Origin of the sequence: Enterococcus casseliflavus NBRC 100478 (assembly GCF_001544095.1) — a bacterium.
In the GTDB taxonomy this organism is placed as follows: Bacteria; Bacillota; Bacilli; order Lactobacillales; family Enterococcaceae; genus Enterococcus_D; species Enterococcus_D casseliflavus.
This window is the reverse complement of the sequence record NZ_BCPT01000004.1, coordinates 1-57671: the sequence shown is the minus strand read 5'-3', so window position 1 is coordinate 57671 and position 57671 is coordinate 1. Positions and strand designations below refer to the sequence as shown.

Annotated in this window: 55 protein-coding genes, 2 tRNA genes and 1 riboswitch (1 of these 58 running past the window's edge); of the genes, 9 read left to right on the top strand and 48 right to left on the bottom strand. The window is 45.3% G+C overall.

The window, feature by feature from the left end; genetic code table 11:
- On the bottom strand, positions 1-1228 hold the 5' portion of the coding sequence (gene rpoB, locus ECA1_RS04670; protein ID WP_008381746.1) for a DNA-directed RNA polymerase subunit beta. It extends 2390 nt beyond the left edge of the window; only the first 1228 of its 3618 coding nucleotides appear in the window; it begins with the start codon at positions 1226-1228; the stop codon falls past the left edge of the window.
- Positions 1229-1661: 433 nt separating this feature from the next.
- Between rpoB and ECA1_RS04665 the strand changes: the two genes are divergently transcribed.
- Complete coding sequence (locus ECA1_RS04665) at positions 1662-2624, top strand: biotin--[acetyl-CoA-carboxylase] ligase (RefSeq protein ID WP_060791872.1); 963 nt, start codon at positions 1662-1664, stop codon at positions 2622-2624.
- A gap of 326 nt (positions 2625-2950) precedes the next feature.
- Here the strand turns inward: ECA1_RS04665 and menA are convergent, their stop codons facing one another.
- From menA to pplA, 3 genes are all read right to left on the bottom strand, one after another.
- A complete protein-coding gene (menA, locus tag ECA1_RS04660) occupies positions 2951-3904 on the bottom strand; it encodes a 1,4-dihydroxy-2-naphthoate polyprenyltransferase (RefSeq protein WP_060791871.1) in 954 nt (317 codons plus the stop codon).
- Positions 3905-3916: 12 nt separating this feature from the next.
- Positions 3917-4993, bottom strand: coding sequence for an FAD:protein FMN transferase (locus tag ECA1_RS04655; protein ID WP_005230331.1), 1077 nt, complete (start codon positions 4991-4993; stop codon positions 3917-3919).
- A 263-nt stretch (positions 4994-5256) separates the two neighbouring features.
- On the bottom strand, positions 5257-6195 hold the full coding sequence (gene pplA / locus ECA1_RS04650; RefSeq protein ID WP_016608361.1) for an extracellular electron transfer flavoprotein PplA: 939 nt from the start codon (positions 6193-6195) through the stop codon (positions 5257-5259).
- Between the two features lie 270 nt (positions 6196-6465).
- On the opposite strand from pplA, the gene ECA1_RS04645 reads away from it, so the two are divergent.
- The 4 genes from ECA1_RS04645 to ECA1_RS04630 all read left to right on the top strand — a co-directional run bounded on the left by ECA1_RS04645 (position 6466) and on the right by ECA1_RS04630 (position 10589).
- Positions 6466-8406 (top strand): NAD(P)/FAD-dependent oxidoreductase, encoded by a 1941-nt coding sequence (locus ECA1_RS04645; protein ID WP_005230327.1) that lies wholly within the window; start codon positions 6466-6468, stop codon positions 8404-8406.
- A 206-nt stretch (positions 8407-8612) separates the two neighbouring features.
- Positions 8613-9020: a NusG domain II-containing protein gene (locus ECA1_RS04640; RefSeq protein WP_010748871.1), complete on the top strand. Its 408-nt coding sequence runs from the start codon at positions 8613-8615 to the stop codon at positions 9018-9020.
- 10 nt (positions 9021-9030) lie between these two features.
- Positions 9031-9591, top strand: a complete 561-nt coding sequence (locus ECA1_RS04635) for a Gx transporter family protein (protein WP_005232987.1) — start codon at positions 9031-9033, stop codon at positions 9589-9591.
- Positions 9592-9602: 11 nt separating this feature from the next.
- Positions 9603-10589: a polyprenyl synthetase family protein gene (locus ECA1_RS04630; RefSeq protein WP_010748870.1), complete on the top strand. Its 987-nt coding sequence runs from the start codon at positions 9603-9605 to the stop codon at positions 10587-10589.
- Positions 10590-10752: 163 nt separating this feature from the next.
- Here ECA1_RS04630 and gor read toward each other — a convergent pair whose 3' ends face one another.
- The 18 genes from gor to ECA1_RS04540 all read right to left on the bottom strand — a co-directional run bounded on the left by gor (position 10753) and on the right by ECA1_RS04540 (position 30815).
- The gene (gor, locus tag ECA1_RS04625; RefSeq protein WP_060791870.1) at positions 10753-12099 is read right to left on the bottom strand and encodes a glutathione-disulfide reductase; all 1347 of its coding nucleotides are present in this window, start codon (positions 12097-12099) and stop codon (positions 10753-10755) included.
- A 93-nt stretch (positions 12100-12192) separates the two neighbouring features.
- Positions 12193-13434, bottom strand: coding sequence for a peptidase U32 family protein (locus tag ECA1_RS04620; RefSeq protein WP_008381725.1), 1242 nt, complete (start codon positions 13432-13434; stop codon positions 12193-12195).
- A 13-nt stretch (positions 13435-13447) separates the two neighbouring features.
- On the bottom strand, positions 13448-14368 hold the full coding sequence (locus ECA1_RS04615) for a peptidase U32 family protein (protein ID WP_060791869.1): 921 nt from the start codon (positions 14366-14368) through the stop codon (positions 13448-13450).
- A gap of 269 nt (positions 14369-14637) precedes the next feature.
- Entirely contained in the window at positions 14638-17118 is a 2481-nt protein-coding gene (locus ECA1_RS04610) for an ATP-dependent Clp protease ATP-binding subunit (protein ID WP_010748867.1), read from the bottom strand.
- A gap of 5 nt (positions 17119-17123) precedes the next feature.
- Positions 17124-17591 (bottom strand): CtsR family transcriptional regulator, encoded by a 468-nt coding sequence (locus ECA1_RS04605; RefSeq protein ID WP_005230319.1) that lies wholly within the window; start codon positions 17589-17591, stop codon positions 17124-17126.
- 226 nt (positions 17592-17817) lie between these two features.
- Entirely contained in the window at positions 17818-19815 is a 1998-nt protein-coding gene (gene pknB, locus ECA1_RS04600) for a Stk1 family PASTA domain-containing Ser/Thr kinase (RefSeq protein WP_060791868.1), read from the bottom strand.
- Complete coding sequence (locus tag ECA1_RS04595; RefSeq protein ID WP_005230317.1) at positions 19812-20552, bottom strand: Stp1/IreP family PP2C-type Ser/Thr phosphatase; 741 nt, start codon at positions 20550-20552, stop codon at positions 19812-19814. The genes pknB and ECA1_RS04595 overlap by 4 nt, the downstream gene beginning before the upstream one ends.
- A 14-nt stretch (positions 20553-20566) precedes the next feature.
- A complete protein-coding gene (gene rsmB, locus ECA1_RS04590; protein WP_060791867.1) occupies positions 20567-21925 on the bottom strand; it encodes a 16S rRNA (cytosine(967)-C(5))-methyltransferase RsmB in 1359 nt (452 codons plus the stop codon).
- Positions 21915-22868 (bottom strand): methionyl-tRNA formyltransferase, encoded by a 954-nt coding sequence (fmt, locus tag ECA1_RS04585; protein WP_010748863.1) that lies wholly within the window; start codon positions 22866-22868, stop codon positions 21915-21917. Before fmt ends, rsmB begins: the two co-directional genes overlap by 11 nt.
- Positions 22861-23352, bottom strand: a complete 492-nt coding sequence (gene def, locus ECA1_RS04580) for a peptide deformylase (protein WP_005230314.1) — start codon at positions 23350-23352, stop codon at positions 22861-22863. The genes fmt and def overlap by 8 nt, the downstream gene beginning before the upstream one ends.
- Before the next feature lie 10 nt (positions 23353-23362).
- Positions 23363-25765 carry a primosomal protein N' gene (gene priA, locus ECA1_RS04575; RefSeq protein ID WP_060791866.1) on the bottom strand — a complete coding sequence of 801 codons (2403 nt, stop codon included), beginning with the start codon at positions 25763-25765 and terminating at the stop codon, positions 23363-23365.
- A 128-nt stretch (positions 25766-25893) separates the two neighbouring features.
- Entirely contained in the window at positions 25894-26199 is a 306-nt protein-coding gene (rpoZ, locus tag ECA1_RS04570; RefSeq protein ID WP_005232977.1) for a DNA-directed RNA polymerase subunit omega, read from the bottom strand.
- Positions 26200-26204: 5 nt separating this feature from the next.
- Positions 26205-26819, bottom strand: coding sequence for a guanylate kinase (gene gmk / locus ECA1_RS04565; protein ID WP_005230308.1), 615 nt, complete (start codon positions 26817-26819; stop codon positions 26205-26207).
- Between the two features lie 124 nt (positions 26820-26943).
- Complete coding sequence (locus ECA1_RS04560; RefSeq protein WP_005230307.1) at positions 26944-27225, bottom strand: hypothetical protein; 282 nt, start codon at positions 27223-27225, stop codon at positions 26944-26946.
- A 13-nt stretch (positions 27226-27238) separates the two neighbouring features.
- Complete coding sequence (locus ECA1_RS04555; protein ID WP_060791865.1) at positions 27239-28123, bottom strand: YicC/YloC family endoribonuclease; 885 nt, start codon at positions 28121-28123, stop codon at positions 27239-27241.
- A 27-nt stretch (positions 28124-28150) separates the two neighbouring features.
- Positions 28151-28366 (bottom strand): YdbC family protein, encoded by a 216-nt coding sequence (locus ECA1_RS04550; RefSeq protein WP_005230288.1) that lies wholly within the window; start codon positions 28364-28366, stop codon positions 28151-28153.
- Positions 28359-30023 (bottom strand): patatin-like phospholipase family protein, encoded by a 1665-nt coding sequence (locus ECA1_RS04545; RefSeq protein WP_060791864.1) that lies wholly within the window; start codon positions 30021-30023, stop codon positions 28359-28361. The genes ECA1_RS04550 and ECA1_RS04545 overlap by 8 nt, the downstream gene beginning before the upstream one ends.
- Positions 30024-30098: 75 nt before the next feature.
- The gene (locus ECA1_RS04540; protein WP_005230283.1) at positions 30099-30815 is read right to left on the bottom strand and encodes a class A sortase; all 717 of its coding nucleotides are present in this window, start codon (positions 30813-30815) and stop codon (positions 30099-30101) included.
- A gap of 231 nt (positions 30816-31046) precedes the next feature.
- On the opposite strand from ECA1_RS04540, the gene ECA1_RS04535 reads away from it, so the two are divergent.
- Positions 31047-31835, top strand: coding sequence for a hypothetical protein (locus ECA1_RS04535; RefSeq protein WP_005230281.1), 789 nt, complete (start codon positions 31047-31049; stop codon positions 31833-31835).
- A gap of 55 nt (positions 31836-31890) precedes the next feature.
- Here the strand turns inward: ECA1_RS04535 and thiT are convergent, their stop codons facing one another.
- The 7 genes from thiT to ECA1_RS04500 all read right to left on the bottom strand — a co-directional run bounded on the left by thiT (position 31891) and on the right by ECA1_RS04500 (position 38874).
- Positions 31891-32463: an energy-coupled thiamine transporter ThiT gene (gene thiT / locus ECA1_RS04530; RefSeq protein WP_015510621.1), complete on the bottom strand. Its 573-nt coding sequence runs from the start codon at positions 32461-32463 to the stop codon at positions 31891-31893.
- 53 nt (positions 32464-32516) lie between these two features.
- Positions 32517-32618: riboswitch (TPP riboswitch) on the bottom strand.
- Positions 32619-32799: 181 nt separating this feature from the next.
- Complete coding sequence (locus ECA1_RS04525; RefSeq protein ID WP_005230276.1) at positions 32800-33774, bottom strand: ribose-phosphate diphosphokinase; 975 nt, start codon at positions 33772-33774, stop codon at positions 32800-32802.
- Between the two features lie 115 nt (positions 33775-33889).
- The gene (gene glmU, locus ECA1_RS04520) at positions 33890-35263 is read right to left on the bottom strand and encodes a bifunctional UDP-N-acetylglucosamine diphosphorylase/glucosamine-1-phosphate N-acetyltransferase GlmU (RefSeq protein ID WP_005230274.1); all 1374 of its coding nucleotides are present in this window, start codon (positions 35261-35263) and stop codon (positions 33890-33892) included.
- 179 nt (positions 35264-35442) lie between these two features.
- Positions 35443-36267, bottom strand: a complete 825-nt coding sequence (gene purR / locus ECA1_RS04515; protein ID WP_005230273.1) for a pur operon repressor — start codon at positions 36265-36267, stop codon at positions 35443-35445.
- A gap of 151 nt (positions 36268-36418) precedes the next feature.
- The gene (locus ECA1_RS04510) at positions 36419-37249 is read right to left on the bottom strand and encodes a metal ABC transporter permease (RefSeq protein ID WP_005230272.1); all 831 of its coding nucleotides are present in this window, start codon (positions 37247-37249) and stop codon (positions 36419-36421) included.
- Positions 37222-37902 carry a metal ABC transporter ATP-binding protein gene (locus tag ECA1_RS04505; RefSeq protein ID WP_005232967.1) on the bottom strand — a complete coding sequence of 227 codons (681 nt, stop codon included), beginning with the start codon at positions 37900-37902 and terminating at the stop codon, positions 37222-37224. Before ECA1_RS04505 ends, ECA1_RS04510 begins: the two co-directional genes overlap by 28 nt.
- Positions 37903-37914: 12 nt before the next feature.
- A complete protein-coding gene (locus ECA1_RS04500) occupies positions 37915-38874 on the bottom strand; it encodes a metal ABC transporter substrate-binding protein (RefSeq protein WP_034696266.1) in 960 nt (319 codons plus the stop codon).
- Positions 38875-39180: 306 nt separating this feature from the next.
- Between ECA1_RS04500 and ECA1_RS04495 the strand changes: the two genes are divergently transcribed.
- Positions 39181-39360, top strand: coding sequence for a hypothetical protein (locus ECA1_RS04495; protein ID WP_005230269.1), 180 nt, complete (start codon positions 39181-39183; stop codon positions 39358-39360).
- 171 nt (positions 39361-39531) lie between these two features.
- Here ECA1_RS04495 and ispE read toward each other — a convergent pair whose 3' ends face one another.
- Complete coding sequence (gene ispE / locus ECA1_RS04490) at positions 39532-40383, bottom strand: 4-(cytidine 5'-diphospho)-2-C-methyl-D-erythritol kinase (RefSeq protein WP_034858541.1); 852 nt, start codon at positions 40381-40383, stop codon at positions 39532-39534.
- A 174-nt stretch (positions 40384-40557) separates the two neighbouring features.
- Here ispE and ECA1_RS04485 point away from each other — a divergent pair, with 174 nt between their 5' ends.
- Positions 40558-40965, top strand: coding sequence for an Hsp20/alpha crystallin family protein (locus tag ECA1_RS04485; RefSeq protein ID WP_060791863.1), 408 nt, complete (start codon positions 40558-40560; stop codon positions 40963-40965).
- 56 nt (positions 40966-41021) lie between these two features.
- Here the strand turns inward: ECA1_RS04485 and ECA1_RS04480 are convergent, their stop codons facing one another.
- The 3 genes from ECA1_RS04480 to ECA1_RS04465 all read right to left on the bottom strand — a co-directional run bounded on the left by ECA1_RS04480 (position 41022) and on the right by ECA1_RS04465 (position 42963).
- A complete protein-coding gene (locus tag ECA1_RS04480) occupies positions 41022-41777 on the bottom strand; it encodes a DUF6681 family protein (RefSeq protein WP_060791862.1) in 756 nt (251 codons plus the stop codon).
- 8 nt (positions 41778-41785) lie between these two features.
- On the bottom strand, positions 41786-42229 hold the full coding sequence (locus ECA1_RS04475; protein WP_060791861.1) for a superantigen-like protein SSL4: 444 nt from the start codon (positions 42227-42229) through the stop codon (positions 41786-41788).
- Between the two features lie 182 nt (positions 42230-42411).
- A complete protein-coding gene (locus ECA1_RS04465; protein WP_060791860.1) occupies positions 42412-42963 on the bottom strand; it encodes a hypothetical protein in 552 nt (183 codons plus the stop codon).
- Between the two features lie 124 nt (positions 42964-43087).
- Between ECA1_RS04465 and ECA1_RS04460 the strand changes: the two genes are divergently transcribed.
- Positions 43088-43600: a type 1 glutamine amidotransferase domain-containing protein gene (locus tag ECA1_RS04460; protein WP_010748853.1), complete on the top strand. Its 513-nt coding sequence runs from the start codon at positions 43088-43090 to the stop codon at positions 43598-43600.
- A 135-nt stretch (positions 43601-43735) separates the two neighbouring features.
- Here the strand turns inward: ECA1_RS04460 and ECA1_RS04455 are convergent, their stop codons facing one another.
- The 15 genes from ECA1_RS04455 to ECA1_RS04385 form a co-directional block, all read right to left on the bottom strand.
- The gene (locus ECA1_RS04455; protein WP_005230258.1) at positions 43736-44035 is read right to left on the bottom strand and encodes a hypothetical protein; all 300 of its coding nucleotides are present in this window, start codon (positions 44033-44035) and stop codon (positions 43736-43738) included.
- Between the two features lie 175 nt (positions 44036-44210).
- The gene (locus ECA1_RS04450) at positions 44211-45359 is read right to left on the bottom strand and encodes a mannitol-1-phosphate 5-dehydrogenase (RefSeq protein ID WP_060791859.1); all 1149 of its coding nucleotides are present in this window, start codon (positions 45357-45359) and stop codon (positions 44211-44213) included.
- Positions 45360-45381: 22 nt separating this feature from the next.
- Positions 45382-45819, bottom strand: a complete 438-nt coding sequence (locus ECA1_RS04445; RefSeq protein WP_060791858.1) for a PTS mannitol transporter subunit IIA — start codon at positions 45817-45819, stop codon at positions 45382-45384.
- A gap of 15 nt (positions 45820-45834) precedes the next feature.
- The gene (locus ECA1_RS04440; protein WP_010748850.1) at positions 45835-47607 is read right to left on the bottom strand and encodes a PTS mannitol transporter subunit IIBC; all 1773 of its coding nucleotides are present in this window, start codon (positions 47605-47607) and stop codon (positions 45835-45837) included.
- Positions 47608-47918: 311 nt separating this feature from the next.
- Entirely contained in the window at positions 47919-48353 is a 435-nt protein-coding gene (locus tag ECA1_RS04435; RefSeq protein WP_060791857.1) for a PTS mannitol transporter subunit IIA, read from the bottom strand.
- Between the two features lie 12 nt (positions 48354-48365).
- A complete protein-coding gene (locus tag ECA1_RS04430; protein ID WP_005230244.1) occupies positions 48366-50396 on the bottom strand; it encodes a BglG family transcription antiterminator in 2031 nt (676 codons plus the stop codon).
- Positions 50377-52125 carry a PTS sugar transporter subunit IIBC family protein gene (locus ECA1_RS04425; RefSeq protein WP_060791856.1) on the bottom strand — a complete coding sequence of 583 codons (1749 nt, stop codon included), beginning with the start codon at positions 52123-52125 and terminating at the stop codon, positions 50377-50379. Before ECA1_RS04425 ends, ECA1_RS04430 begins: the two co-directional genes overlap by 20 nt.
- 69 nt (positions 52126-52194) lie before the next feature.
- Complete coding sequence (locus ECA1_RS04420; RefSeq protein ID WP_060791855.1) at positions 52195-53505, bottom strand: C40 family peptidase; 1311 nt, start codon at positions 53503-53505, stop codon at positions 52195-52197.
- Positions 53506-53690: 185 nt separating this feature from the next.
- Positions 53691-54200, bottom strand: coding sequence for a rod shape-determining protein MreD (mreD, locus tag ECA1_RS04415; protein ID WP_005230239.1), 510 nt, complete (start codon positions 54198-54200; stop codon positions 53691-53693).
- A gap of 2 nt (positions 54201-54202) precedes the next feature.
- Entirely contained in the window at positions 54203-55060 is an 858-nt protein-coding gene (mreC, locus tag ECA1_RS04410; protein WP_034869542.1) for a rod shape-determining protein MreC, read from the bottom strand.
- A gap of 142 nt (positions 55061-55202) precedes the next feature.
- Entirely contained in the window at positions 55203-55835 is a 633-nt protein-coding gene (locus ECA1_RS04405; protein ID WP_060791854.1) for a thiamine diphosphokinase, read from the bottom strand.
- A complete protein-coding gene (gene rpe, locus ECA1_RS04400) occupies positions 55836-56489 on the bottom strand; it encodes a ribulose-phosphate 3-epimerase (RefSeq protein WP_015510634.1) in 654 nt (217 codons plus the stop codon).
- A 9-nt stretch (positions 56490-56498) separates the two neighbouring features.
- Positions 56499-57383, bottom strand: coding sequence for a ribosome small subunit-dependent GTPase A (rsgA, locus tag ECA1_RS04395; RefSeq protein ID WP_060791853.1), 885 nt, complete (start codon positions 57381-57383; stop codon positions 56499-56501).
- Between the two features lie 102 nt (positions 57384-57485).
- Positions 57486-57559 (bottom strand) — tRNA-Pro (locus tag ECA1_RS04390).
- A gap of 30 nt (positions 57560-57589) precedes the next feature.
- A tRNA-Arg gene (locus tag ECA1_RS04385) sits at positions 57590-57663 on the bottom strand.
- Positions 57664-57671 lie beyond the last annotated feature (8 nt).

The following is a 57671-nucleotide window of genomic DNA, read 5'->3' as shown; positions in this document are numbered from 1 at the left end:
TTCCTAAGTGGTCGATGTCATCGACATTGCCAATGCCTTCCATCAAATTGAAGAAGTAGCTCATTGAAGCAATGATGTCTGCTGGACGAACCGTACGTGTAGCAGTATCTGGATAACCATTACCGATCACGTTGACTTCTTGTTCTGGATCTTTTGGTGAAAAGACTTTGATGACTTGGACTGTCATTGGTTCGGTAACGACCCCATCTTCTGATGGATAGTACGTTACACTGTTTAGGCCATTATCGATAAATGCGCCTAGTGTTTCCATGACTTGGTGAGTCAAAACAGTGCCTTTTTCAACAATGATCTCGCCTGTTTCAGGGTCAACCAAGGTTTCTGCTAAGGTCAAGTTCAATAGACGTGTTTTCAAGTCTAATTTTTTGTTTACTTTGTAACGACCAACATTTGCTAAGTCGTAACGTTTTGGATCGAAGAAACGTGCGTTCAGCAAGCTACGTGAGCTGTCTGCTGTTTTTGGCTCGCCTGGACGAAGACGTTCGTAAACATCTTTCAATCCTTCTTCGGTACGAGAATCGCTTGCGTTTTTATGCAAGTCTTTTTCGATCGTGTTGCGCAATGATTCACTGTCGCCGAAAATTTCAAAGATCGTATCATCAGAACCAAACCCTAGGGCACGGACTAAGACCGTCAAAGGAATTTTACGGGTACGGTCAATCCGTACGTAAGAGATATCTTTGGCATCAGTTTCCATTTCTAACCACGCACCGCGGTTAGGGATAACAGTTGAACCAAAGCCTTCTTTGCCGTTTTTATCGACTTTGCCATGGAAATATACACCTGGAGAGCGGACCAACTGAGAAACGATAACCCGTTCTGCCCCGTTGATGATAAAGGTTCCTTGTTCAGTCATTAATGGGAAATCACCAAAGAATACTTCTTGGGATTTGATTTCCCCAGTTTCACGGTTCGTCAAACGCAAAGTAACATGTAATGGTGCCGAATAGTTTGCATCATGGGCACGGGCTTCTTCTACTGTATACTTTGGTTCTTTCAATTCATAATCCACAAATTCTAGGGACAAGTTACCGTTGAATCCTTCGATTGGCAAAATATCTTCAAACATTTCTCTTAGGCCCTCATCTAGGAACCATTGGTAAGAGTCGGTTTGAATTTCAATCAAATTCGGTAATTCTAATACTTCACTGATCCGTGCGAAACTTCTACGTTCGCGATGCTTTCCGTATTTTACTACGTGTCCAGCCAAGCTCTTCACCTCTTCATAAAGTCTTTCAAAAAGGCTATCCGATTATTTACAAAACTGTAACAAATATTAAATATAGGTTACAGAAAGCATTTTTTGCGGCTTTTAGGCAAAAAAAAACCAAAAATAGAACGGATGCATTGGGCATTTTCTACTTTTGTTTCCTTATTCCTAAGCCGAAACGGACAATATTTCGTTTCTGCTTTTTTCGTTCAGATAGTTTTTGCAACTCCTTATTATACAGATGAAGTACTTTTCTGTCAAGCTTTCATTGGAAGTTACAATGCTTTTCTGACGCACCCATTTCCTAAGATTTTCTAAAGAAAAAAACGAACCTAGTGCGGACTGTTTTTCGTAAGAAACTACTTTGCTTTTTGCCGATTTCTTGCTATGCTAACGAAAACGTTACACGTGAAACATTAGGAAGGATATCCTTATGACGACAAAAGAAAAAATACTGACCTTATTACAAAAAGAAGATACTGTACTGTCCGGAGAAAAACTAGCCCAAGCCTTGTCGATCTCTCGTACAGCAGTCTGGAAAGCCATTAAAGAACTTGAGAAAGAAGGCTATCATTTCGAACACTTGGCCAACGGCTATCGCTTTGTCTCCGCTGACCGCTACGATCAAGCAGCACTTGCAGCCGCCTTGCCGATGATCCCCACGATTCAAATCAAGGATGCTGTTGAGTCTACTATGAAAGAAGCCAAGATCGCCGCTTTGGACAGTGGACTGGCAACCCCCGCCCTTTTTTTGACCGAAACGCAAACAGGCGGCCATGGCCGCTTCGAACGACCGTTTTTCTCACCGAAAAAACAAGGGATCTATATGAGCTTGCTCTTAAAACCCAACCAAGCGTTTCAAGAATTGCCGCAATATACCGTTTTGGCTGCGGTGGCAGTCGCAGAGGCCATCGATGCCCTTCTAATGAAGGAAACGGCCATTAAGTGGGTCAACGATCTGTACTTAGATGGAAAAAAAATCTGCGGTATTTTGTCTGAAGCAACCAGTGACTTTGAAACAGGCCGCATTACCTCGGTTGTAATCGGTATCGGCATCAGTTTTTCGATTCCGCAACAGCAGTTTCCAGCAGAGATTCGGGAAAAAGCGACCTCACTCTTTCCTGGTGAAGAGTATCCAACCTTTTCTCGGGCAACCTTGATCCAAGAAATTTGGCGTCGGTTCTTCCAATTATTGGCGCAACTGCCTGACATGGATTATATGGCCCGCTATCGGCAGAAATCCTTCGTTTTGGGCCGCACCGTTCAGTTTACACAACAAGGTGTGACCTATGAAGGAATCGCCAAAGACATTACTAACACCGGTGAATTAGTGGTGGAAACAGCAACGGAGCGCAAGGTGCTTTCTTCTGGGGAAATCAGTTTGGAACGGTATTGATGCTGCAAAAAGTCGCAAATCCGCTTGATGATTCGCTGCTTTCGTAAGGAATCAGTCAAGCATAAATGCTCCATAAACAGACCTGCTTATTCCGAGGGGTTAAATAAACAAACAACCTTGGCAGCTCCCCTTTCTATCGGGATTAGCTACTGTCACCAAAACTTTACTGTTGCAATGAGGATCGCAAAGAAAGCGAGTCTCATCGTTTCATAATAAGTAGGATGCTTGTTCTTTTATCATGTCTTTTCTACAGTTTTTATGCGCTCTTTCATTCCCCACATAAAAAAGATCGACCTGCTCTTTCAAGAGCGGGTCGATCTTTTCTTTTACAGCAATTGCCACAGCAGACACAAAAGTAAGCCCAAGGCATAGCTGCTGTTGAATAAAATCATGTTCTTAATCGAATAGCTGAAGCTACGTGGGTGGGGCAGGCTGGCTTGATGTTCTTTCAAGTTTTGGCGGATTTTTGGCAGTGTTAGAAACACGAGCAAAATCGGCCATTGAAAGAGTCCAAACAAGAGGCCCAATAAGATAGCGGCATAAGACGCCAACATCATGCCTTGAAACAGACGGATACCTGCTTCGCGACCGATGTAGTACACCAGCGTGTAGCGATGGTTTTCGATATCAGCTTCCAGATCCCGTAAGTTATTGGCTAACATGATGTCAGCAATCGTGAAAATCAACGGCAAGGATGCCAACACGATGGCGCACACGGCCCAGAGGTTCCCCACTAAGCCAAAGGTTCCATTCGCAAAATCCAGTGCCAGATAAAACACTTTTTGATCAATGGTATTGATATAGATCGTGATGGCAAAAATCCCTAATCCCATCGTTACACCGCTGAACACCTCGCCTAAAGGCATTCGCGATAACGGAATGGGGCCAAAGGTATAAAAGACCCCGATAAAACAAACCACCAGCCCCATCACTAGCAGCAGCCAGCCGGTAACAAAGGTCAAGTAAAGACCGATCAGTAAGGTTCCTGCCAGCATCGCAAAAATCAGATTGCGAACAGTAGCTTCTGAGATGTTTTCGCGCCCGATCACATTGTGCTGGTATTTGTAGGTCTCTGATTTGGCTTTTTTGAAATCCATATAATTGTTGATGGACGTCGTCGTCAAATCAAACAGCAGCATCCCCAGAAAAAAAATTACAGTATTCAACGGATGAAATTCATGAAAATACACCAACGAGAACAACACACCCATAATGAAGGGGAAGACACTCGCCACCTTGGTGCGGATCTCCACCACTTCTAAAAACACTGAAAGAGACATCTTTCACTCCTCCTATTCTAAATCAGCACGATCACCCATCGTGTAGCCTGATTCCTCTGAAAGCTCAAAGGTATCTTTGATGCCGTCTGTTACGTACACTTTATCTTCTTTTGTGATAAAGATCGCATCGGTTCCCTTTTCGGTATGCTGTTCGATATAAGCCAAGCCTTCTTTGACTCCTTTATCAAATGCCACCGTAGTCAACCCGTCACCATCGATGGATTTGTCAGTGATCACAGTCACACTTGCTACATCGCTATCGTAAGGATAGCCCGTCTCAGAATCAAAAATATGGTGATACGTTTTGCCGTCTACTTCTAAGTAGCGTTCGTAGATCCCTGAAGTAACTACTGTTTTATTGGTTTCTTTGATACTGCCGATAATCGAGCCGCGAGATTTGTTTGGATCTTGGATTCCGACATTCCATGGCTCATCTGCACCGCGGTTGCTATGACCTAACACATAGACATTCCCGCCCAAATCGACGATCGCGGAAGTCACGCCATTGTCCTTCAGCACTTTGACGACTTCATCCGTGATGTAGCCTTTGGCGATCGCCCCAAGGTCAAGGATCATGTCCTTGTCTTTTAAATACACCGTGTGGTCTTCGTCGTTAAACTCGACTTGTTCATAATTGATATGTTTCAACGCTTCATCGATCTCAGATTGTTCTGGCTTGCGGGCATCATCAAAGCCGATTCGCCATAATTGGGTGATCGCACCGATGGCCATATTAAAGCCGCCTTCTGATTTCACACTATAATCATAGGCTTCTTTCAACAAATAATAGATATCATCTGAAACCTTCACTGGCTTGATGCCAGCTTGCGCATTGATTTCATCGATCTCTGACCCTGCTTGGTTGATGGTGATTTTATCGCCTAACTCTCTGATGCGGTCAAAGGCAGGCTTCATAGCGTCCTCTTTGCCTTCATCATAAATGCGAATCCGAGTATACGTACCTAATAAAAATTCTTCTTGAAAATATGGTTCTTCTCGCAGCGTCGTTGCTTCCTGATCACTGCCGCAGGCTGCCAACATTGTGCCTAAAAAAACAAACATCAGAAAAAACGTTACTTTCTTTTTCATGATTTTCCTCTTTTCTATTGTCTTCAACCTTCATATAATAGCCTTTTTTTGGCAGAATGAAAAGGGGCATTCCGTGATTCCTCAACGTATTTTAGGAATCCTTAATCGAACCTTTTCTTCTTTGTAAAAAACAGTTCTTTTTAAAAAAAACTTCCCACCAGATTGCTTCCTTTTGCACGAACTTGCTTTTGTGACCTTGTTGCCCACGAAAAAAAAACAGCACTCAAAACGAATGCTGTCCTCTTAATGGAAAGAAGTTGTGATTATTCAGTAACGAAGTTATCCACTTCGATTGTTGTTTGGTCGCCTTTTTCAGCGGCATTCAACAATTGTTGTGCATAGATAACAAAGCTGTGGAAGCTGTGGGTTGCCCCTGAAACAACATCCATGTCTGCCACAGAGCCGTCTTCGGCATTGACTGCAGAAACAAAGGCTTCATTGAAGTTTGGAATGAACTCTTCTGGACTTGTACCAGATTTTGCTTCCATGTTTTCGTTGTATGATGCATCATCTTTTTTCGACTCGCCTGCTTCGTTTAGGTAGTCGTAGTTTGATTCAGAGATTTTGCCGTCAGCTACAGTCATTGAGAAGACTACGCGGTAACCGTTTGAGTAGTTCTTTTCTTCTAATGTATAGGTTCCGTCTTTCAAGTCTGCACCATTGTCGATTTCAATGGTTTCCGTGTTGCCTGCTTGCGCCGCTTGAATCAATTGTTGTGCATAGTTTTGGAAGGAATCAAAGGAATGAGTCGCGCCAGAAACTACTTCGATTGAAGAAGGGCTTTGTGCGGCAACTAACTCTTCATTGAATTTAGGAATAAATTCTTCTGGGCTGATGCCTGCTTTTTCTTTCATTGTTTCATTGTATTCAGTGTTTTCTGTTTTTGATTCGCCATCCGCATTGACGTTGTCATATTTTGATTCAACGATTTTGCCGTCTTTGACTGTGATCTCAAATGTGACACGGTAGTCGTTTTTATAGTTCTTTTCTTCTAAACGATACGTACCATCTTGCATTGGCTCGCCTGCAACGACGGTTGCTTCTGAGCTTTCTGTAGTTGCAGAATCGCTTGCAGAAGTTTGTGATGTACTTTCACTAGTTGACGAAGAACCTGTATTGTTGTCGTCTGCTCCGCATCCCCCTAACAATAATGCTGCGAATGAAAATACCGCCATACCTACAATCAATTTCTTTGCTTTCATAATTATCCACCTTTTACTTGTTTATTTTCCCCACAAAAAAGTTTGTGATACATCTAACATTGTAAAGTAAATTTACGAGATGTCAACCGCTTCCTTTCCGCTTTTTCAATAAAAAATGACTTATTTTTTGATTTTCGCAAGTTTTCACGAATTTCAGGAAATATGCGTTTTTTTCATCAGAATCGTTAGACAAATGAACCATTTGTCTATATAATAGGAACGATTGTGTAATTATTATCATAGATTATTTTTATTAAGGAGAGATTTGCAATGGCAAAGAAAAACATTGTCGTTGTCGGTGCCGGTTATGCAGGCGTTTCTGCTACGAAGTACATGGCAAAGAAATTGAAAAAAGACAATGATGTTGAGATAACATTGATCGACCGTCACTCTTATCATACGATGATGACTGAACTGCATGAAGTCGCTGGAGGACGTGTAGAACCTACCGCAATTCAATATGACTTGCAACGCTTGTTCTCACGCAAGAAAAATGTTCGTTTAGTAACCGATACAGTAACTGGGATCGATAAAGAAAATAAAACCGTCCAAACAAAATTAGGCAGCTATTCATTTGACTACTTGATCTTAGGGATGGGTGGCGAACCGAATGACTTCGGTACACCTGGTGTCAAAGAAAATGGCTTTACTCTATGGTCATTTGACGATGCTGTCCGCATTCGCGAACACATTGAAAAAACTGTCGCAAAAGCAGCGATCGAACCAGATGCAGCATTACGTAAAGCAATGTTGACGTTTGTCGTTTGTGGTTCTGGGTTTACTGGGATCGAAATGATCGGTGAACTGATCGATTGGAAAGATCGTTTAGCTTCCGATTATAAATTGGACCCAAGTGAAATCAGCTTGAAAGTCGTTGAAGCAATGCCAACGATCTTAAACATGCTTGATCGTAACGATGCAGCCAAAGCAGAACGTTACTTGAAGAAAAACAATGTTGATCTTGTCTTGAATGCACCAATCGTTGAAGTGGCACCTGACCACATCAAACTAAAAGATGGTTCAACGATCCCAACCCACACATTGATCTGGACTGCCGGCGTCAAAGGAACTAGCGATGCTGCTGATTTCGGTTTAGAAACCGCTCGTGGTTTCCGTCTAGTTGCCAATGAGTACATGGAAGCAAAAGGCTACGAAGACAAAAACATCTATATTATTGGTGACTTGGTTTACTTCGAAGAATTCCCGAACACACCAACACCACAAATCGTGCAAGCAGCTGAACAAACTGGGCACACTGCAGCAACGAATATCGTTTCAGCCATCAAAGGCGGCGAAAAACATAAATTCAAAGGAAACTACCAAGGATTTATGGTTTCCATCGGTGCCAAATGGGGCGTGGCGAACTTATTCAATAAGATTCACCTGAGCGGTTTCTTAGCGATCATTATGAAACATATCGTTAACTTGAAATACTTCTTTGATATTCGTTCTGGTTACTACATGTTCCAATACTTGATGCATGAAATCTTCCACATCAAAGATGACCGGACAGTCGCTCGTGGTCATACGTCTCGTTACGGAAACGTCTTGTGGAGTGTTCCGCTTCGTATTTTCTATGGTCTTGTCTGGTTCGTTGAAGCCTTCAAGAAAATTTTGGGTACGAATGGGGAAGTCTTCAAACCTGGTACTTGGTTCGGTGAAGGTTCTTGGTTCCAAGGCAACAGCGTTTTCCCTTGGACTTGGGAATATCAAACAGTCGCTGATGCAGCAAGTGGTGCTAGTGAAGCAGCCGATGCAGCAAGTGCCGCTAGTGGTGCCGGTGAAGCAGCCGATGCAGCGACACAAGCCGCACACTTCGGTTTGAGCTATGCCTACGGTGAGCAACCAATGATCGTGATTGAAAAATCACCTGACTGGTTCACAAAAGTTATGCAATTTATCATGCCAAACAACGACGTTGCCATGTTCTTCCAAAAATTCATGGTCTTCTTTGAAATTGCTTTAGCTCTTGCATTGATGGCTGGTCTCTTCACTTGGTTAGTAAACGCAACGACTATCGTTTTAGTGTTGACTTTCTGTATGTCTGGTATGTTCTACTGGGTAAACATCTGGTTCATTCCAGTTGCATTTGCCTTGATGAACGGTTCAGGACGCGCAGTCGGTTTAGACCGTTGGGTAATCCCATGGTTGCAACGTACCCTTGGAAAATGGTGGTACGGTACCCCTCGCTCCTTATACGGCAATAAATAAGCCAGCAAAATAGAATACCTGTACGACTTCATGAGACTAAGACATTCTGATTTTCAATCAGTGTCTTGGTCTCTTTCCAAGTACAGAACTTTTTCTTGATCGTCCTTGCACAGAAATCGGTGGATTATTGAGGATTCAGCTAGTAGAATCTTGTCTTCTTATGCTAGAATGAGACACATCACATGAAAGAACAGGAGTCTTTTTTGATGAAACTAAAAGAATTTATCCGCGATGCCCATTTAAAACCATGGGATGGCGTCATCATACTTGTTTTGATCCTCAGCTCTTTTTTACCGATTTTTATTTTTGGCCAGACGCAAACAGCGGACAAAGAAGCCGTCTTGCGGGTCGATGGGACAGAAATCAAGCGTTTTGACTTAGTTGAAGGTCAAAAAACGTACACCTATCTTTATGAAGATGAAGATGGCGATACCAATTTACTGGAGATCGAAGGGGATCGGATCCGAATCAAGGAAGCCGATTGCGGCGACCAGATTTGTGTCCGCCGTGGCTGGGCCAGTAAAAATGGGGAAACCATTGTCTGTCTGCCTCATAAATTGGTGATCGAAATCCAAGCCGCAGATGGGAGTGAGACCGACGATCTAATCTATTGATCGTTTGCTTATGAGTCGATTACAACGAATAATTTTCATCTCACTGCTGGTCGCCCAAGGGGTCGTGATTGGTTTAGTTGAAAATATGATCCCTTATCCATTTGCCTTTGCGCCTGGTGCGAAACTAGGTTTGGCAAATTTAATTACCATTATTGCTTTGTTCACCATGCCAAAAAAAGACAGCTTTCTCTTAATTTGGCTAAGACTGATCTTAACGACGTTACTAGGAGGAACGGTTTCGACCTTCTTATATAGTATGAGCGGTTCCTTACTGAGCTACTTTGGGATGTCTTTGGTGAAACAGTTGGGGCCTAAGCGTGTCAGTATCATCGGCATTAGTGCGGCCGGCGGTTTCTTACACAACGTCGGACAGTTGATCACTGCCTCATGGATCGCTCAATCCTGGAGCGTGATGCTCTACTTGCCGGTCCTGTCTTTCTTTGGGATCTTGTCCGGGATCGCTATCGGAATCGCCGCCAACTACTTGCTGCGCCGTGTCGAAACACTGCGCCGTTTTCAAATTGATTATGAACGCCAGACCAAAGTCAAATGGCGCTCGGATTCAGAATAAAGGAGTTAATTATGAAACTTCATTCCATGTGGCAAGAGTATCCAGCACTGCAAGCTGACTTATCTGCCTCCTTGCAATTGATGGAAAAATCATTAAAACTAAAAAACAAAGAGGTCGAACAAGCGATCCTGTCCATGATCCATTCAGGTGGGAAACTGCTGCGTCCTGCTTATCAGCTGCTCTTTTCTGCTTATGGCAGCGACAAAGATCGCGAAAAAGCCGTCGCATTGGCGGCCTCGATCGAAATGCTCCACACTGCCTCGTTGATCCACGACGATATCGTCGATCATGCGGACACCCGCCGCAAGCTGCCGACCATTCGTTCCGAATTTGGCAACGATGTCGCTGTCTATGCTGGTGATTACCTCTTCGTCTGCTGCTTTAAATTGATGGCGGATTATGCCAGCTCCATGAAAAGCTTGCAGATGAATTCCCGTAGTATGGAAAAAATCCTGGCCGGCGAATTAGGACAAATGAGCAAACGATACGATTTGTCCGTCACTGTCGAGGATTACTTAGAAAACATTCGCGGCAAAACCGCTGAGTTGTTTGCTTTAAGCTGCTTCATCGGGGCTTACGAAAGCGGCACCTCCTTGCGCTTTGCCAATCAAGCCCGTGAGATCGGTGAAGCCATTGGCCTTGCCTTTCAAATCATGGATGACGTCTTGGATTACAGCCAAGATGCGGCTGCTTTAGGGAAACCAGTATTGGAAGATGTTCGGCAAGGCGTCTATTCCCTGCCGCTGTTAATGGCACTAAAAAGTGACCGCCAACAGCTGCTCCCATTGCTGGAAAAACAAGACGCCATGACGGACACCGACACCCACGAAGTCTATCGGATCGTCCAAGAAAGTGCTGGGATCGAGGAAGCCAAGAAACTCGCAGCCGACTATACGAAAAAAGCTTTGCAGGCGATCCAGAAATTACCTGAGACCAAAGATGAAACCAAAACGTATCTTTACCAGATCACTGCTCAGATCCTTGGGCGTCAGAACTGATCAAGGATCTAGCATAAACCCAGTAGCTGGGATCATACTGAAATAAGTCCCCAAGCTTAGATTTTTGATCTACCTTTGGGGGCTTTTTAGTTGATAGCTAGAATTTTATACGCAAAAAAAACCTCAACTGACAAATCATCTGTCAGTTGAGGTTTTTTTTCTTTTAACGCATCGTCACAAATTCTTCTGACCCCGTCGGATGAATGGCAACGGTTTGATCAAAGTCTGCTTTTGTAGCACCCATTTTGATGGCTACAGCGAAGCCTTGCAGCATTTCATCGACACCGATCCCGATGCCGTGCAGACCGATGATTTTTTCTTCTTCTCCTAAGCACACCAGTTTCATCTCACATTTTTGGCGATACTCATTTAAAGCAAAGTACATCGGTGTAAAGCGGGAACGATACACCTTTATCTGCTCTTGGCCGTATTTTGCCAAGGCTGCTTCTTCGGATAAACCAATCGTGGCAATCGGTGGATGCGTAAAGATGACCGTCGGTACTAAGTGATAATCCAAGTACGCATCGCTTTGACCGTTGAACAAGCGTTCAGACAAGCGACGACCGGCGGCGATCGCAACCGGGGTCAAATCCAATTTTCCAATGACATCGCCCACTGCAAAAATCGAGTCAGCCGTAGTAGTTTGATATTTGTCCACAATGATAAACCCTTTTTCATCCAATTGGACATCGGTGTTTTCTAGGCCTAACTTATCCGTATTCGGCACGCGACCACCAGCAAAAAGGACGCAATCGCCGGTCAAGGTTTCGCCATTTTCAAAGTGAACGATATACTCGTCACCTTCTTTAATGATACGAGAGGCAACGTAGCCTGCATAAGTTTCGATCCCTGATTCTTGGTACATCTCCACGAGGTTATCCGCAAGCATCTTGTCAAAGGTTCGTAATGGCCGCTCTTTGCGGTACGCCCAAGCCACTTGGCTGCCCAGCTGTTGGCTGACACCGCTGATTTCGGCTGCGATGTAGCCTGCCCCTAAGACGACCATACGCTTTGGTGCTTCTCGCAGCGCAAAAAAACCATTCGAGTCAATGGCGTACTCACCGCCGGGAATATTCATCGCGCTAGGTTTTCCACCGGTGGCGATCAAAATGTTTGCTGCATGGTAGTTTTCCCCATTGACGGTAATCGTGTGGTTATCCACAAACTGTGCATAACCGTGGATAACTTCTACATTATTGCTGTCTAAGCCTTTTTGATAGGCTGTGTGTAAAAAATCAATGTATTTTTCACGGTTATCCACAAGCTCAGTAAAATCAAATTTATCCACATGTGGATAAATGCCGTAGCTAGTTGCGTCCCGTTTGATCATTTCTAACATCTCACTGGCTTGCCACATGACTTTTTTCGGTACACAACCGACATTGACACAGGTGCCACCTAATTCATTGCCTTCGATCAATAATACTTTGGCGCCGTGCATCCCTGCACGATTGGCTGAGGCGATCCCGCCGCTGCCGCCGCCAATTACTATGTAGTCGTATGTTTCCATATTTGTTGTTTCCTCCTTGAGATTGTCTATGTTCTCATCGATCCTTTTTGGCTGGATTGATTCAACAAAAAAAGCCGAGAGAAACTCTCGACCTTATTTTTTCTTCCGAATCATGTCTCCGACTTCCACCGGTTCTTTGACCGGCATCGTCAGCAGCATCATAGGATTTGGTGCACGATCGATGGATTCACCGTCTTCATTATACATGACTTCGACGGTTTGGTGAAAGTGATGGAATCCGGGACCGTAAAATTCGATTTCATCGCCAACGGAAAAGTGGTTCCGTTGCCGAATCGTAGCTGTTTTTGTTGCCGGATCATACGCCATGACTTCCCCAATAAATTTGTATTGCGGAATTTTCCGACGCGGACCAAACAACTGCTCATTTTCACTTGGGGTATCGTAGTAAAAGCCTGAGGCAAGCTCTCGCTGCGCAACTTTCCACAGTTCATCGATCCATTCTTGTTTGCAGACATAGTTCTCTGGATCGGCCATGTAACTGTCCACGGCTGCTTTATAAACGTTCGCCACGGTTGAAACATAGTGGATCGATTTCATGCGGCCTTCGATTTTGAAACTATCCACGCCGTTTTCAATCAAATCAGGGATATGTTCGATCATCGACATATCCACGGCACTCATGGAAAACTCTTCTTCCACTGTCCCGTTTTTAGTCAAACTGTTTCGTTCCGTTGCAAAGGGCATGTCAAACAGATCATATTTCCAGCGGCAAGATTGCGAACAGCCGCCGCGATTGGCGTCTCGCATCGACATATGATTGGACAAAGTACAACGGCCAGAATAAGAAATACACATGGCGCCATGAATAAAGGCTTCGATCTCCACGCTAGTATTTTTGCGGATCTCAGCGACTTCCTCCATGGACACTTCTCGGGCGAGAACGACCCGTTCTAGGCCTTCTTCCCGCCAAAATTCCAATGTTTCATAGTTCGTGGCACTGGCTTGGGTGGACAAATGGATCGGTAGACCTGGCGCTTCTGTTGCGCAGATCTGGATCAAAGCGGGATCAGAAACGATCACTGCCGAAATACCGACATCTCGCAATTCCCGAAAGAATTCCCCTGCACCTTCTTGATTGCCCTCGTGGGTCACCATGTTGGCTGCTACATAGACTTTTGCGTTGTGGGCTTTGGCAAAAGCCACCCCTTCCGCCATTTCTTCATAGGTAAAGTTTCCCGCGCGACTCCGTAGACCATAGGCATTGCCGCCGATATAGACAGCGTCAGCGCCATAGTGGATCGCTGTTTTTAATTTTTCTAACGTACCAGCTGGTGCTAACACTTCTGGTCGTTTCAATGCTTGTTTAACGGTCATTTGTTCTTGCTCCTTACTTGATATCGTCAGGATCGATGGCATAAAATCCAGTGTCCAACCCACGTTCTGCTGGATGAAGTTGGGCAACTTGTTCACTGAGCACAGTTGCTTGCTCTGCTTGCCACTTCCCACTTTCCACAAGGCTCTTGGCTTGGGCAAACAGCTTAGCAATTGCCACAAAGGCAGCCCCTCGTGTATAGATTCCGTCCAGCTTCCAGGTTTGAAAGCCTGTTGCGGCTAATTCCCCCAGCTGCAGCATCAGATTGATGTCGTTATTGGCAAAAATGTGCGTGCCGTGGCTATCTTCATAAATGGAATAGTGAGTTTCTTCTTTTTTCGGTTCAGATAAAAACAACCCACGGTCGTGGTTCTTTTCTTCCGATTGTTGGGTATAGTTATAATAATTTTGTAAAAGCGGACGCTTCGATTGGTGAATGCAGGTCGCACCATAAACCAATACTTCCGCAGGAATATTTAGTTGTGGTGCCATGATTTTCATTTCCTCGAAAGGAACTTCTCGCGCTAAAACGGCTGCCTTTGCTCCTTTTTGTCCCCAAAAATTGATTTGACGAGCGCTCGTTACTAAGGTTTCCCCTGCATAAATAAATGGCACGGCACATTCTGGATTTTGCTTCATGCGGTAAATGATCCCAGGATCTCCGAGAGCGATTTGATCGGCTTGATTGGTCTTCAGAAATGCTAGGTATTCTGGAATCCGCTTCATTTTTTCTGGATGCATGATGCCATTGACTGCGATCGTCACTTTCTTTCCAGCTTCGTGGGCCATGTCGATCAGTCTGATTTGCTCTTCACGAGAAAAAGAGGCCGGTAGGCGCAGCCCGAATGTCTCTTCTCCAAAAAACAATGTATCAACATAAGGGATGAGCTGCTGTGCTTGCTCGATCGATTCCACCGTGGCGATAATCTCAACCATAATACTCCTCCTTTTTTCAACTCATTCATAGTATCACACAGCAGGATTCTTTCCAAGAGGTCTCGTTACTCTTTTTTTCACGAATCATGCTTTTTTCATTAATAAATCGTTGCCATAAAGCTATTTAGAAGGATATTTTTTTGTGAATCATCAATCATAATTAATAGAGATTACTTGATCACTACTAGACATAGCAAGACAGAAAAGCGACGTTTCTATGGATGCCGATTGCTCGACCATAGAAACGCCGCTGCCGTTATTGGCTCGACTTAAACTTGTTGCAAGACACGTGCTTGTCCCTCTTTGACATTGAGAGTGATCGATCCTTTGGAAGCACCAATCGTCACTTTGTCACCTAAATGAATTTGTCCTGATAGGAGTGCTTCACTTAAACGGTCTTCGACTTCTTTTTGCAATGCTCGACGAATCGGCCGTGCCCCATATTCTGGATCAAAACCAGCTTTACCGATCACATCGATGGCAGATGGCGTGATCTTCAATTGGATGTCTTGGTTGCTTAACCGTTTGATGATCGCTTTGCTCATAATCTTCACGATCTCGTGGATCTCCCCTTCACCTAAGGATTGGAAGACCACTGTTTCATCCACACGGTTCAAGAACTCTGGACGGAAGGCTTTTTTCAGCTCTTCTAAGATCCGTTTTTGCATCGCTTGGTGATCTTTCGTTAAATCAGTGACATTGAATCCAACGCTTTTTTCTTCGCGGATTTGTTGGGCACCGATATTAGAGGTCATGATCAAAATCGTGTTGCGGAAATCGACCTTCCGACCTTTGGCATCCGTCAAATGACCATCATCTAGCACTTGCAAGAGGATATTGAAGACATCGGGATGGGCTTTTTCCACCTCGTCCAATAAGATGACGGAGTAAGGTTTTGAACGGATTTTTTCCGTCAATTGCCCACCTTCGTCATAGCCGACATAGCCTGGCGGTGAACCGATCAAACGGCTCGTGCTGTATTTTTCCATAAATTCGGACATATCGACACGAACCAAGGCATCTTCACTACCAAACATCGCTTCCGCTAAGGCTTTAGCAAGCTCGGTTTTCCCGACACCAGTCGGGCCTAAGAACATGAAGGAACCAATTGGACGGTTGGGGTCTTTCAACCCACTGCGGGCGCGACGGATTGAACGAGCGACTGCTTTGACCGCTTCTTCTTGGCCAACTACCCGTTGATGCAAGATCTTTTCAAGATCCAACAAGCGTTCGCTTTCTTTTTTCTCCATCTGTTGCAAAGGTACACCAGTCCATTGGGAAACGACCGTAGCAACATCTTCTGCAGTAACACTATCGGCATAGCCTGACGCTTCTTTGACTTCCATAAACGCCACTTCCGTCAGTTGTTGGGTCAATTTCTTTTCCTTGATCCGCAGACGAGCTGCTGCTTCAAAATCTTGCTGGCGAATGGCTGCTTCTTTTTCTTCGATCAAGTTAGCGATCTCGTTTTGTAGATCTGCCAATTCCGAACTTTCATCGGTTTTGTCTAGACGCACTTTAGCTGCTGATTCATCCATCAAATCGATGGCTTTATCTGGTAATTGGCGCGAATTGATGTAACGTACGGACAATTGCACAGCGGCGTGTAACGCATCATCAGAAATTTCCACCCCATGATGTTCTTCATAACGAGGACGCAAGCCGCGCAAAATTTCTTCCGCTTCTTCTGGTGTTGGTTCGTCGACTTGCACTCGGGCAAAACGGCGTTCTAACGCAGAATCTTTTTCAATGTATTTTTGATACTCATCTAATGTCGTGGCACCGATGGTTTGCAATTCTCCACGGGCTAAGGCTGGTTTCAGAATATTCGAGGCATCAATCGCCCCTTCGGCTCCGCCGGCCCCAATCAGTGTATGCAATTCATCAATGAATAAGATGATTTGACCATCTTGATAGATCTCATCGATGATTTTTTTCATTCGGTCCTCAAATTCTCCACGGTATTTCGTTCCAGCAACTAAAGCCCCCATGTCCAGCATCATCAAACGTTTGTTTTGCATGTCTTCTGGGACTTCCCCATTGATGATTTTTTGGGCTAAGCCTTCGGCGATCGCGGTTTTCCCAACACCAGGTTCCCCAACGAGAACAGGGTTGTTTTTGGTCCGACGGCTAAGGATCTGGATCAGCCGTTTGACTTCTTTGGCACGACCGACAACAGGATCTAGTCGTTTTTCACGGGCTAATTTGGTCAAATCACGGGCTAAGGAATCCAAGGTCGGTGTTCCTTGCTGCGCTTTGGCTTGGGCTGGACGACGACGACCAGCACTTCCGTTGGTTTTGCTTTCATTGAAACCCATTTTTTTCTTCAAAAGCTGACGCATTTTCGCGAGACTCAAGCCGAGATTCAGCATGATTCGTGAAGCCAAAATGTCTTCGTCTCTTAATAAGCCTAATAATAGATGTTCGGTACCGATTTGTGGAGCCCCTAAACGCTTGGCTTCATCCCCTGCATAAGCAAATGTATGTTTTGCTCGTGGTGAATACGCGAGATAGGCGTTTTCTGGGTATTGACGAACGGTGCCGTACCCTGTTAAATGTTCGATTTCTTCACGAATATCGTTTTCTGTGATATTCATTTCCCGTAACGTTTTGCCAGCGATCCCGTTTTGTTCAATGACCAGTGCCAATAGAATATGTTCAGAACCTACCGCTTGGTGCTTAAAGTATTTTGCTTCTTCTTGGGCGATAGCCAAAACGGCTTTCGCGCGTTGGGTGAATAATTCATCCATCTCTTTCACTTCCTGTCTTCGTAACTTAATCGTTCTAGAATTGCATGGAGCAAATCTGCTCGTGTTCTATTTTCATAAGGAGAACGTCCTAGAACTGCTTTCGCGATGACGGTCAACAATAAATTGCCTTCTCGCTTGGACAGGATTCCTTCCTCATAAAGTTTCTGGATTATTGCATACGCATCTTTTTCCGAGATGGTTTCATCGAATAATTGATTCATTTCTTTTAAGTAGTGGTGGCTGTCAGTAATTTTGACTTTCTCGATCCGAATATAGCCGCCCCCGCCGCGTTTACTTTCAACCGCATAGCCTCTTTGAACGGTAAAGCGGGTATTGATCACGTAATTTATTTGTGAGGGCACGCAGTTGAACAAATTTGCCATTTCTGCGCGACGAATCTCAATGGTTTCACTGTCTTCAAGAATTTTCTTCAAATATGCTTCAATCAAATCGGAAGTGTTGTGATGACTCAATTCATTCCCTCCCTTGACTAATTCTGACCTTCATTATACCCAATTTTTGAATCCTTGGAAAGATGTACGCTTGCACAAAAGGAAGGTCTAAAGGAAATTTTAAAGACGCTTATCCCTCGCTTCAGCTTTTTTAGCTACAAAAAGAAACAAGCAGCTCGTCGGGGAACAAAAAGAGAATTCTTTGGTCCCCGACGAGCTGCTTGTTCTTCTAACATAAACGTTCGTCTTATTGCGTACTTTCTGAACTACTTTCACTCGTTGACGAGCTGCTGCTTGAGGAGGATGAGCTGCTTGACGAAGAAGAATCCTGTGGTCGAGGACCTCTGGAAACCGTCACGGTAACAGAACTTCCTACTGCTACAGAAGTACCTGCTCCGGGCGTAACGCGCACTACTTCTCCAGCAGGCACAGAGTCGTTATAATCAGATTCTTGTTCTATCGTATACTGCAGTCCTGCTTCATTCAAATCTGCTTCTGCATCGGCTTGGCTTTTGCCAACGATTCTTGGTACATTGACCATTTCTTGCCCGCTGCTGACAGTTAATGTAATGATGGTTCTGGAAGTCACAACGGACTCGCCACTCGCTGGTGCTTGACCAATGATCGTACCTTCCGGTTGGCTACTGGATTCGTAAGTGACATTGATTTGTGAGAGGCTTACCCCACGAGAAGTCAATGCTGCTCGTGCATCTGCCTCTGTCATGCCATAATAGTTGTCCATTGCGAAGCTATCTGGTCCGGAGCTGACCTTAAAGGTGATTTCGTCTTCTGCTGGGGAAACTTCCCGCCCTGCTGCTGGTGATTGACTGATAATATCCCCTTCATCGACATCATCTGACGACTCTAGCTCTTCTTTGATCCTGTCTTCATCAAAGCCCAAATCGATCAACTCTTTTTTGACATCATCGAAGGAACGACCTTCATAATCATCAAGAGTGATTTTCTTGGTCCCACTGCTGATATAAAGAGTCACGACGGAATTCTTTTTGACTTCATTGCCTTCTGGCGGATCGGTCTTGACGACATTGCCTGCTTCGACTTCATCGTCTTCGATTTCTTCTACCTCGTCTGCCACTTGCAAACCAGCAGCTTCCAGCTCGGCACGGGCAGCTGCTTCTGTTTGACCACTGACTTCAGGAATTGCCACATCTCCCCGACCACCGCCGAATAGGAAGTAACTGCCTATGCCTAGCAGTGCGATCACCATAATGATGGACAGCAGCAGCCACCGTTTGCGTTTTTTCTTTTTCGGCTGCGCTGGTTCTTCAGCTTGATCCGCAACCTTATCTTCTACGGGTTCTTCTACTGGCGGCGTTTCGACTTGGGCTGCTTCCACAGGAGTCAGCACTCTCGTTTCATCCATCAGGGCATGAGGTTCCCATCTCGGTTCATTGAGTCGGTCAGGAGACAACACGGTATCAAGGTCCGCTCGCATTTCATCGGCAGTTTTGTACCGATCCGCCGGTTCTTTGGCGGTCGCCTTCAATACGACGTTTTCCAGCGATTGCGGAACATTTTTGTCATAGATCCGAATCGAAGGGATCTCATCTTGGAAATGTTTCAAGGCGATCGTTACGGCTGATTCGCCATCAAAGGGTACTTTGCCCGTTAAAATTTCATAGAGAATGATCCCGATCGCATAAATATCCGATTGATTGGTCGCCATACTGCCTCGTGCTTGTTCTGGTGAAAGATAATGCACCGAGCCTAGCATCGAGTTGGTTTGGGTGATTGATGTTTCTGATAAGGCGATCGCGATCCCAAAATCGGTGATTTTCACCACGCCGTCTTCATTGATCAGCACATTCTGGGGCTTTAGGTCCCGGTGAATGATGCGGTGCTGATGGGCCAATGCCACCGCTGATAAAATTTGTTGGATGATATCAACGATCTGCAAATAAGGTACGGGATAGTGCGTTTGGATATAGCGCTTGAGATCCATCCCTTTGACATATTCCATCACCAAAAACTGCATGCCGTCTTCTTCGCCGACATCATAAACGGTTACGATGTTTGGATGAACCAGCTCAGTCGCCGCCAAGGCTTCTCGTTGAAAGCGCCGAATCGCACTTTGGTCGTTTTGGAAGTCAAAACGAAGCACTTTGATTGCCACTTCACGGTCTAAGATCAAGTCATGCGCCAAAAACACATTTGCCATTCCGCCGCTGCCGATATTGCCGATGATTTTGTATCGGCCGTTTATCTTCTTCCCAATTTCGATCATGGGCGCTCTCCTCCAACTTTAATCAATAATACCGTGATATTGTCGACACCACCGCGTTCGTTGGCTTGATCGATCAATGATTGCACTGCTTCTTCCAGCACAGGGGTTTCTTGGATCGTTGCTGTGATCTCTTCATCTGAGACCATGTTGGTCAATCCATCTGAACACAGCAGCAAATAATCCCCGTCTGCAATAAAGTGGATCGCCACATCGACTTCGACTTCGCTTGGCATACCGATCGAGCGGGTCAAAACGTTTTTGCGAGGATGATTCAAGGCCATTTCTGCCGTGATTTGTCCCGACTTCACCAATTCATTGACCAGTGAATGGTCCTCTGTGATTTGAGTCAGCACTTGATTGCGTAAAAGATAGGCACGGCTGTCCCCGACATTGGCGATCGTAAACTGGTCGCCTAATAAGGCCACAGCAATGATCGTGGTGCCCATGCCGCTAAGTTCTTCTTGTTCTTGTCCTTTTTGGAAAATCACTTGGCTTTCCGCTTGGATTTTTTGGATCAGCCATTGGGCAGTTTTTTCACTGTCTGTCAGCTCTGTCTGTTCCCAAGCGGTGCCGATCTCACTGACTGCTTGACGGCTAGCGACATCTCCGGCCCGGTGGCCCCCCATGCCATCGGCAAGCAAGGCCAATGTCACATTGGCTTTATTTACATAGGTTGCTGCAAAATCTTGGTTTGTGTTGCGACGTTTGCCGACATCTGTTTGAAAACGAATCTCCAATTTCTTTCACCTCGTTACTTTTTGCGTAGACAACTGATAAAAAAGCCATCTGTCATAAAATCTTGCGGATAGATCGTCAACATATCCTCTTGAACCGCTTCGGCTGCCAGCGGTCCTACCGCAAGAGGCATTTGCTTAAATTCAGGATGGTCAGCGAGAAACGCTGCCACGACTTGTTGATTTTCTTCCGCTAGAATCGTGCATGTGCTGTAGACCATTATACCCGATTTTTTCAGGGTTGGGGCGGCACTTTCCAAAATCTCTCGCTGAATCTGCGGCAAGCGTTGGAAATCGGCTTCCGTCTTGCTGTATTTGATGTCCGGTTTACGGCGCATCAACCCTAATCCAGAACAAGGGGCATCCACTAAGATGCGATCAAATTGTTCGGGTGCAAAGGTTTGAGCCGTCTCCCGCGCATCCATCACGCGGGTCTCCACAACTGCTTCGACGCCTAAACGTTGGGCATTTTGCTGAATCAGCTTAACCTTATGGGCATGGATATCCAATGCTGTCACTTTGCCGCCCTCTGCGGCAGACAAGAAGGCAGCGATATGGGTCGTTTTGCCTCCTGGTGCTGCGCAGGCATCCAGTACTTGATGGTCTCGGGCTACTTGTAAAACGGGGGCAACCAGCATCGAACTTTCATCTTGGATCGTCAGTAAACCTTCTTTGTAGAGGGACGAGCCCGCCATAAAGCCTTTGTCAGCCACAACCCCATAGGGGGAAAGCTCACTTGGTCGTGCGTCGATGCCTTCTTCTTGCAGCCGTTCGATCGCTGCTGCTTGCGAGATGCGCTGCAGATCGATACGACCACTGGCATGATTGGGTTCAAATAGGGCATAGCCCAGCTCACTGGTTTCTTCGATCCCAATTTGTTTGACTAGTTTCTTCGTTAGCCACAGGGGCAAACTGATTTCCGTTGCTAAACGTTCCATTGGGTCTTTGATCAATGCCAAGTCTGGCACTCCTTGTCGTTGGATCGTGCGCAGGACGCCATTGACGAATTTTCCAGTTCCCGGATTGCCTTTGGCTTTCGCAATATCCACGGCTTCATGAATGATGGCATGGGCGGGTACTTTATCGAGATACAGCATCTGATACAAGGAAAGCCGCAGCAGCGTTTTGACCCACGGGTCAACTTTGCGGGCATTTTTAATAAAGCGATCCAAATAATAATCCAATAAAAGCTGACGACTGATGGTGCCGTACACCAATTCAGTCAATAAGCGACCGTCTTTGTCATTTAAACGCCCTTGATTCATCAATTCCCGCAGCAGTAGATTGGAATAAGCGCCGCCTTTTTCGATTCGCAACAACGCTTCTAGTGCCACAAAACGCACTGTATATTGTATGTCTCCAAGATTACGCTTCATAGGTACCTACCTGATCCCCTTTTTGAATCTGTTGTCCACTGCCGTTTAAGAATGCAGCAATGTCTTGTCGGCCTTTTCCAGCTGGCTGCAATTCATCGATAGCCAATACCGTGCCTTCCCCACAAGCGATCAGCAACGTTTTTTTCGTCCGTTCAATGATCGTTCCTGGCTGGGCTGTCGTCGTTTGCTCCAGCGGTGTTACTTGCCAAAGTTTCCAGCGGTTGCCATTTTGTGTCGTAAAGGCGATCGGCCATGGTCGCATGCCTCGGACTTGGGCATCGATTTGCACCGCCGTTTTCTGCCAGTCGATGGCTTCTTGTTCACGGCTGATATTTGGTGAAAAGGTGACTTTTGCTTCTTCTTGCGGGACAGGCTGCAGCTCTCCCGACAAGATTTTCGGCACAGTTTCCAGCAGCAAGTCTTTGCCTAATAAGCTCAACTTATCAAACATCGTCCCCACATCATCTTGGGCCGTGATCGGCAAACGAGCTTGAGCAAAAATACCGCCAGCATCCATTTTTTTGATCATTTCCATGATGGTTACACCCGTTTCTTGCTCCCCTTCCATGATGGCATAATGCACAGGTGCTCCGCCACGGTATTTCGGCAGTAGGGACGCATGAACGTTGATAGCGCCATGCTTTGGTACTTCTAGTAAAGCACTAGGTAAAAATTGGCCGAAAGCTGCCGTGATCAGCAGATCAGGTGCTAAAGCTTGAATCTGCTCCATTTCTGGTGACCCACTGATTTTTTCTGGTTGTAAAACCAACAAGCCATGCTTCATCGCCGCTTCTTTAACGGGGGTCGGAGTGATGGTTTTTTTGCGACCGACGGGACGATCCGGCTGTGTCACGACTGCTGCCACTTCATAGCCGGCTTCAAGCAAGCCTTCTAAAATTGGGACGGAAAACGCCGGGGTACCCATAAAGACGATTTTAGTCATTTTCATGTTCCTCCATATACTTTTCTAAGTCTTCTTCAGGAATGCGTTCGACGAGCTTGTCGACAAACAGCACGCCATTTAAATGATCGATCTCATGCTGCATCGCACGCGCCAAGTAGCCGAATGCTTCCACTTCCATTTCCTCTCCTTCTCGGTCGAAATAGCGGACAGTGATCTCGTCTGCTCGTTTGACGGTCCCAAAGGTGTGGGGAATACTCAAGCAGCCTTCCACATCAAGGGATTCACCAGAAGAAGCGATGATCTCAGGGTTGATCATTTCAAAGCGGTCGTCTTCTTCGACTTCCACGATCGCCACTTGCAGGTTTTTGCCGACTTGCGGTGCGGCAATACCGATCCCGTCGTGGGCGACCATCGTTTCATAAAGGTCGTCTAGTAGCTGAACGAGCTCATCGGTAATAACTTTGACGGGTTTTGCTTGCCGACGAAGACGTTCATCGGGGGTGATAATAATAGGATAACGCATATTTTCTCCTCTAAATAAAATTCAACGGCTCTTGGTCAATCGACACGTACAATCCTTTGCGCTGATCGATTTGACTTTGATCCAACAGACGGGTCAACAAAGCAGGTAGCTGCGGTTCATTTTTGTATTTAATGATCAATTGGTAGTAATAACGGTTTTTCACCCGTAAAATCGCACTGGGTGCCGGCCCCAACAAAATACTCTGCGGTGACAGCTCCTGCTGCAGATCCCGCGCGATCGCAAACATCTTCTGAGCTGCGACTTGCTCTTCGGGATGGCTGCAGGTGATTTTGACGGTGAAATAATACGGTGGATAGCCGCTTTGGTGCCGCATCCACATCTCTTTTTGATAGAAATCTTCGTAATCTTGCGACTGCGCCAATTGGATGGCGTAGTGCTCAGGGTTGAATGTTTGGATCACCACTTCGCCGGTTTTTTCCGCCCGACCTGCTCGACCACTGACCTGAGTCAACAGCTGGAACGTCCGTTCACTCGAACGAAAATCTGGCAAATTCAAGGCGGTATCGGCATTCAAGACCCCTACCAGTGTGATATCAGGGAAATCCAAGCCTTTGGCGATCATTTGAGTCCCTAACAAAATATCCGCTTTTTTCTCCCCAAACAAGGTCAAGATTTTTTCATGGGCGCCTTTTTTGCGGGTGGTATCGACATCCATCCGTAAGACCCGCGCTTCGGGAAACAGTTCTTTCAACTCTTCTTCCACTTTTTGCGTGCCCGTTCCGTAATACCGAATCTTGTCTGCATTGCAGTTGGGGCAAAGATGGGGGATGTGTTCTTCATGTCCGCAATAATGACAGCGCATCGTTTTGGTATCCATATGCAGCGTCAAGGAGATGTCGCAATTTGGGCAAGGCAAAACATACCCACAATCGCGGCACATCACGAAGGAAGAGTAGCCGCGCCGATTCAGCAGCAAGACGATCTGTTCTTTGCGGGCCAAGCGGTCTGTAATTTTTTCCTGTAACGGACGAGAAAAGGTTTGATACTTTTTATTGGCAAATTCGGTACGCATATCCACGACTTCGATCTGCGGTAATTGCGCACTGGTTTTTGCCCGCTGATTCAATTTCAATAAGCGGTAGACTTCTTTTTGCGCCCGGGCACGAGATTCCAATGACGGCGTCGCACTGCCTAACACCACTGGACAGTGATGGTACTGGCTGCGCCAAATCGCTAAATCTCTCGCATGGTAACGAGGGGCTTCATCTTGCTTGTAGGAGGCTTCGTGCTCCTCATCGACGATGATGACCCCGATGTTTTTCAACGGAGCAAAAATCGCCGAGCGGGCGCCAACCACCACCTGCGCCTCCCCACGTTCGATCTTACGCCATTCATCGTATTTTTCACCTTGGGACAAGCCGCTGTGTAAAACAGCCACTGCGTCGCCGAGACGGCTTTTAAAGCGTTCGACCATTTGCGGGGTCAATGCGATCTCTGGCACGAGCATGATCGCGGTTTTGCCTTGTTTCAGCAATTGGGCGATCGCTTGCAGATAGACTTCTGTTTTTCCACTGCCGGTGATCCCTTCCAGTAAAAAAGTCTGTGCCTCTTGGTTATCCGCACAAGCAGTGATTTGCGCTACTGCAGCTGCCTGTTCTTCATTTAATTCAAGCGGGACCGTTTTTTGAAATTGACGGTCTTTGTAAGGATCACGGTAGGCTTCAACTTCCGTAAAGGTCAGCCAACCAGCTTCTTGCGCTTGGTTTAAAGCCGCGGTGGAAATCCCTTGTTCGGTAAAAAAGGAAACCGGCAAGCGGGCTTCCTCTGTCAAAATCTGTAAGATTTCCAGCTTGCGTTTGGACCCTTTGCGCAGCTGTTGCTGGACGGCGGGGATTTCTGCTGGATCGATCTTGCGTTCAATGTAACGGGTCATTTTCGCTTTGTTTTTATTTTTCACGAGATACTGCAATTCAACTACTGCGGCTTCCCGCAAAGGCTTCAACTGCGGCAACAGCCCTGCACTTTCGGCGTCTTGCCAGCTGAGGATGCCGTTTTCGGGAAAATATTCTTTGATGGGATGATTTCCTTCCAGCAAAACGATCTGCTTTTGGTACTCGGCTTTCATCACACTAGGCAGCATCGTCTGCAAGCAAGTGATCTTAAAGGCAAAGGTCGTTTCCTTCATGTAGTCGGCTAATTGGAGAAGTTCTTCATTGACGACAGGCGACAAATCCAACAAACGAACGATTGGTTTTAAGGTCTGCTGCGGTTCGGCAACTTCTGAAAGGCCGACGACGAACCCTTGGATATGGCGGTCGCCCTTGCCAAATGGCACTTCGACCCGCATCCCTGTCTCAATGGCGGCTTGTAATTCTGATGGGATCAGATAGGTAAAAGGCTGATCGGTCTGCATCGTGGGAACATCCACGATCACTTCTGCTATGTACGCCATTTCTTCTCCTCCTTTTAGGTTCTATTTTACTAAATGGGTGGGGGTTTGTCTGTACCCCTTACAAAAATTTAACCATCATCATTCAAAAGAAAAAGCCAGAACACAGGCGTGCTCTAGCTTGCTTTTGTCTATAGCTTTTGTTCGTCGCGGATACGCGCTTCTAATTCTTTTTGTTCTTGGTCTTTTTGCGCTTTGCGCTCTTCTTGTTCCATTTTCAAGCGGGCACGCTTGATTTCTGGATGCGGATCATTAACGACTAATTCCGCTTCGATTTCTTCAAGTGCTTGACCCACGCTTTTCACTGAATCAAAGTTTTCTAGTGTTGCTTGCGCACCGGCATCAAGTTCATGCGCCCGTTTGCTTGCTAAGATCACTAATGAATATTTTGAATTGACACGATCCAACAAAGAATCGATTGAAGGTTTTAACATCATATTTCTTACAGCTCCTCTAACATTTTGATATAGGTTCCGATCACTCGGTCAACGCGAAAATGTTCACTCGAAATAATTTCGCGAATTCGTTGGACTGCCTTAGGTACTTCATCATTGACAACGGCATAATCATATAAAGCCATCATTTCGATTTCTTCACGGGCGACACGCATCCGTTCATCGATCACTTCGGCAGAGTCGGTTCCTCTTCCTGTAATACGAGAGCGTAATTCTGCCAGATCAGGTGGCGTCAGAAAAATAAACACACCATCGGGAACTTTGTCTTTTACTTGTTTTGCCCCTTGCACTTCGATCTCTAAAAACACATCTTTTCCTTGATCCAGTGTCTGTTGGACATAAGATAATGGGGTTCCATAATAATTGCCGACATATTCGGCGTATTCCAGCATTTCACCGGCTTCGATCAAGGCTTCAAATTCTTCACGCGTGCGGAAATAGTAATCGACCCCTTCCACTTCCCCCTCGCGTTTTTGACGAGTGGTCATTGAAACGGAATATTGAAAATCGTTGTCGTCACTCTCAAAAATTGCTTTGCGCACGGTCCCTTTCCCTACTCCGGAAGGTCCTGATAAAACTATAAGTAATCCTCGCTCTGACATAATGACGTCCTTTCACTGACATTTGCTTAACGTCTATTTTGCACTTTTTTTCAGCAACTTTCAAGAACTACTTTATTATAATGGGAATTTCATGAAATTGCTAGTCTACACTTCGGCCGCTTTCTTAAAAGCCCATGTTGCTTAAGGTATTGATGACCCCTGCCAATTCGTCTTTAGCGGTGATCGCTTTTTCAGTAGGATCCGTCACTTCTTGGCAATCGATACGTACGATGTACCGACGATTTAAAGAAACAGCTACGCCATCAACTAATAGATGGAGAAAATCTGGCTCGATGGCTACGCAAGCATCTTCCCACGCAGAGAAATTCTCTTTGTCAGAAGGAATACTGCGCTTGATGACATTTTTTCCGCTTAGTTCGTGAAAGGTGATATCGTAATATTTCATTGGTTCATTCCTCCTACTCGATGTTTTGAACTTGTTCTCTGATTTTTTCAATGATCGTCTTCATTTGGACGACACTGTTTTTGATTTGGATCGGACTTGATTTTGAGCCAATCGTATTGACTTCTCGGTTCATCTCTTGGATCAAGAAATCCAGCTCTCGACCTATCGGTGTCTCAGCTGCCAGCAGCTCCGTCATCGTCGTTAAATGGATACTTAAACGATCCAGTTCTTCGTGAATATCGCCGCGTTCTAATAAAATCGCCAACTCTGTCAGTAAACGATCGCGATCGACTTCTTCCCCTAAATAAGCAGTCAGTTTCTTTTCAAAGCGTTCTTGGTAGTCCGCCTCATAGAGGCCCACGAATTGTTTGAGTTCTGTCAGCTTTTCCTGCAGCTGTCGCTGGTTTTCTTGCAAGATCTGCAAAATACCTTGCCCTTCCACCCAGCGGCTTTGATCGATCGCTGCCAGCGCTTGATCTAATGCTTCCATCACGCCATCGGCCAAGGTGCTTTCTTCTGGCTCTTGATCAGAGATCGTTAGAAAGGCCTCATGGAGCAGGAATTGTTCCAGCAATGCTGCTTTTGGCAGCTCTGCTAGGTCAAAACGGTCTTTGGCTTCGGTATCGATTTCCTGCATGAAACGTTCCAGCAAGTCCCATTGGATCTCGATCTGTTTCGTATTTGCGGTTTTTTCTTTTAAAGTCACATACAATTCGATTCGTCCTCGCTGGAGGGTCTGCTTGATCGACTGCCGTAAAGCACCTTCTAGAGGATTCAATTGTTTGGGCATTCGCAGCTGCAGGTCCAAAAAGCGCTGATTGACACTTTTGATCTCAATTTCGATCTGCACATCTGGCGTTTCTGCACTGCCTTTGCCAAAACCAGTCATACTTTTCATTTGATCACTCCTCACCGCTTTGCTTTCTTACATGGAAAGCAGGGCTTTTTTAAGTTCTGCAAATTCTTCATTGGATAAGGTCACGCCTTTGCCCATCTTCTCGTGCTCTGGGCCCCAATCTCTCAGATCAAATTTTGGCGGACGCCCATTCCAGCTCACCAAATTCAATTCTTTGCGCCAGCCTCTTTGATTTTCCGAAAGCACGGCGATCTCTTCAACGATTTCATACGAAAATTTATCCATTTTCTGCTCCTTTCAAAAGATAGTGACTATACGCTGCCATTAAAGCAGTCAGCGGGTAACGCCGCCGAATCTGCTGAAGGGCGGGCAGATTCAATTGCTGCGTCCGATAAAAAAAGAAAAAGCGGTTTTGCTCGGACAAGACAAAAAAACGGTCGCGATAATAGCTCAGCCACTCGGTGATCGACCAGGCATCGGCTTCTTCCACTGCCTTTAGCGCAATTTTTTCAGCTAAAGCCGTTAGAATCGTTTCCTGCTCATAAATCACTGTAGGCGCTAGATACAATACTTTCGCGGTACACTCTATCAGTATACGCCCCCACTGCTCAAATGGCACATCCTGTTGATAGAATTTACGCATTTTTTTCCAAAATTCTTTTTTCTTTAGTTCCTGATAAAACAGCGGGTCTGTCTGGCGCAGCTCTTTCAAAAAGCCCCGCCATAACGGCTGAAAATCAACCGTCCTTTCAAAGGTATACCAATGGCCTTGGTATTTGCCGAACACTTTCAAGGTTTCCAAATAGCCTAAGGTCATATTATCCAGCGAACGCTGGGCATCAAAAACCAAAAAGCTGCCTAAGGACCAAGGAGACCCCAACGAAAGCTGCGCAGTTTCTTCCGTAACAACCGTCCTTTTATTGATGCCAGGCCCTTGGACATCCACGGTGATACATTCCGTTGCCCCTTGCTGGACAGCGACATCGATGGGCAGGTTGTTGCGATAGCCGCCATCGATGTAATAAGCGTCGTTAATTTTTTGCGCCTGCATCGCTGGATAAAATGAAGCGGATGCCAACAACCAATGCAGATTTTCCTCTACTGCGGATGGATCAAAGGCATAAACCGTCTCCTTGAAATCGGGCAGACGAGTCGTACAGATCAGCAAACGACAAGCGGTTTGGCTGAATTTTTCTTGATCAAAGGTCTTTTGCAAAAGCTTTGCCAAGGGTTCGGTACTGGCACCGTTGCTTTTGACCGCTTCGCGGACCAGCGAATTGGCTTGATTCATCAAATCTCGCAGTGTTTGGGCACGTACCGAAGCAAGCGGATAGTGCAATACTTGCTCGTTAGAGATATTTGCCCATAAATCGACGGCCGCTTCCACATCGTTCATTAAAATCAAGGCGCCATTCAAGGCACCGACGGAAGTTCCCGTGATCCATTCAAAGGTGATGCCCCGTTCTTGCAGCGCTTGCCAAACACCAATTTGATACGCCCCGTGAGCACCGCCACCGCCTAAAACCAGCGCCGTCTGATAAGCTAGCGCTCTTTGATACCCTTGAGGGACCACCTGATACCCTTGCTGGATAAACCACTCAGCCAAGGGGGTTCGATGAGGAAGTTGCCACGAGACAGCTGCTACAAAACGACTGCGAGCAAAGCTTTCTGTCACGGCTAGCAGTTGTTTCCAAGTAAAATCGGCGGCTGCTTCCACCAGCAGATTGGTGATAGTCAGTGTCTTTTGGTCAAAATCAAACTGCCCAGCAAGGTAAAAACGTCCGTAACGGCTGTCGATCTGCCAGCCCTGCTGCGCTATATCGGCTAGAAAGGCTCGTCGCGCTTTTGAATGCGACTCAAAAAAGGAAAAGACGAGTCGGCTTTCTTGAAACGCTGCCCTTTGTGCAAGAAAATCGATCGAAGTCAGTTTTTTCACTTTCATCAAGACGCCTCCTCAAGCAAAAAAGAATAGACGAATGACACGCCAGCTGCCGTACCACTCGAGCTATTCTTTTGATTAAAATGTTCGTTGTGCCATGTTGAATGCCGCCAGCATCTCATCCGTTGCTTCGTCGACAGGCGTTACAGATTCCAGATCACCTTGGATCACACGACGGGTGACACCGCCCATTTCGCCACAAGTGATCAGCGTGATCATCTTGCGGCCTTCTACTTCGTCAAGCAAATAGACATCGGTCGGATCGACCCGCACAGAAGAAGTCGCGGTATACGTGTAAATATTTTCCAGATCGGTCACATAGATAGCCGCCCCGATGGCGACATCATCCAATGGTGTAAACAAAAGCTCTGGCGATTGAGCGCGATGGCTGGCTAGTGCGTAATTGCCTTCCCCCATTTTTTGGGTGGGACTTAACGTACCAGCACCATACAGCAAGGCCTCGTTGGCCAAGCCTTTAAAAATCGGCAGATTGATCCCCACGCTAGGAACCGCCACGCCGCCGATCACTGGCAAGGCTTTGTTGCTCAGCTGCGCCCGTAAGACTGCTTCTGAACTTGCCGGCTCCACGGCATCAAAATCAAAGGTCGCTTCCGCTTCCATATTTTTTTCCACATCACTGCGATCAATGGTGCCGACTGCGTATGCTTCACCTGTTTGTTTAATAAAATAATTTTTGATTTGATTATTAAAAATCAATGCTAAACCAATCAATAACAGCAAAAGCAAAAAGAGATTGCTCAGCCAATTCGAAAGTCTGCGTTTCTTTTTTCTCATAGGTTTTCGTCTCCATTAGTTTCTTCTTTTATCATACCAAAATCCTCATAAAGACGCCAATTTTGGCCAGTTTTTTTACGAAAAGACAAGATTTGCCTTTTTTTGTTGAAAAAGGGAACTTAAAAATTGTTTTTTCTGTTATTTTGTAATATAACTTTAAACGAAAAGATACAAGCAATTTTCAGCGCTTTGTTGTAGAATGAACTTAGTATATAGGAGGGATCGATCGGCATGTCTAACACGATTTACGTACATATTGATACAACCAGCAATGCCGTCTTGACCCGCGGGCTTGCCCCCCAAGATTTTAACAAGAGCATCGTCCATCAGCCCAAGAATTTGCTCTTGCTTGATCCTTCCAGTGATTTCGGCGAATTCGACGGTCATACGGGCTTAAAAGTGATACGCGGAATGGAAGACGTTCAACTGTTTTTTCAGCAGATCAACAAAGGTCGTGTTGCCGAAGAAATGAAGTGGATCGATTTTAATGATTACGAGATGGTCAAAGAATTGACGCCTTTAGAGATCTCCGAGTTGTTATATTTTGGCCACATGAAGACACACCTCCACTCCCCTTTCTTTTACAAACTGCAAAATAACTTTGTTTTCTTTGACTTAAAAGATGCACGTTCCCGCGTTTATTATCGCTATTTAGATGAATATTATCGGATCTTGGCGGATCGGATCACCCGCATCGTCTTAGAAAAAATCAATGATCGCCTCTCCTTTTTTAAAAAAGCAACACCGGTGGAAAAGCTCGATTTTAATTTGCTGAAAGAATTGCGGGGAATCATGCAAGAAGGCATCGTCTTTTGTCTAACACAAGAACAATTGATCGACAGAACCTATACGATCCCGATCTATCTGTCAGAAGATGCTGGCTTAAAAAACACGCTGGTCAATCAAAAAGAGCTGGATCAAATCGCTGTTTTACGCTATTCAGCCAGCAAAAAAAGCTGGTCGTTGGAAATCGACCAAGAAGATCTAGCGTTTGGCTTTATCGACAAAAAAATGTCTTGATGCTTCTCTTTCTCAAAGAGCATCAAGACATTTTTTGATGGTTCCATTTCTAAAACTAAGCTTTCGGGACAAATAATTTCGGGGCTGCCTTGACTAAGAGACCTAGGACGACCCCTACATAAACGATATTGATAATGACCGATGATCCATTAAAGATCAAGGAATACAGATACGGACTTTGTCCTGGCGGTGCGTACATTCCCCAGACAAAGACCCCAGCCCAATAATGCCAAAACCAACGGCTGATCACCGCCACGATGCCCCCTAAGACGACATACCACGTAACGGTTTTGCTGTTTTGACGGATCGCTTGCTGGATTTTATTAGCAAACAAGCCGCCCATCCCGCCAAAAGCAAAGGCAAAGGGGTATTCAAAGATAATCTGTGGAACGGTGATAAAGTTACGCATGGCGCTACCAATCAAGATATTCAGCAAGCCCCACATAAATCCAGCTGTCATTCCCGGCAGCACCCCACGACGATACGAATACAAGACCAAGGGCACGAGACCTAGAGACAAGTCGATACTAGAATTGGCTGTCTGGATCGGGATATACGACAAGACGACCCCAATTGCAGCGATCATCGTTCCTTCCGTCCACACCTGCAGCGACATTTTTCGTTTCAAAAAAAAACTCCTCCTTTAGAATCATCACAATTCACAAAGGAGAAGTGTTGGACACTTCAACTCGTCACAATTCCTACGTTCGCATGATCGAAACAGGTACGAAGGGTTTAGAGTACTCTCATTCTCAGCCTTTGCAGACTCCCCTTTGTGATTAGATTCTATTTTATTTTTTGCTTGCATTTCGCAAGTCACTTTCAAGAATACCATAAATTGGTGAAAAGAAACATGACTGCGATCGTTTTTTCTAAAAACATCCTGAAACTCCTCAGAAAAAAACAGCCAATGAGCGGCTAAAGACCCACCATTGGCTGTTGTTCTCATGCTGATTAGACACGATTAAATTGATAATTTTGATTCAAACAGTGGACTGACTGGTTTGTTCTCATGGATTCGTTTGATCGCTTCGCCCATCAAGGCACCGACACTGATCTCATCGATTTTTTTCGACTTGCGGTCTTCTGGCAAGTGAATCGAATCTGTCACAACTAGATGCTCAATGGCAGAATCTTCGATCCGTTCCAAGGCAGGTCCTGACAAGACAGGGTGGGTACATGAGGCGTAAACACTTTTAGCACCTGCTTGTTTCAACGCATTCGCAGCCAATGTGATGGTACCAGCAGTATCGATCATATCGTCGATCAAGACACAAGTTTTGCCTTCAACATGACCAATGATATTCATGACTTCCGCTACGTTGGCTTTCGGACGACGTTTGTCGATGATCGCGATTGGTGACTTAAGAAACTCAGCTAATTTACGGGCACGAGTCACGCCCCCGTGGTCTGGTGAAACGACGACGACGTCATCGCCTTGAATGCCTCTTTCCAAGAAATAGTTGGCGATCAATGGTGCACCCATCAAGTGGTCAACTGGGATATCAAAGAACCCTTGAATCTGTGAGGCATGCAAATCCAGTGTAACCATGCGGTTCGCACCGGCTTTTTCGATCATGTTTGCTACAAGTTTTGCGGTGATTGGTTCTCTTGATCGCGCTTTGCGGTCTTGTCTTGCATAACCATAATAAGGCATTACTACATTGATCGTCTTCGCACTGGCGCGCTTCAAAGCATCGATCATGATCAGCAATTCCATTAAGTTATCGTTTACAGGGCTGCTGGTTGATTGAATCACGTAGACGTGGGCACCACGAATACTTTCTTCAATATTCACTTGGATTTCACCATCGCTAAATTGTTTGACTGAACACTTACCTAATTCAACACCTACTGCAGCTGCGATTTTTTCCGCCAAAGGACGATTTGAGTTCAGAGAAAAAATCTTCAATCTTGGATCAAAATAATGATTTGACATGAGAACCTCCACTTTCTTTGCGTTCATCTAGAAAAAAATGACTCCTTTTACTAGAATCTTCTTCCTAATAAATAGTAGTCATTTTTCCTTAAGAAATCAAGTCATTTCGCTATTTCTAATTTAGATAAGGCAACTTTTTCGCGTAATCCGCTTTATTTTCCTGACGGGCGCGGGCAATCGCCATACTGTGTTTAGGAATATCTTTGGTGATCGTTGAGCCAGCAGCGATCATCGTTTCCTCTTCGATGGTCAATGGCGCAACTAGATTGGAGCCAGAGCCGATAAAGCAATTGTCGCCGACAGTCGTTTTGAATTTGCTCTTGCCGTCATAATTAACAAAGACTACGCCGCAACCGACATTGATGTTTTTGCCTAAGGTCGCATCGCCAACATAAGACAAGTGTCCGACTTTGGTGCCTTCACCAATCGTCGCATTTTTGACCTCCACAAAGTTCCCGATATGGGCATGGGCCAAAATTTCCGCATGGGGACGAAGATGGGCATTGGGACCGACATCGGCGCCATCATGAATGATGCTCTCCTCGATCGTCGATGCCTTGATCGTCACTTGGTTGCCGATCTTGCTGTCTTCTATTTCAGAAGCTGCCGTAATGACACAGTCTTCTCCGATCGTCGTCTTCCCTTTGATGGTGACACCGGCTTCGATCAGAGTATCTGAGCCGATCACAACACCTTCGTCGATATAAGTCGTTGCCGGATCGATCAAGGTCACGCCATTTTGCATGTGCTGACGATTGATCCGCTGACGCATCAAGCGATTGGCTTCGGCTAAGGCGATGCGGTCATTGACTCCTAATGATTCATGAAAATCTTCGGTTTGATAAGCAGCGATGATTTTGCCGTCTTCCTTTAAGATCTCGATGATATCAGTCAAGTAGTACTCCCCTTGGGCATTGTCCGTATCTAATTTTGCCAAGGCGTCAAATAACAATTCATTATCGAAGCAATACGTCCCTGTATTGATTTCTTGGATCAGCGCTTCTTCGATCGACGCATCTTTTTGCTCAACGATTTTCTCCACGATACCGACACGATCCCGCACGATTCGGCCATAGCCTGTTGGGTCTGCCGCTTGCGCCGTTAAGATTGTCGCCGACGCATTTTTCCCTTGGTGGTAATCGAACAAGTTATTCAAGGTTTCCGTCGTCAATAACGGTGTATCCCCACTGATCACTAAGGTCGTCCCTTTTTTGCCTTTTAAAAACGATTCGGCTTGAACGACAGCATGGCCAGTACCCAATTGTTCGGCTTGTAAGGCATAGTTGGTGCGATCCCCCAGTTGCTCTTTGACCATTTCTGCCCCGTGACCGACGATCGTCACGATCTCTTCAGGATTGGTTTCCACCACTCGATTCATGATGTGCTCCACCATTGGTTTGCCACAAACAGGATGTAACACTTTATATAACTTCGATTTCATGCGCGTGCCTTTTCCAGCCGCTAAAATTATTGCAAAACGTGCGTCCACGTATTCCACTCCTATCAATCTGAACGATTTTTGTTCATTGAATTTCCTATAAACAGTTTAGCCCAAGTACTTGTAAATTTCAACGATTTAAGGAATCCCCACCTAGACCAATCAAAAAAAAGACTGGCGGCCGCCGTTTAAAAAACAGCTGCTTGCGCCAGTCTAAGAGCCACAAAAAATCAGGCTTTTTTCTCAAAGTAATTTCCCGGTACTACCGAGATCGTTTTGGTCTGGGTATCGACATCTTCAACATACAGCAGAGAACTGTAATCGCTGATGGCCCGCTTGCCTTTGAATTTCGTTTCGGCAAAAACCGTAATACCGACTAATTCGGCTTCAAATTCTTCAATCAAGCTCTTCATCCCATTGACCGTGCCGCCGCCTTTCATAAAGTCATCGACCACCAATACTCTAGAGCCGCGCTTTAAGCTGCGTTTGGATAATTCCATTTTTTCGATGCGCTCTGAAGAACCAGAGACATAATTGACACTCACGGTCGAGCCTTCAGTGATCTTGGAATCACGACGCACGATCACGAAGGGAACATTCAAGTAGTAAGAGACTGCTTGAGCGATCGGCACTCCTTTAGTAGCAACGGTCATCACCGCATCGATTTGTTCGCCTAAATATTTGGAAGCGATGATGCGGCCGACTTGGCGCAGCAATTCCGGTTCGCCTAATAAGTCAGATAGATAAACATAGCCGCCAGGCAACAAACGGTCTTGCTCAGACAAGCGTTCTGCCAGCCCTTCGACGTACGCATACGCTTCTTCTTCAGAAATTTCAGGCACAAAAAAAACACCGCCAGCAGCGCCTGGCACGGTATCAAGAATGCCTGTTCCTCGTTCTTTAAAGGTCTTTTTGATAATAGATAAATCTTCGCTAATCGATGATTTTGCAGAGGCATATCGTTTAGAAAAGAAGGACAATGAAATCAATTCATGGGGATGATTCAACAAGTAATGTGTCATATCGATCAGTCGTTCACTTCGACGTATTTTCACACCGGACAACTCCTTTAGTTTATTCGCCTTATTATAAGGCTTTTTCGGGATAAATGCGAGCATTATCTAAAATATTGCTTATATTGTTCGGTTTTGATTAGAGTTTAAAAAAAAGAAACGAAAATTCTTCGTTTCTTTTTCATAAAGCCCTTTATTTTAGGCGTTGTTTTCGTTGCACTAGGATCACGATGCGTTTGATCAAATTGATCACTAAGAAAAGAGCGATAAAAACCAGCGTGATCGTCGCTCCCGGTGGTGTGTCCAAATAAAAGGAACTGGTCAAACCAGACATCATCCCAATCATGCCGATCACGACACTGATCAAAATCACGGCATTGAAGCTCTTGCCTAAACGCATACTGATGGCAGCTGGTAAAACCATGATCGCAGAGATCAACAATGCACCCGCAATCGGGATCATCATGGCGATTGCCACCCCCGTCAAGACATTAAAGAGCATCGACATCACTCGCACAGGCAAGCCATCGACATGGGCGGTATCTTCATCAAAGGTCAAAATGTACATGGGCCGTTTGAATAAGAAGAATAAAGCAAAAACGACTAAAAACAAAAAGCCTAAGATCCAGACTTGTTCTTGTGTGATCGTAACGATCGACCCAAACAAATACGATTGGATACTCGTTGCGGAGTTCCCCCCGCTAAGGTTCATCAAGACGAGGGCTAACGCTAAGCCGCCGGACATCAAAATGGCGATCGAGATCTCTGAATAACTGCGGTACAGTGTTCGCAAGTATTCCAAAATGATTGCGGCAATGACTACGATCAATAGCGTCGTCAAACTCGGATTTAGATTTAGAAAGAAGCCTAGTGCCACCCCTGCTAAAGAGACATGGGACAGCGTATCAGCCATCAATGACTGTCGCCGAATCACTAGAAAGACCCCCAGCATCGGTGCGATACCAGCAATAAAAATCGCCGCAAGAAAAGCTCTTCTCATGAATTCATATGAAAGCAACGCCATGGTGAATCCTCCTTCCGCACTAAACGGATCTGACGGTCCGCGTATTCTTTGATATCTTCATGATCATGGGTGATCATCAAAATCGACTTGCCGTGGTCATGAGCATTGTGCCGCAGCAGTTCATAAAACAGATTGCGGGATTGTTCATCCATCCCCGTAGTCGGTTCATCTAAAATAAATAAATCAGGGTCCGTGGCAAAGACCCGTGCCAAGCTGATCCGCTGCTTTTGGCCACCGGACAACTCGCCGATCCGTTTATGACGCACGTCCCACATACCGACGGCATCTAATGCACGGCGGACATGTTCATGGTCTCGTTTCGTCAAGCGCTTGAACCAGCGATCTCTTGGGTAGCGGCCCGATTGGACCAATTCCAAAACGGTGCTGGGGAACCCGACGTTAAAGGAAGCAATCTGCTGAGGAATGTAGCCGATGCTTAATTTTTCACCAGCAGCATTTTTGGTCGCCAAGGTGACTGCTCCTTTAGAAGGTTTCAACAAACCAAGGGTTGCTTTGATCAAAGTAGATTTTGCCGCCCCATTTTCGCCAGTCAAAATCACGAATTCGCCGTCTTCGACAAAGTAGGAAATGTCTTCCAGGACGGGTTCATCATCATAATAAAAGGTCAAATCTTTTACATCGATATAACGCACGCAGGCGCCTCCTTAGTGAATACTTTTTTGTAATGCTGCCAAATTGTCTTCCATTACAGACAGGTATGTTTCGCCGTTATCCATCTGCTCTTGCGTCAAGCTTTCTAATGGATTCAAGACCGCCAGCTCCACTCCTGTTTCAGACGCTAAGGTCTCAGCCACCTTCGATGACGCGTTTTCTTCAAAATAGATAACTTTGACTTGTTTTTCTTCTACATATTCTTTCAGCTCAGCCAACCGACTTGGCGTTGGTTCTTGATCGGGTGAAATGCCCGAAATCGATTCTTCGACTAAATCATACTGCCGTGCCAAATAGCCAAAGGCTGCGTGCTGCGTAACGAAGGTTCGTTGGGTCGCATCCTTTAACGCCGCTTGGTAGGCTTCATCTAAAGCAGAAAGCTTTTCGATATAGGCAGCTGCATTTTCCGTGAAAGTTGCCTTTTGCTCAGGAAACTTCGCAATCAAGTCATCGCGGATCGTTTCTACTTCTTGGATCGCTAAGACTGGGTCGGTCCAAACATGAGGATCGTACGTATGATCATGGCCTTCATGGCTGTCTTCGCTTTCGTGATCATGCGCGTCATGATCTTCCTCCTCTGTGCCTTCCACCAACTGAATGTTTTTGGCCGCTTCGATCACGGCTGTTTGCTCAGGATCGACGGAATCCGTCAAACTAGCGACCCAAGTTTCTAGCTCAGGACTATTGTAGACAAAGGCATCTGCATCCATGATTTTGGTCATATCTTTGGCACTTGGCTCATAGTCATGGGGTTCGGTTCCTGCAGGGATCAACAAGGAGACCTCTGCTGCGTCGCCTACGACTTCTTTCGTAAATTCGTACATTGGATAAAACGTCGTGACGATCGACAGCTTCTCGGTGTCACTCGATTGGCTTGTCGCTTCTTGCTGCCCACAAGCGCCAAGAAGCACGCCCCCTAAAAGGAGTGCTGTAGTAAGTAAGATTTTTTTCATCGGGATTTCCCCTTCCATTTGCTGGCTCTTCTTTTTATTTTAAAACGGAACAACTCCGTTTTGTTAGCAAAAGTTACTCTATCAAATGATTTCCGGTTCGTCAAGACAAATCGTACGTTTTACGATTTAAAACTTTTATTTCGAGATAAATCGGAAAACATAGGAGAAAACGTTCATTTGAAGCGGATTCTTCTCTCAGGAACTTAGCCATATTTTACGCCATTCGCCATGCGCCCCTGCTGTACCAGCTTGAAAAATTAGAGAGTATGTAGGATAATAACCTAAAAGCACTTGGAGGAAACGAAGATGAACGAATTTGTAACTGTGCCGCCAACTGTAAACAACAGCGACTTGTTGACTCGAATCGTCTTACCAGAAGATCCTGCATCGCAGCAAACCGAAGAAATCCGCAAAACGATCGACAAACCATTGTACGAAGAAGACAAAAAGAAAAAATCCGCAAAGAAGCAGCACCAAAAAGAATAGCCTTTGCTTTACGTAAAGAATCAGACCCCGACGCCTTATTTTCGTCGGGGACTTTTGTGTAGGGCAGCTTCTAGATGCTTCCTTCCCCACTTCAGCTGCCTTTTTCTTTACTATTGAAATAGAAGGCATACAAAAAAACACAGGCGAATCCAGCCTGTGCCCTTGACTCATTCATTTCAATGTACGTACAAGATAAACCTCATCGCAGAATCCTTTTAAGGCATTATAGACCCGCTGTGCCCGCGAATATTTTTGACAAAGGGCAAAGACAGTCGGTCCGCTGCCGGTCATCAAGGCAACGTCTGCGCCGTATTTCATCATGCGATCTTTGATCTGTTGGACGATCGGATACTTCGGGATCGTGATGGCTTCTAGGCTATTGCCCATGGCAGCGATCATTGCTGGGTAATCTTCGGCTAAGACGGCGGCCGACAATGCCGCGATATCTGGATGGTGCAGTTGGTCTAGCTCAACTTCTTGAAAGATTTTCCCCGTTGAAACACTCAAACGAGGTTTAACCAAGATGACCCAACATTGCGGCATCGGCCGCAGCGGCGTCACCAGCTCCCCTTTTCCTGCAATGTGGGAAGTGGTCCCATAAAGACAATAGGGAACATCGGTGCCGACTTCCATACCAATATCGATCAGCTCTGCCATGGAAAGGTCTAAATGCCAGAGGCGAACCATCCCCCGCAGCGCTGCCGCACAATCCGTACTGCCCCCACCTAACCCAGCTGCCACCGGGATATTCTTGGTGATGCGGATACGGATGCCTTTTTTTATGCCGTAGCGTTTTTTTAAGATACTGGCGGCTTGATAGACATTATTGCGTTTGTCGATCGGCAAAAAGGCTTTGTTGGTTTCTATAATGATCTTATCTTCTGCTATCTCTTCCATTATCAGACGGTCGGCTAGATCAACACTAGACATCACCATTTCCAACTCATGGTAGCCGTCTGTTCTTTTCTCTAACACATCGAGACCGAGGTTGATCTTAGCTGGCGCTTTTTCAATAATCTCCATCTTCATTCATCCAATCATCTGATAGTTATTTAGTTCTATCATAGCAGATTCTTATAAGATAGTTGAGTGATTTCTCTTGTTTTTATGATTGTTGCCATTTTGGTTGCCCTTTGGCTTGGTTCCTCGTAAAATAGAAGTACCAACTCAATAGATAAAAGAAAGCGGGGGAACCACATGGCAAATTTGATTCCAAGAGATTTCGCAGGCGGCGAAGAACTATTAGGCAAATTAATGAACAGTTTTTGGCAAGAACGGCAAATGAATACGGACATTAAAGAGTACGAAGACAAGTATCTCGTTCAAGCAGATTTACCCGGCATCAAGAAAGAAAACATCCGCGTCAGTTACGTCAACAACACGCTGACGATTTCAGCGGCTCAAACAGAGACCACGGAAACCGTGGAGGATTTCGGACATTATTTGCGCAAAGAACGCTCTAGCAGTGCCTATCAACGAACCTTCACCATCACAGACATTGATGACGAGTCCATTAAAGCAGTGTTTGAAGACGGCGTTTTGACCCTGACGTTACCAAAAGCCAGCTACAAAGATGCACCCGCAAAAAATATCCCGATCGAATAACCGAGATACCAAAAAGGCAGTCCCTTCAGAGAACGCTCTGGGGGAACTGCCTTTTCTTATTTGCGTGCTTGTCGTCGATACGCCTGTCTTGAGGTCTGTGGTTCTTCTTCAGAAATCTCTTTTTTGACGTACAATTTCAAACTGTATGGTTCATGGTATTTCACATCATTTTTGACAAAATCACCGCCAGTGATAAATAAGCCCACTGGTTCTAAGGGCTGTTTGCCTGTCCATTGGATCGTGCCGACTTTCGTCATCTCCGTGTAGCTAGTACCGATCTGCAATGCGTACTCATTTTCCCCTTGCTGTTTAACAAAATAGTAAGGATACAAGGTGTTTTTCGGGATCGTAAAGCCGTTGGATGACGGTTTGATCGCCAATTCTTCTTGAGCGATCAAGGTCTGCAAATGATTCGCCAATACCAGCTGATAGTCTTCTTCAAAATGGATCACCGCTTTTTCAGTCGTCAAACGATCAATGTCGGTGGTGCTGATGGTTTCTCCTTCAATATTGAAGACTTCGTCTGGTAAAACTTTGACAAAGGCCTGAGTGACATCGAACTTCATATTTTTGTTTAAGAAATAATAGAAGATATTCAGTACCCAGAAGTAGACTAAGACCAAAAAGCCGACCGTATAAAGGATCGCTTGAAAATAGTTTTGGTTCGCAAACATCCCGTAGACGATCCGCAAAATATACGCCGTTGGAATGATACTGAGGATGGTATAGGCACGGTTCAAATATTTAGGACTAATATCGAGATAGCCCAAAAATTTATGGATGCCGTTGATTAAATCTAAAATAAGCGTCATTTTCTCACCTACTCATTTCCTTGATTCTCATCCATGATCCCTTGTGGATCTGGCGTGGTCTCTTCACTTGAAGAAGGTGTTTCCTGATTGTTTTCCGATGGTGCTGGTGAAACATTGGCATCGCTTGATGGCGTCGTTTCTGCAGGCACCGAAGAAGACGGAGTCGTTGCTGGTGTTGCTGGTTCACTGCTGGATGACGGTGTTGTCTGCTGGTCATCGTTCGTCGGTTGTGAGTCCGTGCTAGCAGGTGTCTGATTTTGACTGTCTTCTGTCATCGAAGAGGGTGTGCTTTCACTTGGTGCTTGTTCGGTCGTTTCTGTCGTCTCTGTCGTTTCCGTCGCACGACTTGGTTGGCGGTAGCTGCCTGAATTCACCACGCCGGTGGCAGTGGCAATGATCGTTGATATCGTTAAAAGTGCAATTGGTTTTAAAATAGGCGGGACTTTTCGCATGATTCTCATCCTTTTCTTACCCGATGTTGCCCATTGGCAGCCTCGGTTCCTTCAGCCTCTTCTTACCTTTATAATCGTTTCTGACAAAAGGGTCAAGATTCCCGAGGCTTCTGTCGCAGGATTTAAAAAAAAACTAAACATGTAACTGTTTTCACAAAAAACAACGACGGCAGTTGCCGCCGCTACACAAGGTATTCATAAAACTTTTCAAAGGTCAATCGCAACGTGCCATGGTAATCCCGTAAAAGGGCGGGCAAGGCGATCACTTCTTCATGTTGGATCGGGGCATCGATTTGGATCACCGCTTCCTCCTCATCCAGATAATAAGAACTAAACAGTTCATCATCAGCGACTTCTTCTAGCTGATTGGTCAGCTCCTCATAAAACTTTTCTACGATCGGTTCTGCCAACTCATCAAAGACTGGCTGCAAGGCTGCTTCTACAGCTGGAAACGGCTGTGCGAGTAATTGCTGTCCGCTGAGGGAATGGCAGGTATTCTCATAGGTCAAATAAAGCAGGTCGAAATAATCCTCTTCTTCCCCGATCGCTTCTAGCGTCAAAAGGGCTTTTTCTACCAATGAAACCAAGGCCGAGGATACCTCCTGATGCATCACCGCATCAACTTTTTCAAATAATTGCTGTTTCTCGATGACAAATCTTTCTTCCATAAAAGTGAATTCCGCTTTTTCAAAGCAAAGGGGGGTATCAGAAATAAATAGTTGGATCGTTGCCATGGCGTTGCCTTCTTTCTTTTTCAAGCTGCGGACAAACAGATGATTTGTCAACAGCGAAAATCTTCGTTAGCATAAATAATAGCAGGTGAACAAATTGTTCATCAAGTAATAAGGAGGAGATCGAATGAGTAAAGTTGCTGTTATTGTCACTGATCTAGTTGAAGATGTTGAGTTGACGTCACCAAAAGAAGCACTGGAAGCGGCTGGACACGAAGTAGTCGTTATTAGTAATGAAGGCGCCGAGACCGTCGAAGGCAAACAAGGTGGAACATTTACCGTCGATGCGACCATCGATACGATCGATCCTGCAAGTTTTGATGCTTTGTTGATCCCAGGCGGTTTCTCCCCTGACCAATTACGGACCGATGAGCGCTATGTGTCATTGACGAAAGACTTTTTGACATCTGATCGTCCCGTCTTTGCCATTTGCCACGGCCCACAACTGTTTATCCAAACAGGACTGACAAAAGATTTGACCTTGACGGCTTATGATTCTGTGCGACCAGATTTAGCCTACGCAGGTGCCACCGTCAAAGATGAGCCCGTCGTGATCGACGAAACCTATCGGTTGATCACCAGCCGAAACCCAGATGATCTAGATGCCTTCAATCAAGCCATTACCGAGGCATTGAACTAACCACGAATAAGACTTGGTTTCTTAGAGAAAAAAAGCCGCCAGTTGCAGCGTTCGATCCTTCGTATCGATCGAGCTGCAGCTGAGCGGTTTTTTCTTGCATAGCTTTTCAGTTTTCAGTGAATGGCTCGTTTCCCGTTACTCGTCAGAGGGCAGCTCAAAACCATCGAAAGTCTCGCCATCGTAATAGCGCAATAACTCTTCCGTCGATAATAAAGAAGATGTCATTTCTTCCTGTGCCTCATTGGCCTCTCGAAGTTGGGCAAGGTAAGCCGCATAGGCTTCTGCCAACTGCCGATAAACAGCTTGCCGCGAAGTTCCTTCTGCTTGGATCGTCGGCAATTCACGGATAAAGGCCCGATAGACGGGGCGGTTTTCCTGCCATTCGATTGGCAACTCAATTACTTGAAGCTGGGCTTCTTCAAACCATCGTTCCATCGCTCTCCCTCATTTCTTTTCTTATTATCGTCAAGTTAGCAGCAAAGGTCAATCAGTGAGCAAAAAAATACAGAACAAGCGTTGAAAGAAATTGCCACATCCGCAAAAGCTCGCTTGTTGAGCTAGCTTTTACGGATGCGGCAATTTATCTGCTTGTTCTGTGTGTTACTCGTTTTTATGCGGCAACATACGCATATTTTTCAATGTTTTGTCGGATCGTTTCAATCATGTCTTCATCTTGTAAGCCAGTGATTTCTGCAATGACTTCCGGTAGTGATTTTTCATCCAAAAGTACTTGCAACTGTTGGCTTTGCTCATCTTCAGGGTCTTTGTAGTTGAAGATCATGCCGATCGTTTCATAGAGATGATCTGGCTGCATGTTGCGTTTTTCTAACTCAAGGACTGGTCGGATAAAACGTTCTTCGGTCCCTAATTTGCGGACAGGTGTCCGTGCCACCCGAGTGATAGCATCGGAAATGTGTTTGTTTTTAAAGCGTTGGATGATTTTTTCGATATACCGTTCATGTTCTTCGGGATCAAAGGCCCACTTCTCAATTAAAAGCCGCCCAGTTTCTTCGAGAACGGATTTTAATTGGATCACCACTAAATGGTCCTGCATCGCTTCATCGATCGTCTGATAGCCTTGGAGGGCGCCTGTGTACGCTACCGTAGCATGACCCGTATTGACACTGAATAATTTCCGTTCAATATACGGTTCCAGGTCCGCCACATAATGGACCCCTTGCAGATGGATCGAGGATTTCATCCCTGACTCTTGGATCACCCATTCGCAAAAAGGTTCTACTTGAACGAATAAAGGATCTTCATGGTGCTGCAGCGGTACGATGCGGTCCACCGCTGCATCTGGAAAACCAACCGTCGCTTCCAATGCTGACCAATCCGCAACGTATTTTTGCACTTCGCTTTTTAAAAAGGTCGATCCGCCGATCATGTTCTCACAGGCGATCACATCAATGGCTGGCTTGTCTGGGTGTTGCTGACGTGCTTCTAAGCCTTTGGCGATCAGCTCAGCGATATGCGGCAAAATGTTGGGACCAATGGCGGTCGTAAGGATGTCTGCCTCGGCGATCGCTTGGATCACCGCTTCTGGTTCTTTGGCATTGTTCAATCCCGTCACATGCTCGATGTGGATCTGTTCTTGGGTCTCATCGGCTAATTCGATCGTATACCCTTGTCTTGCTTTTAAGGCGTCAATGATCGTTTCATTGACATCAATAAATGTGATTTCAAAGTTGTTGGCAGCCAATATCTCGCCGATAAAGCCGCGACCAATATTACCTGCACCAAAGTGAACTGCCTTCATGTCTTGTCTCCTCCTTAAATCCTTATGCTACGGTCAAACTTTGGGCGATTTCTTCTTTATCTAAGGCATCCGCCAATTCGACAACGTTATCGATATCGCTGCAAAAGAGGGCGATTTGTTGGACCAATTGCAGGTGATCTTCCCCTTTGCCCGCGATGCCGAAAAGGACGGTGACAATTTTTCCTTCGTCCGCGGTACCGAAATTCACGCCATCCGGTACTTGCACGATACAGATACCAGATTTTTTGACGTATTTTTTGGCTTCATCCGTGCCGTGAGGAATCGCAATAAAGTTCCCCATATAGACTGAGAGCATCTCGTCACGCTCAAGCATGGCTTCGACGTATTCTTTTTCCACACAGCCTGCCGCCAGCAATTTTTCGCCGCAGTAACGAATGGCTTCTTCTTTGGTCGCAAATTGTTTGTTCAATTCAATCATGTCTTTTTCTAATACTTGCATTCGACTCATCCTTTCTTAATTTGCTGCTTTGATCGATGCTACGATCCGTTGATAGTTCGTCGTTCCCATCAAATTATTGACAGATAGGTGGATCGCTTCTGGCGCTGACGTTTGCGCTTGCGGCGTTAGGGCTTCTTTTGTGATCACCAGTGAAGAGGCGTTGGCATGGAGATCATTGATATGGCTTTTTCTGATCGGCATCGTCAGAGCTTCTTTGGCTAAAAGATCTTGGAAGACTTTCTGAGCCATCGTTGCCGAACCTTTGCGATCATCGTGGGCCAAAATGATTTCGCTGACTTGCTTAAGGTCATTGGCGGAAGGAACATCTACCTGGTTGCCTGCTTCAGACTTTTTTGCTGACTCCCCCGTTGTCTTAGTCCCTGACAATGTGGCTACGATTTCATCGTACCGTGGAGAGTTCAGGAAATTTTCAACCGCGACAAAGGTCGCATTTGGCGCTTTTTGTTTGGCACGTTCTTGCAATTCTTCTTGAGTGACGATCAGCGTATTGGCATCGTCCGTTAAATTGTTGATGGCGGAATTCGAGACATTTTGTGGAAGACCCGCTTCTTTGACTTTTTTCCGTAAGATCGATGCCCCCATAGCACTGGAGCCCATGCCTGCATCACATGCGAAGATGATACGATTGATGCCAGTCATTGGTTGAGCCGCCAAGCCTTTTGAGCTAAGTTTTGCTGCTTGCGTTTGTTGTACTTTTTCTTCAAAATTATCCACCGTATCCTTCGCATCTGCTTTCAAGATCGCGGCAGCGACGATAAAGGATACGCCTGCTCCTACGGCAATTCCCGCTAAGACAGAAACGACACTCATCACCGAGTTGAATGGCGTCATTGCTAAGATCGCAATGATCGAACCTGGTGAAGCAGGTGCCCGTAAGCCTGCACCTAACAATTGGAAGGTAAAGCTTCCTGATACACCGCCGGCAATCACGGCTAAGAACATCAATGGTTTCATCATGACGTATGGGAAGTAGATCTCATGGATCCCACCGATAAAGTGAATGATGATCGCTCCAGGTGCCGAAGATTTCGCTGCTCCTTTTCCGAAGAAAGTGAAGGCTAGCAAGACTCCTAAACCAGGTCCAGGATTGGCTTCTAATAAGTAAAGGATCGATTTCCCAAATTCGCTGACTTGCTCAGTACCTAATGGTGTCAAAATTCCATGGTTGATAGCATTGTTTAAGAATAAGATTTTTGCTGGTTCAATAAAGATATTGGCTAATGGAATCAAGTGGGCATTGACGATCACTTCGACCCCTGCTGCCATTGCTTCTGTCAAGGTGTTCACAACTGGTCCGATTGCTACAAAGCCCAGTAATGCTAAGGCAAAACCGATCAAACCTGATGAAAAGTTGTTGACCAACATTTCAAAGCCAGCGCGAACTTTGTCTTGGAAGATCTCGTCAAATTTCTTGATGACCCAACCGCCTAAAGGACCCATGATCATCGCACCCAATAGCATTGGGATATCCGTTCCGACGATGACCCCCATCGTTGCGATCGCCCCAACCACGGCTCCGCGGTCACCAGCAATCACTTTCCCGCCAGTATACCCAATCAAGATTGGGATCAAATACGTTAGCATTGGACCGACCATCGTTGCAAAGGCTTCATTTGGTAAATACCCATCTGGAATAAATAATGCCGTTAATACACCCCATGCAATCAATGCGCCGATATTCGGCATCACCATACTCGACAACGTACTGCCTAATTTTTGAACTTTTGCTTTGACTGATGATTTGGCTGCTTTTTGTGTCTGTTCCATTTTTTTCTCTCCTCTCGTCTGCTTACACCCTTATTGTAGGCGCTTCCCAAAAAGCTCGAAAGTCGTACTTTGGCACAAAAAACTGTGCCAAAACTTGTAGCCAAACAGGCATAACAAAAAAAGGCGAGCAGCCCCTGCACTCGCTTATTTTTGTTATGTTTCACGTGGAGCATTTTTGGGATTTTGCCAAAACACAAAAAAAACGTGTACTCACTCCTTCTACACAAGGTAGAAAGAGCAAGTACACGGAGGCAGCTCATTCATGTATTTCGTTCGCTGCTCTTGTTGCAAGCCAGTCTGCTGCTGATCGCTTATTCTTCTGCCAGCAAAATCTGTTGGATCTCTTCAACCGATTCGGCATCACTAAGCGCCCGAACATTTTGCATATCAGAACAAAAAAAGGCGATTTCTTGCAAAACAGCTAATTGCTGCTCTTTTAGGACGACTACGAAAAGGATCGTAGCGATTTTAGGCTGCTCCTTCGTGCCGAAGTCGACGCCATCAGGCACTTGGATCAAAAAGAGTCCTTCTTCCTTGATCCATTGCTGGGCTTCTTCTTCCGCATGGGGCAATGCCACAAAGTTGCCGATGTAAACACCTGTTTTTTGATGGCGCCGCAAAAGGCTTTTGACATAGGGGAAGGAAACGATCTCCTGGTTGACTAAGTACTCACCAATTTTTTTCAGGGCCTCTGTGGCATCGGTAAAGTGTTGATCCAACAAAATCCGCTCCTGTGGAATATACATCGCTGATCCCTCCTATTGTTTTACTTCTTCAATCAAGAGCGAAGAGAGCAACTGATAAATAATCGAATCATTGCCCGAATTAAAAATCTCCGTATTTAGATCATTCATAATGATCGAACCACTGATTTTTCCTAACATCTGAGAGCTTGTTTCATTGATAGGATACGGCGCCAGCATGACTAATAAACGGGTAACAGCGATTTCTTTTTTATCCATCGCTAAAAGGGGCAAAGGCTGTTTCAAGTCGAAAATACGAAAAACTGGTTGCAGGATCGCCGAGCTCGCCGCGTGAAACAAGGCAAAGTGAGTGTCAGGAATGCCCACTGGCGCTTGGAAGTAGCGCCGTAAGAGACGATCAACGACTTTCTCACGATCCAAAACAACATGTTCATCAAAAGACGTCAGCACCAGCTGCAACGTTTCTTCCAAGTCCGCTGGGTTATCAATGGCTTGCACTTGAAACAGCGCCAATAGCTGGTTAATGGCTTCGATAAAAGCCAAGACCGCTTCATAGGATTCCTCTTTGACCAAAGCAGAGGGTGCTTTTTTTGCGGAACGTTTTTTCTGACTAATGGCTTGGAAGGCCTTCTTCAACTCTTGAATGTCTTCTTCTAGCAGGATCGGTGAAACGAGTTTGTACTCTCCTTGATACCCTGGCAGCAAGGAAGTCGAGATCACCAAGTCATAGGTCTCCTCGATATTTTCCCGTTTGACATCCCCCACTCGAAAGAAGGTGATTTGATTGATAAAGGGAAAATGTTTCCGCAGCTGCATCTCTAATAAACTGATGGAGGCTAATCCGCTAGGAGAGATCCCTGCAATATTGACTTCTAACACTTTCGGATTTTTTTCCAACGAATTGGCAAAATGCAGGACCATATAGGCGATTTCTTCTTCCGAGAACTGCTGCTGCGGAAAGACCTGCGGCAGATGATTACGAATCCCGCTGGCGATCTCGACATACTGGTTCATGATTTTTTCTAGGATAGGGTTGTTCAAATGATCTTCTTCTAAAATCGCCCGCGTCATCACTCCTGAGATATGGGTCAGCAGCATTTTATACAAGTTCGTATCTTCATAAAACGCCACTTCCGTTTGCTCACTGACCAATTCGATCAAGCGTTTTACACGATAAGCCAAGTCGGTATCAAAATTGTCATCAAAAAAATCACGATCAAAGGAATTAGCAAAATCACCTAGTAACACGGCAAAAAAGACGATTTCGTTGATGGAATAAAGCAGTTTCGTCTTTTCGGCGATCTGAGCAAAAATCTTTTTCGCCACCTTCAGCAAGTCTTTGTTGATCTGACTCGGGTACGTCTCTTCTTCCACCGTGTAGCCCAAAGCTACCCGATCCATGGCTAGCGCCAGCATCAAGACGATAAACGCCAATTTGCGGTCACTAAGTTCCTTGAACTGCGGCTCGATGGTTTCTCGAATCAGCCGCTGGGCTAGCAATAGATGGTCACGGGACAGAAATTGAAAAATAAACGGGGCTTCATCATCGGTTTCCAGTAAATGGAAAAATTGGTACTCATTGATCTCCATCACTAGTGTATTGGCTGTGATCAACCGCCGATATTTTTCGGAGCCTTCGATCTCATACCCTTGATTGCGCACGATCCTTAACGGCAGCCGTGCGAGACTTTCTTCTAGCTGTTTGATATCTGAAAAAAACGTCGTATTGCTGATTTGGTAGCGATCCAAGAAGAAATGACTAGATACAGGCTTCGTGGCGGTAGTCAGTTGCAGCAAAATACGATGTTGTCGCTCACTAGCCGCGAATTCTTGATCGGTATCTGCCATAATGGCTTCTTGCAATTGGCGAATGCTCGTTTCTGATGCAAAAATTTGGAAATGACCACGACCGACCTTCTCTAAGGTAGCTCCTACTGTTTCCAGCGATTTTTCTAAATTAGCCAGTTCACGGTACACCGTTCGTTTACTGACTTTTAAGACTTGCATCATGCGATCTAAAGAAACTGGACCGGTACTATTCATCAATTCCGTTAATAAAAGTGTTTCACGATTGGTCAAAAACATAGTCGACTCCTTCTGTCAGTAACTGACGATACGCATCTGTCGTCAATAAATCATCCACCACCAGCAAAGGAACATCTGGGATCAGGCACTTTTCTGCAAGTTCTTTCGGGAGGATATAGATTGCCGTAGGGTCAAGAGCTTGTCCTTCATACGCCATTTTTTTGATGGTCAAAGACAGCGCTTGTTGGCGGGCCATTTTGCTTAGTATCTCCACTGCCATCGTTTGTGAACCGCGTTTTTTTCCAGTATACAAAAAGATGATCGTTGAAAATCCTAACGAACTTGCTGCCTCGGTTTGCAGCGATTTTTGCGGATCCTGTTCTCTTCTTTGTAATTCTAGGATCAGCGGGGCATACTCATCAGCCGCCAAAAAATTATCTAACACATAATGCTGTGCGTGTGGTGTCTGCTTTTGGGCAATAGCTGCTAATTCCCGTTGGGTGATCACCAAAAGCGCGGGATCATCGATCACACGATAAATCGATTGATAGCGGACAGGAAACGTTAGCTGGGCTTCTTGTAACTGTTTTTTTAGTATGCTGGCACCAATCGCACTGGACCCCATCCCTGCGTCACAGGCCACGACGATCTCCGTGACTTTCTTCATTTTCGGCATCTTACGCTCCTCATTTTCTGTATTGGACTTCCGTTTTAACAGCACACTAGCGATCGCAAACGATACGACCGTACTGACGATAATCCCAGCTAAGACACCTAGGATCATAGACGGCGGTGTATTGAGTAAAATCGCTAAGATCGAGCCCGGAGACGCAGGCGCTCTTAAGCCTACCCCTAAAAATTGGAAGATCAGCGTGCCACTGAAACCACCAACGATCGGACCGAGCAACACCCAAGGATCGAGCAGAACAAACGGGAAATACACTTCATGAATCCCACCAATAGCCTGCACAAAAACGGATGCTGCGGCATTCGTTCGGTTTCGCTTTGAACCAAAAAAAAGATACGCCGCTAAGACCCCTAATCCTGGACCGGGGTTGGCCTCGATCAAAAATAAAACCGACTGACCATTGAGTGCCGCTGCTTCGATCCCTAGCGGTGTAAATAGACCATGGTTGACAATATTATTAAAAAACAAAACCTTCAATGGTTCTACAATGATATGAATAAAGGGCAAAACGTTTTGCTGAACAAAATAATCAACGAGCTGATAGCTGCCGAGACTGAACCAATTAAAAAGCGGCGCCAATAGGAAGTAACTGCCTAAAAAGAGGAGTCCGCCAAACGCACCTGCAATAAAATTGCGCACCAGCATCTCATAGCCACTTTTGACTTTGTTCACGATCGAATCACTGCGGTACAATAGCCAGCCCGCTAGCGGTCCCAGCAGCATCGCCCCAAAGACCTGGGGAATATCGGTTGCGAGAATAGCCCCTAAGACCGCCACTGCTCCTACGACCCCACCTCGTTCAGGCGCCAACATCTGCCCACCTGTATAGGCGATCATGAGGGGCAGCAGCACAGTCAAGACCCCCTGTTCCATTTGCTGGATCACTTGTTGATCGACTGAGAAAAAAGGCAGCAGGAATGAAATCAGCATCCACGCAATAAAAATACTTAAATTCGGCATCATCATGCAAGAAAGATAATTCGTATAAAACTTAACCGTTATCATTTTTTCTCTGGAAGACGAGGTCTTGTTCATTTTATCCGCTTCCTTTCTCTTCTCTATTATAAGATGTTCTGGCAAGACTGAAAACAAAAAAAGCATACGTTTTTTAAAACAGAAATCAAAAAAAGCTGACGTAAAACGCCAGCTTTTGAAATAGCTTCAATTGATTTAGTTTACGCGTACCGCGAAATCTGGTGAGTAATAAGAGTAACTGCTAACAGAAACATTTTGACCTGGTGTTGGTGCATGAACGTATTGTCCGTTACCCATAGCGATCGCCACGTGGTGTGTGCTTCCGCGGCTACCCCAGAATAACAAGTCACCAGCTTTTGCTTCATTGATCGAAATCACCGTACCAGAAAATTCTTGTGCGTACGTTACCCGTGGTAATGAGATCCCAACTTTAGCAAATACATATTGTGTAAAGCCAGAACAGTCAAAGCCGTCTGGTGTCGTCCCACCCCATACATAAGGAGTACCAATGTATTTCATTGCTTCGGCTACGATTGCTGAACCGTTGACCGTTTGTGCGGGTGCAGGAGTATTGCTTGCACCATTGCCGCTATTGTTCGATCCTTGGTTGTTATTGCTATTGTTATTGTTGGCAGGAGTTGATGGTGTCGTATTTGTTGAACCGCCACCTTGTGATGAATCTCCTTGTGTGTTATTAGTCGTAGAACTAGAATTTGTTGTAGCGCTTGGTGTTGTTGAATTTGACGTTGAAGAGTCACTAGACGCTGCTGCTTCCTGAGTAGCTGCTTCAGCTGCCGCCGCTTCTTCTGCAGCGATGCGTGCTTGTTCTGCTTCATATTCTTCTTTTTGTTTTTCTAAATCAGCTTTTTCATCTTCTTTAGATGCTTGTTGAACAGCCAATTCCGCTTGTAAAACATTTAAATCGGCTTGTTTGGCTTGTAGATCCCCTAATTGTGTTTCTAGCTCAAATTGGTTCGCTGCGATTTCTGCCAATTTATCGTCGTTTTCCGCTTTTTTCGCTTCAACTGCTTCTTGGTCTGCTTTTTGTTGATCCACAAGATCTTTGTTAGCATTGACGATCGTCGTCATTGCTTGCACACGGCCAATAGCATCTGTTAAAGAGTCAGCTTCTAATACTGCATCAATAAAGTTCGTGCTTTGACCATTGACTTGAACGTCACGGGCTTGTTTTTGGATCGCTTCTTCACGCTTTTCGATTCTGACTTTCAAATCAGCAATTTCTTGCTTCAACTTTTCAGAATCCGCACGCAAATCACCTTGTTGTTGCAACAAAGTTTGGGCTTTTTCATTGATTGCTGCCACGTCGCTTTCAAGTGCTGCTACTTGTGACTGGATGCTCGCTTGCTGGTTTTGCAAGTCAGAGATCTCTTTATTTTTTTCTTCAATTTTATTGTCAAAATCTGATGCAAAGACAAGTGTCGGTGCTGCTGCAGAAGTAAGAACAATTGAACTTACTAACAATAAAGATAAAATTCGCTTTTTCACTCTTCATTCCTCCGGCTGTTGCTTCCCCTAATATGGTTTTTTTATGTATAAATGCTTAAGAATACCTAAAGTCCTTCACGATAGTGTGATTGTAACACAGCCGTATGTCAGAGAGATAAAAGGAATATTACAAAAACATTTCAATCGCTGTTATTTTTATACAGTCAAACGCAAAAAAAACGAAGCTATTCGTCTTTGAATAGCTTCATGAATGGAACGACTAAAAGGATAAACAAAATGATGTTCAATAAAAGCGTTGGTGCTAAAAAGCGGGAAACAAAGAATGACGTGCTAACTGATGCGATCTTAAATAGCAACTGGACGCCCAACGTCACAACTTCTAAGCTTGTAACAAAGATGATCATTCCGAAAAACATGGTAAATACATTTTGATAAAGCGTATTTTTCAAAATATACATGATCCATACGATCAAGGGAAACGCCACCGTGTAGATGCCGATCACACCGACATAATACACGTCATAGAGGCAGCCGATCACAAGCGCCGTGGTGATCAAAAAGTTTTTCGGCAAATACTTCGCGCCACATAAAAGGGCGATCAATAAAAGATGCGCACTGGCGATATAATTGTCTTGGGTCCATTTTTCCAAAAAACGCGTCAGTTGTCCATCTGCCAACATCATCAAAAAGAAGACGCCCGCTGCCAGGTATTTGATGTAGTCATGCTTTTTCATGGCTATTCCTCACCTGCCAAGCGTTTGATAATCGTTACTGCTTGAATATCATACATTTGGGCATACGGTTTTACAAACACTTGGGTATCAAGACCAAACTCATCTTTGGTGGTACGGATCACTGTTCCGATCGCTAAGTCGGCAGGTGAGTTTCCTCCTAATCCAGAGGTCTGCACGACATCGCCTTCCTTCAGCTCATTGTCCCCTGTCAACTGGGTAATGACCAAGGAACGTTCTTTTTGATCGTAACTACTTAGAATCCCAAAGTTTGACCCATCTTCGCCGCTGATCCGAACCGGATAGTGGTTAGAATTCTGGTTTTCAGAAGTCAAAAGTTCAATTTTAGAAGAAGCCGCATTGACTTCTACCACACGACCAATCAAGCCTTTTTGCGACATGACCGCCATGTTGACCTCAACGCCGTCTCTTGAGCCTCGATCCACGATCAGCATATCTTGCCAAGTATCAGGTGACCGATTGATGACATTGGCGGAGATCCGTTCATAATTCGTCAAGGTCGCATTCAGCTCTAGCTCTTCTTTCAAGGCATCGATTTCTCTTTGCGCATTGTCCTTCGCTTGTTCCAGTTCATCAAAACTGTCCAATTTCTCTTTTAAACGTTCATTTTCTTCATACGTCACAAACAAGTTTTTGACTGAATTCGCACCATTTTCGATCCAACGAAAAGGCGCCGTAATCACTTTATCGATAAAGCCAACGGAGTCATTGACCGTTGATTGCACAACATTGGTGGAGTTTCCCGCAGCTCTGCGGGCGATCGTCACGCTTAATACGGTGACAACTAAAATCACAATAATCAATGTGATGATAATATTTTTATTAGGATTAAACTTTTTCACAAAGACACCTCAAATAATTCCAAACTGTAGTTCCAATTTTACCATTAATACCCTGCAAACAAAAGCTAAGTTGACCGTCTTAATGTTTTTTTTGTAATTAAGTTTCTGAAATTTTCAACAAAAAAAAGAGACGTTCCGTCTCTTAATCACAACTTTGAATGACTGCTATCATCCCGCTGCTAAAGGAAAAACCTGCTGTTTGTGTCAGAAATTCATTGCTGGCATAAGAAGTTGGGTACGGCACTTGGACGTTTTCTAATAAATACTTGCTACCTGTCAACGTCAAATCTGTTACCGGCGTCAAACAGCAGTACGCCAAATACTGCATCTTGGGTTCTTTTTCCAATTGATAGGTGCCTGGTAAAAAGAACTGAACGACATTTTGACGATCTAAAAAACGCAGATTTGGGGCAAATGGACGAAACCGATCTTCTAAAGGCAGCCATAGATTGGCTAAAAGATGGTCGAGACGTCCTCCTGTTGCACCAATCAAGTCGATTTGCGCTTCTGGATAGCGACGCAACGTCTCCACCAATGCCAATTGGGTATCTGTATCATCTTTTTCAGCAGGAGCTTGGATCACTGTGTTGACTTGCTGTTTGACTGCTTGCAGTTCGCCTGCGGTCAAAGAGTCGAAATCACCAATCGCTAGATCGACTGGCCGTTGGTGCTGAAGCAAAAACAATGCCCCGCGATCAATCCCAATGTATTTGTCATACGTCATCAGCGGTGGCCAATTTTCAGGGCGCCCCCCTGCTGCTAACAAAATCTTCATTTATTGCAAAGCTTCTTTCAAGGCTCTGATTTGTGCTGCAGGTTCATCGGCATCGTAAATATAGCTTCCTGCTACGAAGACATTTGCACCTGCTTCCAAGCAACGTTTGGCTGTCTCAGGAACGATCCCGCCATCTACCTCGATATCATAATGGTAGCCTTTTTCTTCTTTTAAAGCAGCCAGTACCGCAATTTTTTCTAGTGATTCTTCAATAAAGGATTGCCCACCAAATCCAGGATTGACCGTCATGACTAACACTTGATCACACATAGATAAAACATGTTCAATTGCTGATACTGGTGTGCCTGGGTTGATGACGATTTCTGCTTTGACATTTTCTGCCACGATCATTTGGATCGCACGATGGATATGAGGTGTTGCTTCCGCGTGGATCCCAATGATATCTGCCCCAGCTTCTGCGAAGGCATGGATATACTTTTCTGGTTCGGTGATCATTAGGTGAACATCCAACGGCAGTTTGGTAACTGGGCGAATCGCTTTAACGATGTTTGGGCCTAAGGTAATATTAGGGACGAAATGACCGTCCATCACGTCTACGTGAATATAATCTGCGCCATGGCGCTCTACCAGCTCAATGTCTCTTTGAAGATTTGCAAAATCGGCACTTAAAATAGATGGTGCTAGTTTTATCATGCTTTTCCCTCACTTTTTCTTCTTTTTATAAACCGGACGTCGGTTTTCAATCTCTTCTAAAAATTGCACGTAATTCTTATAACGAGTCTCGGCAATCTCATTTGCTGCAACCCCCTGCTTAACTGCACAATCAGGTTCATTAAGGTGCCTACATTCCCTAAAACGACAGTTGGCAGCTACCGCTAAAAAGTCAGGAAATAGTTTGGGTAACTCCACCGCTTCGATTTCCAAAAAGTCGATCGAACTAAATCCTGGTGTATCGGCAACCAATCCATCACAAATCGGCAAGAGCTCCACATGACGGGTCGTATGTTTCCCCCGCCCGAGAGATTCTGAGATCACTCCCGTTTCCAATGCCAATTCTGGGACGATCCGATTCAGCAATGTCGACTTTCCAGCACCGGATTGTCCCATAAATACGGTGATCCGCTCAGGAAAGTACCGTTGAAGTTCCAATAGATCTTCGCCTTCTGCTTTTGACGTGATCACGTGGTAGCCAATTGCTTGATAGGTCTCCTCAATTGCTTTCATTGCGGCAAGATCTTTCACAAGATCCGCTTTTGTCAAAAAGATGATCGGTTCGATCCCCTCATACTCTAACGTCACTAAAAAGCGATCCAATAGGTTATAGGAGAAGTTCGGCTCAACTAGACTTGTCACGACCACCCCTTGATCCACATTTGCGACTGGCGGTCGAACCAGCTCATTTTTTCGCGGCAAGATCTCTAAAAGATAACCGTCTGTTTGATTGCTGCTTTCAAAGATCACTTCATCCCCCACCAAAGGAGTGATTTTTCGATTCCGAAAATTTCCTCGAGCGCGGGTTTGAAAGATTTCATCTTCTGATGCCACATAATAAAATCCGCTTAGCGCTTTGATGATTTTTCCCTTCAAACAATTTCCTCCTCGTTTTTTACTATTGTATCATATTTTCAGGTCTTCTCACTGGCTGAAAACACAAAAAAACCTGAAGCGAATGCTTCAGGCATCAAAAAATCGGGAAGACAGGATTCGAACCTGCGACCCCTTGGTCCCAAACCAAGTGCTCTACCAAGCTGAGCTACTTCCCGATAATAAAAATGAAACAAATAAAAAGACTACGCGCCCAAGAGGAGTCGAACCCCTAACCTTTTGATCCGTAGTCAAACACTCTATCCAATTGAGCTATGGGCGCATATTATG

Excerpts from the sequence above, each read along its gene's own strand:
- ECA1_RS04540 (WP_005230283.1), bottom strand. The coding sequence starts at position 30,815 with ATGAGAAAAAAGAAACGCAGACTTTCGAATTGGCTGAGCAATCTCTTT.
- gor (WP_060791870.1), bottom strand. The coding sequence starts at position 12,099 with ATGGAAACATACGACTACATAGTAATTGGCGGCGGCAGCGGCGGGATC.
- ECA1_RS04555 (WP_060791865.1), bottom strand. The coding sequence starts at position 28,123 with ATGAAAAGTATGACTGGTTTTGGCAAAGGCAGTGCAGAAACGCCAGAT.
- ECA1_RS04430 (WP_005230244.1), bottom strand. The coding sequence starts at position 50,396 with ATGTTTTTGACCAATCGTGAAACACTTTTATTAACGGAATTGATGAAT.
- ECA1_RS04665 (WP_060791872.1), top strand. The coding sequence starts at position 1,662 with ATGACGACAAAAGAAAAAATACTGACCTTATTACAAAAAGAAGATACT.
- fmt (WP_010748863.1), bottom strand. The coding sequence starts at position 22,868 with ATGACTAAAATCGTCTTTATGGGTACCCCGGCGTTTTCCGTCCCAATT.
- gmk (WP_005230308.1), bottom strand. The coding sequence starts at position 26,819 with ATGTCAGAGCGAGGATTACTTATAGTTTTATCAGGACCTTCCGGAGTA.
- pplA (WP_016608361.1), bottom strand. The coding sequence starts at position 6,195 with ATGAAAGCAAAGAAATTGATTGTAGGTATGGCGGTATTTTCATTCGCA.
- ECA1_RS04435 (WP_060791857.1), bottom strand. The coding sequence starts at position 48,353 with ATGTATATTCCACAGGAGCGGATTTTGTTGGATCAACACTTTACCGAT.
- ECA1_RS04485 (WP_060791863.1), top strand. The coding sequence starts at position 40,558 with ATGGCAAATTTGATTCCAAGAGATTTCGCAGGCGGCGAAGAACTATTA.
- menA (WP_060791871.1), bottom strand. The coding sequence starts at position 3,904 with ATGTCTCTTTCAGTGTTTTTAGAAGTGGTGGAGATCCGCACCAAGGTG.
- rpe (WP_015510634.1), bottom strand. The coding sequence starts at position 56,489 with ATGATAAAACTAGCACCATCTATTTTAAGTGCCGATTTTGCAAATCTT.
- ECA1_RS04545 (WP_060791864.1), bottom strand. The coding sequence starts at position 30,023 with ATGAAAGTGAAAAAACTGACTTCGATCGATTTTCTTGCACAAAGGGCA.
- ECA1_RS04615 (WP_060791869.1), bottom strand. The coding sequence starts at position 14,368 with ATGGTTGAGATTATCGCCACGGTGGAATCGATCGAGCAAGCACAGCAG.
- ECA1_RS04640 (WP_010748871.1), top strand. The coding sequence starts at position 8,613 with ATGAAACTAAAAGAATTTATCCGCGATGCCCATTTAAAACCATGGGAT.
- priA (WP_060791866.1), bottom strand. The coding sequence starts at position 25,765 with ATGGCGTACATAGCAGAAGTGATCGTGGATGTTCCCACGATGCAGACC.
- ECA1_RS04620 (WP_008381725.1), bottom strand. The coding sequence starts at position 13,434 with ATGACCGTTAAACAAGCATTGAAACGACCAGAAGTGTTAGCACCAGCT.
- ECA1_RS04495 (WP_005230269.1), top strand. The coding sequence starts at position 39,181 with ATGAACGAATTTGTAACTGTGCCGCCAACTGTAAACAACAGCGACTTG.
- mreD (WP_005230239.1), bottom strand. The coding sequence starts at position 54,200 with ATGAAAAAGCATGACTACATCAAATACCTGGCAGCGGGCGTCTTCTTT.
- ECA1_RS04445 (WP_060791858.1), bottom strand. The coding sequence starts at position 45,819 with ATGCAAGTATTAGAAAAAGACATGATTGAATTGAACAAACAATTTGCG.
- ECA1_RS04480 (WP_060791862.1), bottom strand. The coding sequence starts at position 41,777 with ATGACGCTTATTTTAGATTTAATCAACGGCATCCATAAATTTTTGGGC.
- ECA1_RS04645 (WP_005230327.1), top strand. The coding sequence starts at position 6,466 with ATGGCAAAGAAAAACATTGTCGTTGTCGGTGCCGGTTATGCAGGCGTT.
- ECA1_RS04440 (WP_010748850.1), bottom strand. The coding sequence starts at position 47,607 with ATGGAACAGACACAAAAAGCAGCCAAATCATCAGTCAAAGCAAAAGTT.
- ECA1_RS04525 (WP_005230276.1), bottom strand. The coding sequence starts at position 33,774 with ATGTCAAATCATTATTTTGATCCAAGATTGAAGATTTTTTCTCTGAAC.
- ECA1_RS04635 (WP_005232987.1), top strand. The coding sequence starts at position 9,031 with ATGAGTCGATTACAACGAATAATTTTCATCTCACTGCTGGTCGCCCAA.
- ECA1_RS04460 (WP_010748853.1), top strand. The coding sequence starts at position 43,088 with ATGAGTAAAGTTGCTGTTATTGTCACTGATCTAGTTGAAGATGTTGAG.
- ECA1_RS04560 (WP_005230307.1), bottom strand. The coding sequence starts at position 27,225 with ATGAAATATTACGATATCACCTTTCACGAACTAAGCGGAAAAAATGTC.
- ECA1_RS04425 (WP_060791856.1), bottom strand. The coding sequence starts at position 52,125 with ATGCTTTTTTTGTTTTCAGTCTTGCCAGAACATCTTATAATAGAGAAG.
- ECA1_RS04455 (WP_005230258.1), bottom strand. The coding sequence starts at position 44,035 with ATGGAACGATGGTTTGAAGAAGCCCAGCTTCAAGTAATTGAGTTGCCA.
- rsmB (WP_060791867.1), bottom strand. The coding sequence starts at position 21,925 with ATGAAGCGTAATCTTGGAGACATACAATATACAGTGCGTTTTGTGGCA.
- rpoZ (WP_005232977.1), bottom strand. The coding sequence starts at position 26,199 with ATGATGTTAAAACCTTCAATCGATTCTTTGTTGGATCGTGTCAATTCA.
- ECA1_RS04510 (WP_005230272.1), bottom strand. The coding sequence starts at position 37,249 with ATGGCGTTGCTTTCATATGAATTCATGAGAAGAGCTTTTCTTGCGGCG.
- ispE (WP_034858541.1), bottom strand. The coding sequence starts at position 40,383 with ATGGAGATTATTGAAAAAGCGCCAGCTAAGATCAACCTCGGTCTCGAT.
- ECA1_RS04405 (WP_060791854.1), bottom strand. The coding sequence starts at position 55,835 with ATGAAGATTTTGTTAGCAGCAGGGGGGCGCCCTGAAAATTGGCCACCG.
- ECA1_RS04550 (WP_005230288.1), bottom strand. The coding sequence starts at position 28,366 with ATGGATAAATTTTCGTATGAAATCGTTGAAGAGATCGCCGTGCTTTCG.
- ECA1_RS04535 (WP_005230281.1), top strand. The coding sequence starts at position 31,047 with ATGTCTAACACGATTTACGTACATATTGATACAACCAGCAATGCCGTC.
- ECA1_RS04655 (WP_005230331.1), bottom strand. The coding sequence starts at position 4,993 with ATGAAAAAGAAAGTAACGTTTTTTCTGATGTTTGTTTTTTTAGGCACA.
- pknB (WP_060791868.1), bottom strand. The coding sequence starts at position 19,815 with ATGATCGAAATTGGGAAGAAGATAAACGGCCGATACAAAATCATCGGC.
- ECA1_RS04450 (WP_060791859.1), bottom strand. The coding sequence starts at position 45,359 with ATGAAGGCAGTTCACTTTGGTGCAGGTAATATTGGTCGCGGCTTTATC.
- def (WP_005230314.1), bottom strand. The coding sequence starts at position 23,352 with ATGCGTTATCCTATTATTATCACCCCCGATGAACGTCTTCGTCGGCAA.
- ECA1_RS04500 (WP_034696266.1), bottom strand. The coding sequence starts at position 38,874 with ATGAAAAAAATCTTACTTACTACAGCACTCCTTTTAGGGGGCGTGCTT.
- ECA1_RS04610 (WP_010748867.1), bottom strand. The coding sequence starts at position 17,118 with ATGGATGAATTATTCACCCAACGCGCGAAAGCCGTTTTGGCTATCGCC.
- ECA1_RS04630 (WP_010748870.1), top strand. The coding sequence starts at position 9,603 with ATGAAACTTCATTCCATGTGGCAAGAGTATCCAGCACTGCAAGCTGAC.
- ECA1_RS04465 (WP_060791860.1), bottom strand. The coding sequence starts at position 42,963 with ATGGCAACGATCCAACTATTTATTTCTGATACCCCCCTTTGCTTTGAA.
- ECA1_RS04475 (WP_060791861.1), bottom strand. The coding sequence starts at position 42,229 with ATGCGAAAAGTCCCGCCTATTTTAAAACCAATTGCACTTTTAACGATA.